This is a genomic window from Sphingobium mellinum, from assembly GCF_037860795.1.
Classification (GTDB): domain Bacteria; phylum Pseudomonadota; class Alphaproteobacteria; order Sphingomonadales; family Sphingomonadaceae; genus Sphingobium; species Sphingobium mellinum.
Genome location: NZ_JBANRK010000016.1, coordinates 1 through 53881 on the forward strand (window position 1 = coordinate 1; position 53881 = coordinate 53881).

Consider the following 53881-nt stretch of genomic DNA (forward strand, 5'->3'; position numbering starts at 1 on the left):
AAACCACGGTGCTTGCACTGCCGCTAACTCCCGCGAATACTCCCCTATCGCAAGGCGGCCGCTATCGGATGCGTACCCAACAACCACAATCAATCACTCAACACACACGCACGCACGCGCGGTCCATAAAAATGGGGGCGCTGATCATGCACCCTTATGCCGGCGCGATCATCGAGATCTGCCGACCATAATCGGGCTCGCCCAGATGGCAGGACCGGCGATAGCTGTAGAAGCGGTCCGGCTGCGAATAACTGTCCTCATCCAATATTTCGACCTGCCTCAACCCGGCAGCCGCCAAACGTGCGGCCACATAGGCTGCGATATCGAACTGCAGGTGGCCCGCGCGCCCGGCCGAAAAGAAGCGCATATTCTCTGCATCGTCGTCCTCGAAGCGACGGGCGAAGTCGGTCGTCACCTCATAGCTCGCCCTTGCAATACATGGTCCGATCGCCGCACCGATGCTCTCGCGCCGCGCGCCGAGTGACAGCATCGCCTCGACCGTACGGTCGGTAACGCCGCCCAAGGCCCCCTTCCAGCCCGCATGCGCCGCGCCTACGACGCCCGCAGAGCGGTCGGTCAGCAGCACCGGCACGCAATCTGCCGTCAGGATGCCGAGCACGATGCCGGGCCGGTCGGTCACCATCGCGTCCGCAGACGGCCTCGCATCCTCCGTGATGGGACTCGTGACCGTCACAACTTCCGCCGAATGGACCTGGTGCAGCGTTATCAATGCAGCGCCGGGCAGCAGCGCGTCGCGCGCCAAATCGCGGTTCCGTCGCACCGCATGTGGATCATCGGCCGACCCCAAACCCACATTAAGCCCGGCATATAGCCCTGTCGACACGCCGCCTTGGCGCCCGGCAAAACCATGCGGCACGTCGCCAAGGCTGGCCGCCCGCAGCAATTCGATCATAAAGGCTCCCTTGGACAACTGTGTCGGCGTGACGCAACATACTTGCGCGCGCCGCATTAGGCGATAGTCTCCCCCGACATATAGGCGGGCGGTCCACGGCCGCGCGAGCAAAAGACATAGCAGATAAAGGGGTCCATCCATGATTTTCGGGCGCATCAAGCCTCTGGACGCCATTTTGGCCACCGCAGAGAAGAAATCGCTCGTCCGGACGCTTGGGCCGATCCAGTTGACGCTTCTGGGCGTCGGCGCAATCATCGGCACCGGCATTTTCGTGCTGACCGCCGCTGCCGCGCAAAAGGCTGGTCCCGGCATGATGTGGAGCTTCGTCATTGCCGGCGCGGTCTGCGCCTTTGCCGCGCTCTGTTATTCGGAAATCGCGTCGATGGTGCCGGTATCCGGCTCCGCCTATACCTATACCTATGCCGTCGTTGGTGAACTGCTCGCCTGGATGGTCGGTTGGGCCCTGATCCTGGAATATGCCGTTGCCGCCAGTGCCGTGTCGGTCGGCTGGTCTGGCTATTTCATGGGACTGATGAAAAGCCTAACCGGGCTCGAATTGCCGCCTGCCCTGGCGGCGGGTCCCGTCTGGACCATGAATGGTGTGCTCCCGCACGCGGATTTTTCTCACGGCGTCATCAACATACCTGCCATAGTCGTCGCGCTTGCGGTAACCGCCCTGCTTGTGATCGGCACCACCGAAAGCGCGCGGGTCAATGCCGTGCTGGTGGCGATCAAGGTGACCGCCCTGACCGCGTTCATCGCGCTGACCCTGCCGGTTCTTGATACCGGCAACTTCTCGCCCTTCGCGCCCAACGGCTGGTTCGGTCCGGCTGGCACCAGCGGCATGGGTGTCGTTGGCGCCGCGGCTTCCATCTTCTTCGCATATGTCGGCTTCGACGCCGTTTCGACAGCGGCCGAGGAAACAAAGAATCCCCAACGCAACGTGCCGATCGGCCTGATCGGCAGCCTCGCGATATGCACGGTCTTCTATCTGCTTGTCGCGGCCGGAGCGGTGGGGGCAATCGGTGCGCAGCCCGTGCGGGGGCCTGACGGATCGGTCGTGGCGCCGGGATCGCAGGGCTTTGCCGTCACCTGCGCCATGGCCGCTCACGCGCGCGACCTGGTCTGTTCCAACGAGGCACTGGCCCATGTGCTGCGGTCGATCAACTGGACGGTGGTCGGCAATGCACTGGGTCTTGCGGCCAACCTGGCGCTGCCCTCGGTCATCCTGATGATGATGTTCGGCCAGACGCGCATCTTCTTCGTCATGGCACGCGACGGCCTGCTGCCGGAAAAGCTCGCCTCGATCCACCCGCGTTTCAAGACACCGCATGTTGTCACGATCGTCACCGGCGTCTTTGTCGCCATAGCCGCGGCGCTGCTTCCGGTGGGCCAGCTGGCCGACATCTCCAACTCCGGCACGCTCTTTGCCTTTTTCATGGTGTCGATCGCCATCATGGTTCTGCGCGTCAGGGATCCGCATCGGGTCCGCCCCTTCAGAACCCCGGCCGTCTGGGTCATAGCGCCGCTGGCGGCGATCGGCTGCATATTCCTGTTCTTCAACCTGCCGGTCGATGCGCAGCTGGTGCTGCCGATCTGGGGCGCGGTGGGTTTGCTGCTCTACTTCCTCTACGGCTATCGCATGAGCCATGTCGGGCGCGGTCTTGTCGAAGCGCATGAACTTGATGTCGGCATCCCCCCGCAGCCGGTCCCGCCGCTTCCAGGCGCGCATACGCCGGGCGGCCGGGACGCCTGAAGGCAAGACGCTGCGCGGGCTGTGCGGTTCAATGAACCACGTCGAGTTCAGGCTCGCGCAGCGCATCATGGCCGGGGCGGGTAAAGAGCTTGCCTCGCTCGGCCCACGCAACGATCAGCAACGCTATGCAGCCGAAGCTCAACATGCCCAGCGCCAGCGGCTGGGTCGTGCGGTCGAACGCTTGACCAACGATACTGCCCAGCACGCTCGACACCGCCGTCGTCAGGAACGTCTGGAAGGAGGACGCGACGCCGGCGCCTCGGGCGAAAGGTTCCATTGAGATCGAGCTGAAATTGGCGCCTGTAAAGGCAACGGCGAGCATCGTCAGTGCTTGGAACAGCACGAAGGTGCCGATGCTTTCATGACCCGTGCGGATCACGACGAGGTGCGTCGCACTGACCAGGATGAGGCCGAACAGAGCCCCCTGGCTCAGGCGCCGTGCGCCGAATCGCGACATCAGGCGGCTGTTGACCAGACTGCCGATCCCCATGCTGCCCGCCATGGCGGCGAAGGCGAAGGGAAAGAGCGCGCGCGCGTGAAAAACATCGAAGAAAATCTGCTGCACCGACAGGATGAATCCGATCAGTCCGCTCATGATGATGCCGCTGGCGAGCATGTAGCCAATCGAGCTCCGCGTCGTCAGGATCATCCCCACGGTCCGCAGGATGGTTCGCGGCGCGATCTTCAGCCGGTTCTGCGGCAACAGCGTCTCGGGCAGCCGGACTATCATCCACAGCAGGATGCCGGTCGCCAGGATAACAAGCACCCAAAAGATCCAGCGCCAGGGCGCGATCCACAGGATCATCTGGCCAAAACTGGGCGCGACCACCGGTATCAGCATGAACACCGCGAAAATCAGCGACATGACCCGGGCCATGGCGTCGCCCTTGAACCGGTCGCGAACGATGCTGACCGAAATCACACGGCTCGCGCCCGCGCAAAAACCCGCGCATGCCCGAGCGCCCAGCATTATGGCAAAGCTCTGCGCGGCGGCACAGGCTATGGTCGAAAGAACGAACAACGCCATCGCGATGCCCAGCACCTTCTTGCGGCCGAAGCGGTCGGACAGCACGCCGAACAGCAACGATCCGACGCCCAGGCCCATGAAATAGCTGCTGATGATCAATTGCCGGTCATTCGGATGGGGTATGGCGAGATCCCGGGCAATGTCGGGCAGCGCGGGCAGCATCGGATCGATCGACAGGGCGTTCATCGCAATCAGGCATGCGCACAGCATGACGAATTCGCGGAAGCCGATGTCCTTGGCCGCAAGAGCGGACCGGGCCGGAGCAGTGGGATAGGGCATGTGTGGGCTATGGCGCCGAAACCGCGCTTTTACTACCCCTTGGCGCGGCGCTTTCCTGCATTAACCCTGCCCATCCCCGTATCAGCTATATTTTGCGCGAGAGAGACCGACCTGCGTTAACCATTTTTTATCGCCTGGCGGTGCAGCGTGCGGCTTGTCGAAAACCAAGCTGTCGAAATCCAAAAGGGGATTGGGTCATGGCGAACAGTCTTAAGAGCGCACAGTTCCTGATGGAGAGCCGCCTTTCGGGCGCCGCATGCGGATCGGCTGAGGCCTGTTTCGAACTGGGCGTCGCCTATAGCTGCGGCACTGGCGGTCTGCCCGTCGATCTTGTCGAGGCGCATAAGTGGTTCAATCTGGCCGCCCTGCGCGGCAGCGGGGAAGGACAGGCAATGCGTGCGGAGATCGCCGAGGAAATGACCGCGCGTGAGATCGCCGAAGCGCAGCGTCAGGCCCGCTCCTGGATAGCCGCGACGCAATCCCGCGCCGCCTGATCCTTATTCCGTCTGCCGGAAAGGCGCGCGTTCGGCCAGCCAGGCGCGATCGCGTTGCACACCGGCCCGCTCGGCTCCCAGGAAATCCGCCACAGCCCGCCGGAAGCTGGCATCGGGGATGAAATGCGCTGAATAGGTCGGTTCGGGCGTATAGCCGCGCGCCAGCTTATGCCCACCTTGCGCGCCCGCCTCGACCCGGTGTAGGCCGCGCGCGATGGCGGCATCGATCGCCTGATAATAGCACAGCTCGAAATGAAGATGGGGCACGTCCTCGGTGCAGCCCCAATAACGCCCATACAGGGCGTCGGTCCCGATCAGGTTGAGGGCGCCGGCGATCGGCCGCCCCCGCCTTAGCGCCAGCACCAGCAGCACCCGGTCGGCCATGCTTTCGCCCAGCATCGAGAAGAAGGCCCGCGTGAGATAGGGGCGGCCCCATTTGCGGGAGCCTGTATCCTGATAGAAACGCCAGAACGCATCCCAATGCTCTTCCTTGAGCGCGCTACCGGTCAGATGGACAATCTCCAGCCCTTCGACCGCCCGTTCGCGTTCCTTGCGGATATTCTTGCGCTTGGCGCTGGAAAGGCTGCCGAGGAAGTCGGCAAAGTCGCGATAGCCGCGATTGGTCCAGTGGAACTGGCTGTCTTCGCGGATCAGCCAGCCGGCCGTCTCAAACAGCGACACCTGCGCGGGATCGATGAACGTTGCGTGGGCGGACGACAGGTCATTCTGCCGGACCAGCGTCTCGATCCCCGCGATCAGGGCCGGGGCAAGCGCTTCGTCGCGAAGCAGCAGCCTTGGACCCGGCACGGGGGAAAAGGGAGAGGCGAGCTGGATTTTGGGATAATAATGACCGCCTGCCCGTTCCCAGGCATCGGCCCAGCCATGGTCGAACACATATTCGCCCTGGCTGTGCGTCTTGCCATACAGCGGGGCCGCCGCAGCGATCCGGCCGTCGGCACCGTCGATCAGCAGCGGCAGGGGCTGCCACCCGGTGCCTTCGCCTACGCTTCCCGATCGTTCCAGCGCGCTCAGAAAGTCCCAGCTGACGAAAGGATTGGCGATACCCGCGCAGGCATCCCATTCCGCACGCGGCAAATCCGCCACGCCTTGGGCTATTCGGGCGATGCACTCAGCCATGTGGCCGCTCGAAGATGATCTGGTCGGCATGGGACGCCGCCCGAACATGATCGGCGTCGCTGCGCACGGTCCAGGTCAGCACCGGCAGCCCTCGACGCCGGGCGCCATTGGAGAGCGAGGATGGCAGGTCGCGAATATCACAGGCCACAAAATCGGGCCTCGCGATCCAAAGCGCAAGGGTCCGGCGGGCTGCGCCGCGCAAGCCTGACTCATCCTGTTCCGTCACCACTAGGCCGCGGACAGTCCTGGGCCGATGGCGCGCGAACCAGCGTATTGCGACGGGGTTGAACGACATGACGGCCGCCTTGGCGCCGGGATGCCGATCCAGATCACGCGCCACCGCCGCGCAGAGCGGGGCCACATGACGCCCGATGACCTTGAGTTCGATCAGCAGCGGAACGGCCGGTCCCACCAGGTCCAGCAAGGCATCCAGCCGGGGCAGTCTACCCCGGTCTGGCAGCGCCAGCTGCTCCAGCGCCTCCGCCGTGAAATCCGCCAGTCGGCCCTCGACCCCCGCCATGCGCGCCAGCGCGTCGTCGTGAAAGACCATCGCCACGCCATCCAGGCTCACGCGCACATCGCATTCGATGCCGAAGCCTTGCGCCACGGCAGCGCGAAACGCCGCCATGCCATTTTCGCTGACGCCGGCTCCATGCAGCCCGCGATGGGCGAAGGGCCGGTCGGTCAGGAAGGATGTTTGTTCAGGCCGCCGGGCGGACAAGGACGACCGCATCGATTTCGACCACAGCCCCCAGCGGCAGGACGGGCACGCCCACCGCGCTACGGGCATGTTTGCCCGCGTCGCCGAATACTTCGACCATCAATTCGGACGCGCCGTTGGCAACCTTGGGCTGGTCGGTGAAGCCGGGCGCGCTGCTGATGAAGGCGCCCAGCTTGACGATCCGTTGGACCCGATCGAGGTTACCGAGCGCCGCCTTCATCTGCGCGATGAGGTTGAGGCCGCAGGCCCGCGCCGCCTTGACGCCATAATCGAGGTCGCGGTCCTCGCCCAGCCGGCCCGTCATCAACTGCCCGTCGGATAGGGAAATCTGGCCGGAAATATGCAACAGGCCATTGGCCTCGACGGCGGCGACATAGGCGGCGACCGGCGCGGCCGCTTCGGGCAGGGTGATGCCGATTTCGGCAAGACGGGCTTCAACACTCATACAGGGACTCCATGGGGATCGGGAATCATGTGGGGTGCCGGACCATCGGCGATCCGCGCCGCGATCCAGCGTTCGGCCGTTGCCCAATCGTCGATCCGGGCATGGGCGAAGGGCGCGGCCGGAATGTCGGCGGCGATCTCCGGCTCGCCGACCATGTGCAGCCGCCAGACGCCGGGCGCGGCATCGGCGACCGATTGATGATGTTCGGCCAGATCGTCGATGAAGAGCGCGACGGAAGGCTGGTGTTCGGCCAGGATGTCCGCGAGCCGTGCCCCCTTGGGGCCCTGGTTCCAATGCACCGGATGATGCAGCCCATGGGTCGCCAGCTGCTCGACGCGCAGGGCATGATGCTGTTCCCCGATATTGGTCAGCACGACGACGTCGGCGATCGACGACAGCCGCCCCAACGTCTCGATCGCGCCGGTGATCGGCATCTGCCGATGCATTTCCGTGTCGAAAAACCCGATCAGCAATTTCCACACAAGTGCGCGTTCGACCGGGACGCCGCTGTCCTTGTGCCGCAGCGCCTCGGCAAATCCGCGCTCGCGCATGTCGAAATGGACGTCATGATGCTCGTCCAGCCATTCCCGAAAAGGCACGACCATGTGCAGCAGCACCTCATCGCAGTCGGTGACAATCAGGGGACGACTCATCGGCGAAGCAGGTCCTTTGCGGCCATCAGCTCGTCGGGCGCTGCCTCAATGGCCTGGGCGCAGGCGATGAGGTCGGGTTCATGGTCGGCCAGGAAATCCAGCACCGCGCCCAGCACAGCCGGATTGTCGACCCCTGACCGCAGCGCGTCGGCGTCGAGCCCGGTCAGCGCCAGCAGCCGGTCCGCCCGCCGTTCATCCTCCAACGTCCAGGCAAGCGCCAGCAGCGCGAGTGTGAAAGGCTCCGCCGTCACGCCTGGCCTATCCTGCTTGCTATCGGGGTGTTGCGAACGCATGATTGATTCTCGGGCGGTGGCGGGCTTAATGGCGCACTTGTGCGTATCTGGAACGCGGGTGATTGGTGGCAAAGCGCGTGCTCGTTGTCGAGGACAACGAACTCAATCTCAAACTTTTTTGCGATCTGCTGCGCGCACATGGCCATGAAGTGCTGCCTCTGCGTGACGGGCGGGACGTGGTTGCCCAGGCACTGGACTTTCGCCCTGACCTTGTAATCACGGACATTCACCTGCCGCATGTCAGCGGCCTTGATCTCATCATTTCGCTAAAGCGCGACCCGCGCCTGTTCAGCGTGCCCATCATGGCCGTGACCGCCTATGCCGGCAAGGGCGATGAGGAGCGCATCCGCGAAGCCGGCGCGCAGGCCTATGTTTCGAAGCCGATCTCAGTGCTCCGTTTCGTCGAGCAGGTGAACGCCTTGCTGTAAACATGCCGGTCTGGTTCCATTGGCGCCGGCCCAGGATCACTCGGTCTTCAGCGTTGCGGCTGGCGGCTGGCGGCCAGCAGTTGGCGGGATTGTTTCAGCCACAAACAAAGGCCCGCTCCCAAGGGGACGGGCCTCTTCGTTCAGCCAAAGGCAGCGGGCGGCAAACGCCGCCTGCCGCTTACTTGATCTTGGCTTCCTTGAACTCGACATGCTTGCGCACGACCGGATCATATTTGCGGAAGCTCAGCTTCTCGGTCTTGGTGCGCGGATTCTTCTTGGTGACATAGAAGAAGCCGGTGTCAGCCGAGCTGACGAGGCGAATCTTGACGGTTGCTGGCTTGGCCATGGCCCTGGTTCCTGGTCGTGAATTTCGTGAAAAAGAAAAGCGGCCCCCCAATTCTCGCGAAAAAGGGCCGCCCCGTTTCAGCCGTCGCCCATGAGGGAGATTCGGGATGATGTCAAGACGCGCGTGGCGGATCTTGCCGTCTCGTGCTAGAGTTTACGCGGCCTTAACCTGCCCCGGCCCATGCTGGGATCGGAGCGACAGGACGGGGGAGAATTCCCATGCGACATGATCCGATGCTGGCCATTCTTGCAGATTTGCTGGACCGTGTAGAGGGCCTGGCGGGCGAGCGAAGCCATTTGACCCTGGCCCGATTACGGGATGAGGTCGACCAGATCCGGCATGTCGCGCGCGCCTATCACATCGACAGCGTGGAAAGCCTCGCCGGAACCCTTCAGTCGGCACTGTCGCTGCAGGGAATGGGGCCAGTGATATTATCCTATCTCGACCTGATGCGCGATGCGATCGCGGCCGAACTCCCGGACGGGCAGATCATTCCCATGCCCATCGTGGTAAAGCCGGCGGCGATCGCCGGAACGCCGCTGGCCTTCTGACGCCTGACCGCTGCCCATGGACGCATTGCTGACGGCCCTGCTCGGCTGCTTCCTGGGCGAAATGGGGGACAAGGGCCAGTTGCTGCTGGCCGCGCTCGCCGCCCGATTCGGCCGACCCCGTGCTGTCATCGCCGGCGCTGCCGCAGCCGTGCTCGCCAACGCAACAATCGCTGCGGCGACGGCGGCCTTCATTATCCCCATGCTCGGGTCCGACGCCCGGCTGCTGTTCCTGGCGCTCGCCGTCCTGTTCCTGGGCGTCGCGATGCTCTGGCGGGTCAAGGCGCCCGATCCGCTGGCCGACTGGCCCACCGGCCCCTTCGTCACCGCGGCGCTCGGCCTTTTCATCCTCGGCTTCGGAGAGGGGTCGCAATTCCTGATCCTGGGAATCGCCACTCGCACTGCCGATCCGGTCATGGCGGCGGCGGGCGGCGCCATCGGCATGATGGCGGCGCTGGTCCCCGCCATTTTGCTGCGCGAGGCGCTGGTGCGCCACGCCGCCGTCCGCGCCGTGCGCCGCGTGGCTGGCGTGCTGATGCTGCTCATCGCGCTCAGGCTCGGCGTCACGGCGCTCGGCCTCGCCTGATCGACCGCCTTCATCAGACTTAACGAGGATTTCGGCGCGAAATTCCGCGTCATCCGTGGCACCTTATGGCCATCGGATCATTATATGTCCGAAACTATCCAGGCAGGAGCAAAGCATGACAGCCCCCGATCTCAAGACTCCGACCGACTTGCGCAGCAACGCGACCAAATCCGTCGCAGAGGCGCTGAACGGCGTGCTGGCCGACAGCTACGCGCTGTATTTCAAGACCAAGAATTTCCACTGGCACGTCTCTGGCCCGCATTTTCGCGACTATCATCTGATGTTCGACGAGCAGGCGGCGCAGATCCTGGCTGTCACCGACGCCATCGCCGAGCGGGTTCGCAAGACGGGAAATACTACGCTGCGGTCGATCGGCGACATCGCGCGGCGGCAGTCGCTAAAGGATAATGACGCCGATTATGTCGGGCCGGCGGACATGCTGAACGAACTGCGCGAAGACAATCTGAGGCTGGTCGAATCGCTGCGCGCCGCCAAGGCCGCTGCCACCGAGGCAGGCGACAACGCGACCGAGGGCATTGTCGACGACTGGACCGACCAGGCCGAGGAACGCGCCTGGTTCCTGTTCGAAGCCAGCCGCAACAGCTGATCCACTCACTCCGCGCGGAGTCGCTTGCCGCGTCTCCGCGCGGACGAAAAACCGGGGTCAGTCTTCGTCGATCACGCCGATCGTCATGATCTCGATCGCGTCGGCGCGTCCGTTGAAGTCGACATGATCGCCCTTCTCCGCATCCATCATGGCGCGGGCGAGTGGTGAGGAAAAGCTGACCCGGCCGGCATTGGGATCGGCCTCGTCATCGCCGACGATATCGACCTGCCGGGCCTTGCCGTTCAGCCTGTAGCCCACCCGTGTGCCAAAGCCGACGGCGCCGCCGTCCGGCCGCGGCCGCAGCTGCGCGGTCGCCAGCCGGGTGCGCCAGTAGCGCAGTTCGCGCTTGAGCTTCTTCGCCTCATCCTCGGTCATGGCGGCCGTATCGACCGCTTCCAGCGCGGCCACCCGTTCGCGCGTCAGCCGCAGGCCGCGCGCCGTCACCCAATTCGGGCCGGGGGGCAGCGGAAGCTCGAAGCTGGGCTCCAGATGTTCTTCATCGCTCTCGCGACGGAAGGCGACGCTCATTATCTTGTCTCCTGCGCCAAAGGCCACGTGCCCGGCTGCCGAGATCGAGAGGCGAGCCGCTCTTTTCAAGGGAAGGGGCGACGAACCGCGCTCGTCAGTCGTCGTCGAACAGGCCTGCCAGCTGCTCCACCATCGTACCGCCCAACTGTTCGGCATCCATGATCGTGACCGCGCGCCTGTAATAGCGGGTGACGTCATGACCGATGCCGATCGCTACCAGCTGCACTGGCGACCGACTTTCGATCCATTCGATGACCTGCCGTAGATGCCGCTCCAGATAGGTCCCGCTATTGACCGACAGGGTCGAATCATCGACCGGCGCGCCGTCGGAAATCACCATCAGGATGCGGCGTTCCTCGTTGCGTGCGATCAGGCGATTATGCGCCCACAGCAGCGCCTCGCCGTCGATATTTTCCTTCAGCAAGCCCTCGCGCATCATCAGGCCCAGGTTCCGCCGCGCCCGGCGCCAGGGCTCGTCCGCCTTCTTGTAGATGATGTGGCGCAGGTCATTGAGCCGCCCCGGCATCGGCGGCCGCCCGGCGGCCAGCCAGTCCTCGCGGCTCTGCCCGCCCTTCCACGCGCGGGTGGTAAAGCCCAATATCTCCGTCTTGACGCCGCAGCGCTCCAGCGTCCGCGCCAGGATGTCGGCGCTGATCGCGGCGATGCTGATCGGCCGCCCGCGCATCGACCCCGAATTGTCGATCAGCAGCGTGACCACCGTATCGCGGAACTCGGTATCGCGCTCGATCTTGTAGCTGAGCGACCGGGTCGGATCGATGACGATGCGCGCCAGCCGCGCCGCGTCCAGCAGCCCTTCTTCCTGGTCGAAGTCCCAGCTGCGCGACTGCTGCGCCATCAACCGCCGCTGCAGCCGGTTGGCGAGCTTGGTGACCGCGCCCTGCAGGCTGGTCAGCTGCTGGTCGAGGAAGCCGCGCAGCCGGTTCAGCTCATCCTCGTCGCACAGGTCCCCGGCGGTGACGACCTCGTCATGCAGCAGTGTATAGGGCTTGTAGTCGAAGCCGGGGGGCAGGTCCGACATCGGGCGATTGGGGCGGACTGGCATCATGCCTTCCTCGCCCATATCATCGGCGCCGCCTTCGCTGTCGGCGTCGAAATCGTCGCTATAGTCGGTCTCGCCTTCCTCGGTCTCGCCGCCCTTGTCCTCGGCCCGCGCCTCGGCGTTCATGTCGCTGTCGCCGGTCTCCTCCTCGCCGGAGTCGCCCTCTTCCTGCTGTTGCTCTTCGTCCTCGCCTTCGTCCTGCGCCTCGTCCTCGTCGGTTTCGGGCGGCGCTTCGCTGTCGACCAGCTGCAAATGCTCCAGCATCGACTGCGCCAGCTTCTGGAAAGCGCGCTGATCGTCGATGGCGAGGCCCAGCGCATCGAGATCGGCACCAGCCTTTTCCTCGATCCACGCGTCGATCATCGCCATGCCCGCCGCTGCGTCCTTGGGTACGGGCTGCCCGGTCAGCCGTTCGCGTACCTTGAGCGCCAGCGCCGTCGACAGCGGCACCTCATCGGCCGATCGGGCCCGGCGCAGTGGATCCGACTTCAGCCGAAGGTCGAGCGCATGGTTGAGGTTCGCGCGCACCCCCTCCATCGCCCGCGCGCCGATCGCCTCCACCCGCGCCTGCTCCACGGCGTCATAGACAGCGCGCGCAGTCGCGTCGGCCGGCGCGGCGGCATTGTGCAGCTTCGCACTATGATGGCGCAGTCTCAGCGCGTTGGCATCGGCAAAGCCCCGCGCCAGTCCCACCTGGTCCGGGGGCAGGTTGCGGCCCGGTGTCGGCACCTTGATCGCCTTGCCCGCCATGTGCGGCGCATCGGCGGTAAAACCCACCTCGACTTCCGCATCGCGCGCGATCGATCGGGCCGCGCCGGACAGCACGTCCTTGAAGGCGTCGAGGGCCGACCGCTCGGCCATCAGTCCACCAGCGTCCTGCGAAGCGTCTCGCGCACCGTCTCGTCCACGCCCAGCGCATCGCGCAGATAGCCCTCGATGCCGCCATGGCTTTCGTCCAGCGTGTGGAACATCGCGTCGAGATAATCGGTATCCACCCGCAACAGCGGCTCTATCGCCGCGCCCAGCGCAACCCGTGACCGCGCGACCAGCGTGTTTCGCTGCGCCAGCAACCAGTCCCAGTCCGCAAGGCTGTTGGTAAGCAGATAATCCTGTACGATCGTGTCGCGCGGCACGCCGAGCGCCGTCAGGATCAACGCCGCGCCCACGCCGGTACGGTCCTTGCCCGCCGAACAGTTGATGAGGATGGGGACCCGCCCGCTCGCGATCTGGCGGAACATGGCGCGATAGGATTCCGCATGGTCCACCGGGATGGCGCGGTAGGTCGAGATCATGGCATGGCGCATGTCCTCCGGCGCGACGTCGTCGCGCCTCATGAGCTCGCTCAATATCCCGCTTGATTCGCCATAATCCCGGCAGAAATAATCCACCTCCGCTCCATGCCAGGCGGTCGGTTCGGCCGCGCGTTCGTTGGCTCGCCGGAAATCGCAGATTGCGCGGATGCCAAGCGCGCGCAGATGGTCCGCATCCGCCTCAGTCAGCAGCGCCATGGTGCCGGATCGATAGAGCACGCCCCGGCGCACATGCCGCCCGTCGCTGGTCGCATAGCCACCGAAGTCGCGCAGGTTGAAGGCGCCTTCCAGCTGCGGGCGACCTTCCTCGGGGACGGGGCGCGCGGTCGCCGTCATGGTCGCTCGGCCTCGCCGACGCGCGGCACCCCGACTGTCTCGATCTGCGTCTCGACCTCGCTCATCAGCTTGTGGACGGGGCATTTGGCGGCGACGCTGATCAGCCTGTCATGCTGCTCGTCTGTCAACGGTCCTGTGAGCGCGATGCGCGTCGTCAGCCTGTAGACGCCCTGGCGTTCCTTGCTGTCGTCGCGGATGACACCAACATGGATGCCCTCGACCGGAATGTGGTTGCGCTGGGCATACCAGAGCATGGTCATCGCCTTGCACGCGCCCAGCGCCGAATCATACAGATCGTGCGGATCGGGACCCTCATCATGCCCATCCGGCGCGCTCATGTCCGCGATCAGCTCGTGTCCGCGAATGCTGATGCGATGGGCGGTGCCGCCCTGCGGGTCGATCCTCTCGACGACGATCATGGCGTTATGCCGCCCGGCTCGCGACGCTTTCGGGCAGATCCTTGCCGAACACGCGCTGATAATATTCGGCAACCAGCGGCCGTTCCGCCTCGTCGCACTTGTTGAGGAAGGACAGGCGGAAGGCGAAGCCCACATTCTTGAAGATCAGCGCATTCTGCGCCCAGCTGATCACGGTGCGAGGGCTCATGACGGTCGAAATATCGCCGTTGATGAATCCCTGCCGGGTCAGTTCCGCCACCTTGATCATGTTCTCCACTTCCTTGCGGCCGCCCTCATGATCATATTCGCCCGACTTGGCGAGGACGATCTGCGCCTCGGTCGCGGCGGGCAGATAGTTGAGCGTCACCACCAGGTTCCACCGGTCCATCTGGCCCTGGTTGATCTGCTGCGTGCCATGATAAAGGCCGGTCGTATCGCCCAGGCCGACAGTGTTGGCGGTGGCGAACAGGCGGAAATGCGGATTGGGGTGGATGACCCGGTTCTGGTCGAGCAGCGTCATCTTGCCCTCCGCTTCCAGCACGCGCTGGATCACGAACATGACGTCCGGCCGGCCCGCATCATATTCGTCGAAAACGAGCGCGACCGGATGCTGCATGGCCCAAGGCAGCAGCCCCTCGCGGAATTCCGTGACCTGCTGTCCTTCGCGCAACACGATGGCGTCGCGGCCGATCAGGTCGATACGGCTGATATGCGCGTCCAGGTTGATGCGGATGCATGGCCATTTCAGGCGGGCAGCGACCTGTTCGATATGGCTCGACTTGCCGGTCCCGTGATAGCCCTGCACCATGACGCGCCGGTTGAAGGCAAAGCCTGCCAGGATCGCCAGCGTCGTATCCGGATCGAACACATAGGCGGGATCCAGGTCCGGCACGCGTTCGTCGGCTTCGGAAAAGGCCGGGATCTTCATGTCGACGTCGATCCCGAACATGTCGCGCGCATCCGCCTCACGGTCGGGCGTGGCCAGCAGCGTTTCGGAACGGGTATCGGGCTGGACGTTGGGGATGTCGGTCATTTCGCGGTCTTTCTCGTCATGTCGTTCCAGCCCCTAATCATAGCCGAAGGGCGTGTCGATAGAGTGGGGCCTCCTGCGCTATCGATCAAGCCGCCCCATGGGTCGGATTGGCCTGCTTTTGCCCGGCGTCAGGCGAAGGCCGGGGCCTTGCGCAGCAGGCCATAGGCCTCGATCACGTCCTGCAATGCCTGTTCATGGCTGCGGTCGCCCCCATTATGGTCGGGATGATAGCGGCGCAGCAAGGCGGTATAACGCTGTCTGAGCGCCTTGCGATCCGCATCGATCGGCAGGCCCATGACCCCCAGCGCCTTGCGGTCCTCGCCGGACAGGAACTTGCCGTCCTGCCGTATCTGTGCATCGGCGCGCGCCTTGGCGACCCGTTCCTTGAACCTGGCGCCGATGGCGTCCAGCGGGTCCTGAAAATCCGACCAGCGCGGCGGCGGGCTCGCGGCATTGGCGGAAAAGGCGCGCGTCTCCCGTTCCCATCCGGCATAGGGCCTCTGTGCGGCGGCGATTTCCTCGGGGCTCATGCCGGTGAAAAAATTATAGCCCTGGTTGAACTCGCGCACATGGTCGAGGCACAGCCAGCGCCATTGCGGCCCTTCGTGGGTTGCCCGGCTGCCCTCCAGCGGCGGCGCGCGGAACTCTCCCGGCTCGGTGCAGCCGTCCACCGCGCAGGCGCGGTCGCTTGCCACGCGGCCGTGGAAACGGTTGAAACGTCGGGTCGAGAAGGAATCGCTGGCCAAGATTGTCCTGATGCAAGAAGGGGCAAAGCGCCTATATAGGGGCGATGACCATTCAACCGAAAGGCCCTGTGGCCACGGAAATCGAAGAGCGGCTGCGCGCCGCCTTGGCACCCGACCATCTCGCCGTCATCGACGACAGCGACAAGCATCGCGGCCATGCCGGCCATGACGGCGCCGGCGAAAGCCACTTCACGGTGGAGGTCGTGTCGGCGCAGTTTGCGGGCAGAAATCGCGTCGCCCGCCAGCGTCTTGTAAACGCGGCGCTGGCCGAACTGCTGCGCGAGAAGATCCATGCGCTCGCCATCAAGGCCCGCGCGCCGGGCGAAGCCTGACACAGAAGGGATAGCCATGACCCTCGACGAAATCATTGTCCAGACTGTCACGCCCACCACCCACGACCTCGGCGATTTCCGCGTCCGCCGCTCGTTGCCCGCGCCGGGACGGACGATGGTGGGGCCTTTCATCTTCTTCGATCAGGCTGGTCCCGCGAAGATCGCGCCGGGGCAGGGGATCGACGTGCGCCCCCATCCGCACATCAACCTGGCGACCGTCACTTATATGTTCGAAGGCGCCTTCCTCCACCGGGACTCGCTCGGCACCGAACAGCTGATCGAGCCGGGCGCGGTCAATCTCATGACAGCGGGCAGCGGCATCGTTCATTCGGAACGGTCACCGGCCAGCGACCGGGCGCGGGAGTCGAAGCTGTCCGCCATCCAGACCTGGCTCGCGCTGCCCGATGCGCGCGAGGAAATGGCACCCGCCTTCGAACATGTCGGTGAGGGCGGCCTGCCCGTCATCGATTGCGGCCGGGCGAGTGCGCGGGTCATCATGGGAAGCCTCTGGGGCGCGACCTCGCCGGTCACCACCTATGCCGACACCATCTATGCCGACATCCAGCTGTCCCCCGGCGGCAGTGTCCCGATCGATACCGACGCTGATGAACGCGCCCTCTATGTCGCGGGCGGCGATGCCGCGCTCGATGGCGTGGCCCTGTTGCCGCAGACGCTCTATGTCCTGCGCCCCGGCACCCGTGCCACATTGATGAGCGTCGATGGCGGCCGCGTCATGTATTGCGGCGGCGAAGCCTTCCGCTCGCCGCGCCATGTCTGGTGGAACTTCGTGTCTTCCAGCACCGACCGACTGATGCAGGCGCGCGAGGATTGGGAAGCCATGCGCTTTCCCCTGATCCCCGGCGACGACCAGGAGTTCATCCCGATCCCGCAGGGGCGGCCGAAGACGGTCAGCTATCCCTGACCCCGGCTTATTGCACGAAGGTCAGCGACAGATTTTCCGCATTTTTGGGGATGTCGATCCGGCTCTCGTTGATCGACGCTTCCTCGCCGGGCTTCAGGCTGGCGCGGTCCGCCTTCGTCGTCCAGCTGAACACCAGGCGGTTCTGCTGGTCACGTAGCTGGACCAGCACCGGCGGCACGGGCAGCGTCTGCTTGCCGCTGTTCACGATCCGCGCGCCGAACGCGAAATATTCCTCGCCGGTGGGCAGCTTGCGCCGCTCCGCGGGCTTGGAGAGATAGAAGAGCAGATCGGGATCGCCCTCTTCCGGCACCAGCCCCAGATTGACGGCCCAGCTTGGCGTGCCGAAATACCAGAAAGCGCCGCCGGCTGCACCGATGGCCAGGAAAAAGGCGACGGCGGCATAGGTCCAGAGCTTCAGCGTGTTGCGCCGGGGCCGGGCAGGCAGCTCATCGCTTTCCACCGGCTCCCGAGGGGCGCGTCCATAGACATCGTCGACCCAGTTGTCGGGCGCTGCTGCGGAAGCGACGACCGGCGCTGTGGCGCTTTGGCGAACAGGCTCCACCTCGGGCGCGGCAACGACCGGATCGGCAACCGGCGCGGGTTCGGCCGTGGGTGGCGGTGGAGCAGGAGGAGGAGGAGGAGCAGAGGCCGGTGGCGGAGCCGGCGCAACGGCCACATCGGCACCGGCCTGGCCCACGGCCGCCAGTTCTTCCCTGGGCGCGGGCACGGCGCCCTCCTGGAACCAGCTATGTTTGCAGGAGGCGCAGCGAACCTGGCGGCCATTGGGGCCGACGGCGCTGTCCGGCACAATATAGCGCGTGGCGCAATTGGGACACACCAGGATCATGACGCTTCATAGGCACGGCTTGGACTCAAGGGCAAGCGGCTTCATGCAGCGGCGGATGCTGCCGCGACTCGGCGGTTTCCGCCGGTTGGGCTTTACGGCTCCCTGCCCGCTGTGCCATGGCTGTGTCACAGGGGCAGAAGGGAGCGCGCGGGCGCAATCATTGAGGCATGTCGGCGATCGTCCAGTTCGAAAATGTCGGCCTGCGCTACGGTCTGGATAGCGAGACGCTGTCCGACGTCAGCTTCTCCCTGCATGGCGGCGGTTTCTATTTCCTGACCGGCGCGTCGGGCGCGGGCAAGACCTCGCTGCTGAAACTCATCTACCTGGCCCAGCGGCCCAGCCGGGGCGTCATCCGCCTGTTCGGCGAGGATGTCGTGACGCTGCCGCGCAAGCGCCTGCCGGGCTTTCGCCGCCGCATCGGCGTGGTCTTCCAGGATTTCCGGCTGGTGTCGCACCTGTCGGCCTATGACAATATCGCCCTGCCGCTTCGGGTCGCCGGCATGGCCGAAAGCGAGATCGACGCCTCGGTCAGCGAGATGCTGAACTGGGTGGGCCTCGGCGATCGCGGCGACGCGCGTCCCGCGACCCTCTCGGGCGGGGAGCAGCAGCGGGTCGCCATCGCCCGCGCCGTCATCGCCCGGCCTGAAATCCTGGTAGCCGACGAACCCACCGGCAACGTCGACGCTGACATGGCGCAACGCCTGCTCACCCTGTTCGAGGCGCTCAATCGCCTGGGCACCACCATCGTCGTCGCCACTCACGATCTGCCGCTGATCGGCCAGGTTGCCGGCGCGCAGATGATGCGCCTCGACAAGGGGCGCCTGTCCGATCCCACCGGCGCGCTGCGTTATCCGCCCCGGCCCCAGGTGGCGACCTCGTGAGCAGCGCGGTCGACCGCCGTGCCGCCGCCGCCGCGCGCCACCGGCTGCTGCCCGAAGGCCGGGTCGCGGGGCCCATGCCCTGGGTGATCGCGATCATGATGTTCCTGACGGTCCTGTCCGCGGCCGCGGGTCTTGGCCTGGGCGCGGCGGTCCGGGCGGTCGGCGCCGATCTCGCCGGTCGCGCCACCGTCCAGATCGTCGAGGCCAACGCCGATCTGCGCGAAGCGCTGAGCGGGCGGGCCGTCCGGATGCTGCGCGCTTCGTCCGACGTACGCGCGGTCCGTCCCGTTGATCCGGCTACGCTTGCGGACCAGATCCGGCCCTGGCTCGGCGATGCAGCGACCAGCGGCGACCTTCCCATTCCCGCCCTGATCGACGTCGATCTGGCGCCGGGTCCCGCCGATGTCCGGGTCGAACGCCTGCGCCGCCAGCTGGCCGCCCTTTCGCCCCGTATCCGGGTCGAACCCCATGCCGCCTTTCTCCAGCCGCTCGCTGCGTTGCTGGCTGCGCTGGGCGGGCTGGCGGCCGGCATCGTCCTGCTGATGGCGCTGGCGACCGCCGCGATCGTCGTGCTGGCGGCGCGCGCCGCGCATGACAGCCATCGCGGCACGATCGACGTGCTGCACCTGATGGGGGCGACCGATGTTCAGATCGCTCGCCTGTTCCAGCGTCGCATCGGCCTCGACGCGCTGTTCGGCGGCGCGCTCGGTTTCTCGGTCGCGCTGTTCGTGATCGTCCTGCTCGGCAGCCGGATGACCGCCACCGGGTCCGCCCTGCTTGCCGCGATCAGCCTGCCCTGGGCAAGCTGGATCATCCTTGCCCTGCTGCCTGTCGGCGGCGTGCTGCTGGCCACGCTCGCCGCGCGCTGGACGGTGCTGCGGTCGCTGGGGCGACTGCTATGATCGTGCGCCTCGCCGCCGTCACGCTGCTGGCGTGGATGCTGGGCTTTGCCTGGTTCGCGATCTTCCTGCCGCAACCCCAGGATGGCCGGCCGACCGACGCCATCGTCGTCCTGACCGGCGGCGCGGGACGGATCGACCGGGGCCTTGCGCTGTTGCAGGAAGGCGCGGCGAAGCGCATGCTGATTTCCGGCGTTGACCGATCCGTCCGCCCGGCTGAACTGGCGACGCAATATCATGCGCCCGAACGGCTGTTCGCCTGCTGCATCACGCTCGGTCGCGAAGCCATCGACACCAGGTCGAACGCGATCGAAACCGCCCGCTGGCTGGAACGGCGCCACTTCACCAGCGTGCGCCTTATCACCACCGACTGGCACATGCGCCGTGCCGGCCTGGAACTGCGTCAGGCCTTGCCGGGTCGCCCGACCATCGTCTACGACGCCGTTCCCAGCCGGCCCAGCCTCGCCATGCTGCTGCGGGAATATAACAAATATCTGCTGCGCCGGGCTGCGGCGCTGATCGGGATATGATCGCCGTCCCATGATCACTACGCTGCGCTCGCTTGCCTATATGCTGATCTTCTACGGCGGCTCGGTGCTCATGGTGCTGACGGCCCTGCTGGTCGCCTGGGTCCGACCCGCTGGCGTGGCCGCCGTGGCAACCGCCTGGGGGCGCTTCCACCGGCTCTGCGCGCGCTTTCTGCTGGGGCAGCGGGTGCGGATCGACGGCGATCTGCCGCACGGGTCCTATCTCTATATCCTGAAGCATGAATCGATGTTCGAGACCATCGACCTGCTGTGCCTGTTCGACCGGCCGGTGATCGCCGCCAAGCGCGAACTGCTCGACATCCCTCTTTGGGGCAATATCGCTCGCCGCTATGGCCTTGTCCCGGTCGAACGCGGTGCCGGGGCGAGCGCGATGCGGTCCCTGCTCGCCGCCGCCCGCCAGACTGTCGCGCAGGGCCGCCCGCTCTGCCTTTTTCCCGAAGGCACCCGCGTGCCCCATGGCGAAGCGCCGCCGCTACGCGCCGGCTTTGCGGGCCTCTACGCCATGCTCCGCCTGCCGGTCGTACCCATTGCCGTCGACAGCGGCAGGCTGGCACCGCGCGGCAGCTTCCACAAGCGAGCCGGCGTCATCACCTACAAGGTGGGGGAGATCGTCCCGCCCGGCCTCGACCGCCGGGAAGCGGAAGCGCGCGTCCATGCGGCCATCAATGCGCTCAATGGGCCTGTTGCTGGTAAGGACGATGAGCCGGAAAGTTAATGGCTGCGCCCGAAGTCGGGCTTTGGATCGTCCTGGCCCTGTTCGATGATCGACCGCCGGATCGCCCGGGTGCGGGTGAACAGGTTGAACAACGTGTCGCCATCATTCCAGCGGATCGCGCGCTGCAAGGTGGACAGATCCTCCGAAAAGCGCTGGAGCATCTCCAGCACCGCTTCCTTGTTGGCCAGGAACACGTCGCGCCACATCGTCGGGTCAGAAGCCGCGATGCGGGTGAAGTCGCGGAAGCCGCCTGCCGAATATTTGATGACTTCCGACTGGGTCACATCTTCCAGGTCGCTGGCCGTGCCGACGATGGTATAGGCGATCAGGTGGGGCAGGTGGCTGGTCACCGCCAGCACCAGGTCATGATGCTGCGGGTCCATGGTTTCAACGTCGGCACCGACACGATGCCAGAATTCGACGATGCGCGCGACCGCCGCCGGATCAGCACCGGCAGGCGGCGTCACGATGCACCAGCGGCCGCGGAACAGCGAGGCGAACCCCGCCTCCGGCCCGCTATTCTCGGTCCCCGCGACCGGATGCGCGGGGATGATCGTCCGGCCGGGCAGTGCGGCATTGAGCTGCGCCAGCACGTCCGCCTTGCAGGAACCAACGTCGCTGACGATGGCGTCGCCCGGCAGATCGTCGGCGATGTCCGCCGCCACCATGCCCATCGCGCGGACGGGCACGCACAATATCACCAGGTCCGCGTCAGTCACGGATGCGCCCGCCGTATCGGTCACATCGTCGCACAGGTCGATGGCGCGCGCGATCTCCCGCACGCGCGGATCGGCATCATGGCCTGTCACCCGGACCGTCGGCATATGGTCGCGGATCGCCCGCGCCAGGGATGAACCGATCAGGCCAAGGCCGATGATGGTGACGCGGGTGAAAGGCAGCATCGCTCAGGCCGCCTCCGCCATGGCGCGCAGCTTGGCCGCTATGCTGCGTACCTGCTGCTCGGTGCCGATCGTGATGCGAAGGCCATGGGGCAGGCCCTGTCCAGGCAGCCACCGGGTCGCATAGCCTTCGTCCCACAGCCCCTTCATCGCCGCCTCGGCGGTCAGCGCGCCCCCGAACAGGATCAGGATGAAGTTCGCCTTGCTCGGCACCGCGCGCAGGCCATGGTTGGACAGCGACGCGATTTCCCCCGCCAGCCATTCGCGCCACCGGCGATTATGCGCGCGGCTCGTCTCGACCCAGGCCTGGTCGTTGATCGCCGCGACCGCCGCCGCCTGTCCCGCGGCCGTCACGTTGAAGGGCGCGCGGATGCGGTGCAGCACGTCGATCACCTCCGCGCTGGCATAGCCCCAGCCGATGCGCTCCGCCGCAAGGCCGTAGATTTTGGAGAAGGTCCGGGTGACGAACACATTGGCGGCCGATTTCGCCAGTTCCAGCCCGCCATCATCCTCGTCCGCGTCCAGATATTCGGCATAGGCCTGGTCGAGCACGAACAATATGTCGGGCCGCAGCGCCGCGTGCAGCCGGGCAATATCCTCGCGCGGGGTCATCGTGCCGGTGGGGTTATTCGGGTTCGCCAGGAACAGGACCTTGGTCTTGTCGGTGACGCAGGCCAGCAGCGCGTCGATATCGGTCGCATAGTCCCTGTCGGGGGCGATCACCGGCGTGGCGCCCACCCGGCGCGCCGCGATGTCATAGACCGAAAAGCCGTAGCGCACATATAGCACTTCGTCCCCAGGCCCCGCATAGCCGCTCGCGGCGAGATGCAGCAACTCGTCGGACCCTGTGCCGTAGATCACCCGCGCGGGGTCCAGCCGATGCGCAGCCGCGATCGCCTCGCGCAGCTTCGCGGCACCCGGATCAGGGTATGTGGCCAGGTCCGCCGTCGCCGCCACCAGCGCCGCGCGCGCGGCCTCTCCGGTGCCCAGCGGGTTTTCGTTGGCCGACAGTTTGATCAGCGGCCGGCCATCGTCGGCCGCCGCCTTGCCCGGCACATAGGGGGAAATGCCGAGAATCCATTCCTTGGGCGCTGGTTTCGTCATGGCCGCGCTTTAGCGTCATCCGCGCCAAAGGCAAAGCGCGCTATGGGACCGGCGTCACCAGCGGCTTTCCGCCCGCCCAGGCGTCCAGATTGGCGAGTACCAGGTCAGCCATGGCACGGCGCGTGCCCTCGGTCGCGCTGCCCTGATGCGGCTGCAATACGACATGGTCCATCGCGAGGAGGGCGGGCGGCACGTGCGGTTCGTGGGCGAACACGTCCAGCCCCGCGCCGCCGATCCGCCCTTCCGCCAGCGCCGCCACCAGCGCATCCTCGTCAATCACGCTGCCCCGGCTGATATTGACGATCACCCCCTGGCTTCCCAGAGCGTCCAGCATCGCCCCGTCGACCAGCCCCTGCGTTTCCGGTCCGCCGGAGGTGGCGACGAGGATGGCATCGCTCTCCATCGCGAACTGGATCGGGTCGGCGACATAGCGATAGCGTACATCCTGGGCCGCGCGGCGGCTGTGATAGATGATCTCGCCGGCCACCGGCTCCAGCCGCCGGGCGATCGCGCGGCCGATCCGTCCCAGTCCCAATATGCCGATCCGCCGCCCCGTTACGCTGCCGCTAAGCTGTGGCTTCTCGCCCCGCGCCCATGCGCCGGACCGCACCATCCGGTCATTGGTCGCGATATTGCGTACCGCCGCATAGAGCAGCCCCACCGCAAGGTCGGCGACATCGTCGGTCAGCACGTCGGGCGTGTTGCTGACCATGATGCCTTTGGCGCGGGCATGATCGATGTCGACCTTGTCATAGCCTACCGAAAACAGCGCGATCATCTCCAGTTTCGGCAACGCGTCCATGATCGCGGCCTGCGCGCCGACCGACCCGAAGGACACCAGCGCCCGCGCCTGCCGCACCTCCGCGCCCAGTGTGGCCGGATCGGCATCGGCCGCTACGGCATGGACGATGAAGCGATGCCGCAGCGCCTCGTCCAGATAGGGGGACAGGGGGCCATAGGCGACGACCGGAACGGATGGGCTGGAAGTCATGGCCTTCCTCTAGTCGATCTTACCACGATTGACAGCCTCCGTCCGCAGTCCTAGCCCCACCGCCATGGCCAGCGCCCCGCTTTCCGATGACAGCCGTTTCGGCCTCCGCCGTCAGGTCCGCCTCGGCGGCCCCCTTCGGCTGGACAGCGGCGCCGCCCTCGCGCCGGTCGACATCGCCTATGAAACCTATGGGCGGATGAATGAGGACAGGTCCAACGTCATCCTCATCTGCCATGCGCTGACCGGCGACCAGTTCGTCGCCTCCGACCACCCCGTCACCGGCAAGCCCGGCTGGTGGTGGCGGATGGTGGGTGAAGGCAAGCCTGTGGACCCCGCGCGGCACTTCATCGTCTGCGCCAATGTCATCGGCAGCTGCATGGGGTCGAGCGGCCCGGCCAGCCTCGATCCCGGCACCAAGGCGCCCTACGCCATGCGCTTCCCGGTGCTGACCATCGCCGACATGGTACGGGCGCAGGCGCTGCTGCTCGATCATCTGGGGGTCCGCCGCCTGTCGGCCGTCATTGGCGGTTCGATGGGGGGTATGCAGGCGCTGACCTGGCCGACGCTTTACCCCGACCGCGTCGAAAGCTGCGTCGTCATCGCGTCGACCGCGCGCCACAGCGCCCAGAACATCGCTTTTCATGAAGTCGGACGGCAGGCGATCATGGCTGATCCGCACTGGCGCGGCGGCGACTATTATGCTGACGGCCAGGTGCCGAGCGCCGGCCTCGCCGTCGCCCGGATGGCCGCGCACATCACCTATCTCTCCGAAGCGGGCCTGACCGAGAAATTCGGCCGCCGCCTGCAGGGGCGCGACGCCAAGACCTTCGGCTTCGACGCCGACTTCCAGGTGGAATCCTATCTGCGTCATCAAGGGCTGAGCTTCGTCGAGCGGTTCGACGCCAACTCCTATCTCTACATCACCCGCGCCATGGACTATTATGACATTGCGGAGGATCATGGCGGCAGCCTCGCCACAGCCTTCACCGCCACCCGCGCGCGCTTCTGCCTCGTCAGCTTCGATACCGACTGGCTCTATCCCACCGCCGAATCCCGCGTCATCGTCCATGCCCTTAATGCCAGCGGCGCGCAGGCGAGCTTTGTCGAACTGTCCAGCCCCTTCGGCCATGACGCCTTCCTGCTCGAATGTCCCGAACTTAACCGCGTTGTCGACGGCTTCCTGAAGGGCGGTCGCGCGTGACCGAAGCGGGATTGCGGCCCGACCTTGCGCTTATCGCCCGCACCGTCACGCCGGGCGCCCGCGTGCTCGACGTCGGCTGCGGTGACGGCGCGCTGATGGCCGCGCTGCGCGACAGCAAGCAGGTCGACGCGCGCGGGCTGGAACTGGACGGCGGCAATGTCGCGGCGGCGGTGGGGCGCGGCCTCTCGGTCGTTCAGGGCGACGCCGACACCGACCTTACTTATTATCCCGACGCCAGCTTCGACTATGCGATCCTCAGCCAGACGCTGCAAACCACGCGGCGTCCCGACCGGGTAGTCGAGGAACTGCTGCGGATCGGCCGCCAGGCCTTCGTTTCCTTCCCCAATTTCGCCCATTGGCGCGGCCGGCTGTCGCTGATGTGGGGCGGGCGCATGCCGGTGACCCGCCTGTTGCCGGACACCTGGTATGATACGCTCAACATCCATCACGTCACCGTCGACGATTTCCGCGCGCTGGTGAAGGAGCGCGGCTGGGCGATCGATGGCCAATGGTTCCTGAAGGGCGACAAGGAAACCACCCACGCCAACGCCAATCTGTTCGCGGAACACGCGGTGTTCCTGCTGCGCAAATAGCTGCCTGGCGGCGGGAGCGCCCGTCGCCTTCCGAACGACCTAACGAAATGTCTTCACGATCGCGCCCAGGCGCTCCAGGTTTTCCCACTGGACCTCGGCGGGTTCGCGCTCCTGCGTGAAATAGAGCAGCATTCTCTTGAAGCCCATTGCATGCAGTTCCTCGACGCGCTTTTCCACGCTGTCTGTGGTCGAAAAGGCCGCCAGCGAATCGATGAGGACCGTGAGATCGAGATCGTCGAAGGAGCGGCCGGCGCGGTCGCATTCCTCGCGCAGGTCGTTTACAAAACCGGCCATTCTTTCGCCCTGGTCGACCGGCAGCCATCCGTCGCAATATTCCGCGGCGCGGGGCAGGGCCAGCCGGTTCCAGGCGCCCATCAGCACGCGTGGACCACCCGGCTGAACAGGCTTTGGACCGCACCACATCGGCTCGAAGTTGATCATTTCGCCAGAAAATTCGGCAATCTCGTTGTTCCAGATCTCGCGCATGGCCAGCACGCATTCCCGCGTATACTTCCAGCGATCCTTGAACTCGATGCCATAGTCCGCCATTTCCTCCGCGCTCCAGCCGGCGCCGACGCCCAATATCACGCGCCCGCCCGAAATCTGATCGAGCGTCGAAATCATTTTTGCCAGACGGATCGGATGATGTTCGGGAATGATCAGGATCGACGTGCCAAGCTTGAGCGTCGTCGTCGCGTCGGCGATGCTCATCAGGGTGAGGAGGGGATCGTACAGCTCGCGATAGGTCGCCGGCGTTTCCTTATATTCGGGACGCAGCGACTTCTGTCCGGTGGGCACGTGGGAATGTTCGCCAATCCAGATGGATTCGAAGCCGTTCGCCTCGGACCATTGGGCGACTTCCCTGGGCTGAAGCATGAAGTTCGTGAAAGCGGTCGTCAGACCAAATATGGGGCCGTCACCCATAGCATCTCTCCTATATTCACCGGGCGCTGGATCCGCCGCTTGTCGGCTTATCAAAGTCTGACCGCGTGTTGGCAACAGCCTACCGAAACAACCAGTTACTCCCTTTTCCTGCCTGTGAGCGGCCAGTCACCGTTCCCGCGTCGCGCTGAACCGGACCTTGGGGTGGCGTTCCTGCTGATAGCCGATATCCCACGCGCTTTTCGCCATGAAGACGAGATTGCCGTCGCGGTCCTTGGCCATGTTCGCGCCATTGAACGACACCAGGTCCTTGATCGCCGCGTCCTCGCCGGCAATCCACCGCGCAGTATCAAAGGGCGACGGCTCCAGCCCGGCCGCCACCTTATATTCCGCTTCCAGCCGCGAAATCAGCACGTCCAGCTGCAACTGCCCGACCACGCCGACGATCCAGTTGGACCCGATCTCGGGATAAAAGACCTGGATCACCCCCTCTTCGGACAAGTCGTCCAGCGCCTTCCTCAACTGCTTGGTCTTGGTCGGGTCCTTCAGCACCACGCGCCGCAATATTTCCGGCGCGAAATTGGGCAGCCCGGTAAAGCGCACGCCGGGCTTCTCGCTCAGCGTATCACCGACGCGCAGCGTGCCATGGTTGGGGATGCCGATGATATCGCCTGGAAACGCTTCGTCGGCAATCTCGCGGTCCTGCGCGAAAAAGAGGATCGGCGAATGGACCGCGATCGGCTTCCCGCTGCCCGACGGCGTCAGCTTCATGCCGCGCCGGAACTTGCCGGAACACAGTCGCATGAACGCGATGCGGTCGCGATGCTGCGGATCCATGTTCGCCTGCACCTTGAAGATGAAGCCGGTGACTTCGCTGTCTTCCGGCTCCACCGGCGCCGGTTCGGCCGGCTGCGCGCGCGGCGGCGGCGCATGGGCGGCGAGCGCGTCGATCAGCTCGGCAACGCCGAACAGCTTGAGCGCCGATCCGAAATAAACCGGCGTCAGGTCGCCGTGCCGATAGGCCGCCAGGTCGAAATCGGCATAGCCGCCGACCGCCAGCTCCGCCTCCTCGCGCAGCTTTTCCAGCCCCTGCGCCGAAATATGCTGCGCCAGCGCATCGTCCCTGATGCCCTCGACGAACACTTCCTTGCCTTCAAACTCTTTGCTCGGCCCGCTCGGCTGGCGCAGCCGGTTCTTCGCGAAGTCGTAAATCCCCTCGAACGTCCCGCCCATGCCAACGGGCCAGCTCATCGGACACACGTCCAGCGCGAGCGCATCCGCCACTTCGTCCAGCAGGGCAAAGGCGTCGCGGCCCTCCCGGTCGACCTTGTTGACGAAGGTGATGATCGGCACGTTGCGCAACCGGCAGACCTCGAACAGCTTGCGGGTCTGCGGCTCGATGCCCTTGGCCGCGTCGATCACCATCACCGCCGAATCCACCGCAGTCAGCGTCCGATAGGTATCTTCGGAAAAATCCTCGTGGCCCGGCGTGTCGAGCAGGTTGAAGGTCACCATCGACCCGTCCGCACTTGGCCGCTCGAACGTCATGACGGAACTGGTCACCGAAATGCCGCGCTGCTGCTCGATCTTCATCCAGTCCGACCGCGCCCGCCGGTTCGCCCCGCGCGCCTTGACCTCACCGGCGAGGTGAATGGCGCCGCCCTCCAGCAGCAGCTTCTCGGTCAGGGTGGTCTTGCCTGCGTCGGGGTGGGAAATGATCGCAAAGGTGCGGCGGGAAGGAATGGTCATGGCGCGCCATATAGCGATTCCCGCAGGATACGCCAGCCGGCCAGCCCGGCAGCGCCAGGGCACCAGCGTCAGGGCACCAGCGTCACGTCCATGCGGAACCGCCGTGCGTCGCCCGGCAACAGCCGCATGATGCCCTGCTTGTCCCAGACATCGCCGGTAAAGCCGGTCGCATCGGCCATCCCCGCCCAGGGTTCGACGCAGAGGTAGCGCGCGCCGGGCTTCTGCCACAGGCCGAGCCAGGGCGTGTCGGGAAAGTCGATTTTCAGTCGGGGCTGCCTCGGCACGCCCCAGAGCAGGCTATGGCTTTCCAGCTGGTCCCAGATCAGCGCGTCGCCTTCGAACATGGCATGGGTCGGGTGCAGCACGCGGCCCTTGACCGGAGAGGGCACGCTTTCCAGCGCGATCAGGCCCGGTTCCTCACCCACGCGGCGGATCGGTCCCGGCTCTGCTTTCTCGAACTCCACCCGATGCTCCGCCGCCGTGCCGCCGAAGGGCAGGGGCCAGGCAAAGGCCGGGTGAAAGCCGAAGGAAAAGGGCATGTCCGCCTCCCCCCGGTTCATCACCTCAGCCGTCATCATCAGCGTCGACCCGGTGATGGCGAAGTGCATCTCCAGCCGGAAATCGAACGGATAGACGGCGCGCGTGCTGGCGTCCGCTTCCAGCCGGAAGGTCACCGTGTCGCGATGATGTTCGACCTGCGCGAAGGCCATCCGCCGGGCAAAGCCATGTTGCGGCATGGCGAACGCGTGGCCTTCCAGTCGATACACGTCACCGCGCGACCGCCCGACGAAGGGAAAGAGCAGCGGCGCATGTCCGGTCCACCAGCGCGGATCGGCGTCGGTCATCAACTCCCGCCCATCGGCGTCCGTGAGCGACCATAGCTCGGCCCCCAGCGGATTGATCCTGGCGCTTAACCCGTCCGATGCGATCTCAATCAGTTCGTCCGACATCCCCACCTCCTTCGACCCAGCGCATTCGCGTCTGGACCGTGTGCGAACCGGGCGGACGAAGGGGGATCACCCCCGCAGCGTTCCGCCCAGCTTCTCCGCCGCCTTCACCACCGAGGCGCTGATTGCGTCCAGCTCTTCCTGGGAAAAGCTCTTCTCACCGGGTTGCAGCGTAACCTCGATCGCCAGGCTTTTGCGCCCCGCCTCCACGCCGGGACCGACGAAGACGTCGAACAGCCGCGCATCGACGATGCTCTTCTTGTCCGCGCCCCTGACTGCCCGGACCAGCGCATCGGCTTCGACGGCCTCGTCGATGACAAAGGCAAAGTCCCGCTTCACCGCCTGCAAGGCCGGCGGCGCGTAAGGCGGGCGCATGAAGCCGCTCTTCCGTTTGGCCGGAATCGCATCCAGGAAGATTTCGCCGGCGACGACGGTGCCCGCCAGGGAAAATTGCTTCGCTAACGAAGGATGAAGCACGCCAAATTCGGCCAGAACGGTCTTGGGGCCGAGCCGCAACGTGCCGGATTGGCCCGGATGATAGGCGCCGGATGCGTCGCCGAAACCTTGCAGATTGCCAACCGGCGCGCCGGCGGCGGCAAGCAGCGCCAACACTTCGCCCTTGGCGTCGAAAGCCGAAAACACCTGCGCCTTGCCCGTCTGCCATCCGCGCGGCAATTTCTCGCCCGCTAGCACAAAGCCGACCGTGGCTCGTTCCTTGTCGGCGAAATAGCGCCGACCCAGTTCGAACAGCCGTACCGATGTCGCGCCGCGATCCATGTTGCGCCGCGTGGCGGACAACAGGCCCGGCAGTAGCGACGGCCGCATGACCTTCAGATCCTCGGAGATCGGGTTGGCAAGCGTCCAGTCGCCGCCGCCGACCGATGCCGCTTCCTTCTCGGAAATGAAGGACCAGTTGATCGCTTCGGCCAGGCCCCGCGCGGCTGCCGTCCGGCGTACCCGCCGCTCGACATTCTGCTCAGGCGTCGCGGTCGGCCTGGCCACGCCGGGGGCACGGGGCAGGGGGGTGGACGGGACCTGGTCCAGCCCGACGATCCGCACCACTTCCTCGACAATGTCGGGCCAGCCGTCGATATCCCGCCGCCAGCTCGGCACTGTCACCGTCCAGTTGGCCGGCGTCGTCACTGGCATGTCGTCTTCATGATGGACGTCGGGATCATGGCTCGCAACGCCAAAGCCCAGGCTTTCCAGAATGCGCTTCTGCTCGTCTTCCGCCACGTCGACCCCGGCCAGCGTCCGGCATTGCGCCGGATCGTAGGCGACGATCCGGGCGGTGATCGGCGGTTCGCCCGCGCGCGTCGCCTGGCTCGCCGTGCCGCCGCACAGTTCCGTCACCAGATAGGTCGCGATCGACAGGCCGTCGTCCAGGAATGCCGGGTCGACGCCCCGCTCGAACCGGGCGCGCGCGTCGCTGCTCAGCGCCAGCTTCTGCCCCGTCACCGCGATCCGCTCCGGCGTGAAATAGGCGCATTCGATCAGCACGTCGCTCGTGGCATCGCTTGCGCCGGAATGTTCGCCGCCCATGATGCCGCCAATGTCATGCACGGCCTCATCGTCGGCGATGACGGTCATCATCTCGTCGACCGTATAGCTCTTGCCGTTGAGAGCCAGCACCTGCTCGCCGGGCTTGCCCCGACGCGCGACCAGCGGCCCTTTCAGCGTTGCCAGATCATAGACATGCAGCGGGCGGCCGAGGTCGATCATGATATAGTTGGTGATGTCGACCAGCGCGCTGATCGGCTTTTGCCCGATCGCCTTCAGCCGCTTCGCCATCCATGCGGGCGAAGCGCCGTTTCTGACGCCCTTCACCGTCCGCGCGAAAAAGGCCGGGCAGCCGTCGGCATCCTCGATCCGCACATCGGGGCCCGCGCCGATGCCCTCGATCATCGGCACGATGATGGGATTGAGCGTGCCCAGCCCCGCCGCCGCAAGGTCGCGCGCAATGCCGCGCACGCCCATGCAGTCCTGGCGATTGGGTGTTATACTCACATCGATCACCGGGTCGTCGAGGCCGGCCCATCGGGCATAGGCCTGCCCCACCGGCGCATCCGCGTCTAATTCGATAATTCCTTCATGATCTTCGCCCAGTTCCAGTTCCCGGAACGAACACATCATGCCGTTGGATTCGACCCCGCGAATGGCGGTCTTCTTCAGCACCATGCCGTTGACCGGCACCACCGCGCCCTCGGTCCCGAACACGCCGACCAACCCGGCGCGCGCATTGGGTGCGCCGCACACGACCTGCAACGGCCCGTCGCCCGCATCCACGGTCAGCACCCGCAACTTGTCGGCCTGCGGATGCGGGTCGGCGGTCAGCACCCTGGCGATGCGGAAGGGCGCGAGCTTTTCCGCCGGATTCTCGACGCCCTCCACCTCCAGGCCGATATTGGTCAGTCCCTTGAGGATCGCGCCCAGGTCGGCATCGGTGGCAAGATGAGTCTTGAGCCAGCTCAGCGTGAACTTCATGCGCCCACTCCTCCGCTCAGCGTCGGCACGTCCAGCGCCGAGAAGCCATAATGTTTCAGCCAGCGCAAATCGCCGTCGAAGAAAGCGCGCAAGTCGTTCATCCCGTATTTCAGCATGGCGAGCCGGTCGACGCCGGTGCCGAAGGCAAAGCCCTGCCATTCGTCGGGGTCGAGTCCGCACGCCTCGATCACCCGGCGATTGACCATGCCGCTGCCCAGCACTTCCAGCCAGCCACCGCCCGCGCTGTCGCCGTCGCCGCCGATGACCCGCTGCCCGCTCACCAGCGTGTAGCCGACATCGACCTCGACTGACGGTTCGGTGAAGGGGAAATAGCTCGGCCGCAGCCGCAGGACGATGTCATCCCGCTCGAAGAAAGCCTTGAGGAATGTCTCCAGCGTCCATTTCAGGTGCCCGAGGGTGATGCCCCTGTCGATCACCAGCCCCTCGATCTGGTGGAACATCGGCGTGTGCGTGGCGTCGCTGTCCGACCGATAGACCCTGCCCGGCGCGATGATGCGGATCGGCGGCTCGCCGTTCATCATCGTGCGGATCTGCACCGGCGAGGTGTGGGTGCGCAGCAGCATCTTCTGCCCGTCCTTGTCGTCGGGGAAATAGAAGGTGTCGTGCATCGCCCGCGCCGGATGCGTCTCGGGAATGTTGAGTGCGGTGAAATTATGCCAGTCGTCCTCGATCTCCGGCCCGGTCGCGACCGAAAAGCCCAGGTCCGCGAATATCTCCGCCAGTTCGTCCATCACCTGGGATACCGGATGGACCGATCCCTGCGCGCCGACATCGGCGGGCAGCGTCATGTCGATCTTCTCGGCCGCCAGCTTCGCGTCGAGCGCTGCCGCTTCCAGCGCCGCCTTCCGCTCGGCCAGCGCCGCCGCCACGCCTTCGCGCAGATCCTGGATCGGCGGGCCTTTTTCCAGCCGCTCTTGCGGACTCATCGCCCCGAGCGTCTTGAGCAGGCCCGTCACCACGCCGTTCTTGCCCATCGAACTCACCCGCAGCGCCTCCAGCGCTTCCAGCGTGTCGGCGGCCGCGATGTCGGCGATCAGGCCGGCTTTCAGTGCGCTAATCTCACTCATGATGCTCTGTCATTCCCGCGAAGGCGTAACTATGCGGGCGCCTTAGCCGGGAGCGCCGCGCAAGGGAAGGGTCAGGCCCGCGCGCCCAGCAGCGCGCCGCCAAAGCCGATGAACAGCGTGCCCGTCGCCCGGTTGAACAGCCGCTGCCGGCTGGCCGGCGCCAGCCAGCGCTTCAGCTTCATTCCGCCAAGCGCATAGACGCTGTACCAGAAGCTTTCGACGACGACGAAGCTCACCACCAATATCGCCAACTGTGGTGCGAAGGGCCGCGCGGTATCGATAAACTGCGGGAACAGCGCAGCCGCAAAGACGATCAGCTTGGGATTGGACAGCCCGGTGAGGAGCGCGGTGCCATAGAGCGCCCGGTTCCGCATGGGCCGGGTGGGCGATATGGCGTCCACCGGCCCCACCGGGGCGCGCCACGCCCTGATCCCCAGCCAGATCAGATAGGCCACACCGGCGTAGCGCAGCACGTCGAACAGGCGGGGCGACGCCTTCAGCAGCGCGCCCAACCCCAGCGCCGATGCCATCAGGCACAGCAGCACGGCGCTCATCAGGCCCGCCATCGTCATCATCGCGCGGCGCGGTCCATGCGTCATGCTCTGGGTCGCGACATGCAGCATGTTCGGTCCCGGCGTTCCCGAGATCAGGAACACAGCCGTGACATACAACCACCAGACATGCAGCGACATGGCATTGAGCCTCCCAAAGGGCGGAACGGAAAAAGGGCGCCGAAGGCATCTGCCCCGGCGCCCCTTGGACGATCTTGCGATCGTTCTGGCTCAGGCCGCCGGCAGCGCAGCCTTCGCTTGGGCGATGATGGCGCTGAACGCCTCGCCTTCGTGCATCGCGATGTCGGCCAGCACCTTGCGGTCCAAGTCGACGCCCGCCAGCTTCAGGCCGTGCATGAACTGCGAATAGGTCAGCCCTTCGGCCCGAACGCCGGCGTTGATGCGCTGGATCCACAGGCCACGGAAGGACCGCTTCTTGACCTTGCGGTCGCGATAGGCGTACTGGCCGGCCTTTTCGACGGCCTGGCGAGCGATACGGATCGTATTCTTGCGACGGCCATAATAGCCCTTCGCCTGATCCAAAATCCTCTTATGCTTCGCCTTGGTGGTCGTGCCACGTTTTACGCGTGCCATGTGCCTCTACTCCTTACTTCAGGCCGTAGGGCGCCCAGAGGCGCACGTGAGCCACGTCGGCATCGGACAAGACCGACGTGCCGCGGTTCTGGCGGATATATTTGGCGTTGTGGCTGATCAGGCGGTGACGCTTGCCAGCGACGCCATGCTTGACCTTGCCGGAAGCGGTGAACTTGAAGCGCTTCTTCACACCGCTCTTGGTCTTGAGCTTGGGCATTTTCGTCTCCTTCTTCAGCGCGACGATTACGGACAGCCACGGCAGCCCTAGTTGGCCGGGCGGTCCTTCCAAATATCGCGAAGGGGCGCCCATAGTCGGAAGTCTCCGCCAAGGCAAGGCGATTCGGACCCAAAACCCCCATTCGGCGTTGTTGCGCCATGGCCGACGCCGATCCCCTGCGGCCGGGCTCCCCGGCCAGCGTTGCTTCGCCGCCCCCAACGCCGGCGGCAGGGGCGAGGCATGTCTGGTCGCGCACGCGCGATCGATGGCGCCAGGTGCCCTGGCCGCTCCGGGTTCTCGCCTATGTCGTCAGCGCCATCTTTCTCGTCTGGCTGATCCTCTTCATCACCAAGGGACGTTTCCTCAAACATCCCTTCGAACGCTTCCTCGCCCACCGCCTCGAACGGCAGGTGAAAGTAGAGGGCGATTTCCAGCTCTATTTCGATCCCATCACGCTCAAATTCCGCGCCGAAAAGATGGTGATCGCCAATACGCCCTGGGCCAGCCGGCCGAACGTCTTCCAGGCCGATGTCATCGATACGCGCATCGCGCCGCTCAGCCTTGTCTTCGGCGACAAATATCGTGTCCGCTGGCTGGAACTGCGCAATGGCGCAACCGACCTCGAATGGTCGCGCGACGGCAAGAGCAACACATGGACCTTCGGCGACCCGAACAGGAAGGGTGAGGCGCTCAACCTGCCGCTGATCCGCCGGGCGCTGCTGGCGGGCACCACCCTGCGCTATCGTGATCCGCGCATGCAGCTTTCCACCGACATCCGCTTTGAGACGGTGAGGGCGCAGGACACCCGCTTCGCCAGCGACGTGCGCTTCAGGGGCGACGGCATGATGCGGCAGCGTCCCTTCACCCTGAGCGGCGGCCTGCTCTCACCCAACGAAACCGTCACCGGCGGCAGGAACAGCCTGGCCCTTCATGCCCAATCCGGTTCCACGATCCTGGAAGTCAGCGGCACGCTGCCAGGCGCGACGGAGATTGAGGGCGCCGACCTGCGCCTGATGACGCGCGGCCCGAATCTCGCGCTGCTGTTCGATTATCTGGGCGTCGCGATTCCCGAAACCCGCGCTTATCATTTTACGTCCGCGCTCACCAAGGAAGGCGGCGAGTGGCGATTCACCCATCTTAAGGGGCATTTCGGCGACAGCGATCTGGCTGGCCGCATGACCGTATCTCGGCCGGACAATCGCCTGCTGCTGAAGGCGAATCTCGCCACCCGGACGCTCGACATCCTCGATGTAGGGCCGTTCATCGGCTATGATCCCAAGCGGCTGGAGGCGCAGGGCGGCAGCGGCGCGATCCAGAGCGTGAACGGCACCCCGCGCATTCTCCCCGACGCGCCTCTGAGGGTCGAAGCCTTGCGCAATTTCGACGCGAATGTGCGCTACGACGTGCGTCAGGTTCGCGCGCCCCATGTGCCCATTTCCGATATCGGCCTGACGCTCGCGCTCAAGCACAGCGTGCTGACGCTCTCGCCGCTCACCTTCGATATGTCCGGCGGCCATGTCAGTTCGGACATAGAGATCGACGCCCGCGGCCATCCGGTCCGGACCCGCTATGACGTGCGCCTGTCGCCCACGCCCATGGGCAAGCTGCTCGGCAGTTGGGGCGTGGAGGAGGCAGGCACTACCGGCGTCGTCAAGGCGCGTGTGCAGATGACCGGGGTGGGCGATACGGTGCATGATTCGCTCGGCACGTCGAATGGGCGCATCGCCGTGATCCTGCCGGCCGGCACGATGTGGGCGCGCAACGTGCAACTGTCCGAACTCGACATCGGCACCTTCATCACCAAGATGTTTGAAAAGAAGCTGAAGCAGCCGGTGCAGATCAATTGCGGCCTCATCGCCTTCACCGTCCGCAACGGCATCGCTGCTGCCGATCCGATCATCATCGATACCAGCAAGAATGTGATGCTGGGGCGCGGGGGCTTTTCCTTCAAGAATGAGAGCCTCGACCTTGCCTTCCGCGCCGACGGCAAGAAATTCAGCCTCTTTTCCGGCCAGTCGCCGGTGGGCATCAACGGCTATTTCGCCCGTCCCGCTATCAATGTCATCAGCCCCGAACTGATCGCGCGCGGCGGCGCTGCCGCCGCGCTGGGCATCGTCGCCACGCCCTTGGCCTCGGTTCTTGCCTTCGTCGACATCGGCGACGCCAAGAGCGCCGCCTGCGGCCCCGTGCTTGCCGGCGCGACAGCAGCGGCACAGCGGACAAAGAGCGGCAAGCCGCGCGACGATGTCGGCCGCGGCACCACCGCCAAGGATGAATCGGGCAAGGGCAGCAGTGGGGAACAGAAAGCGCAGAGAAAGAAGTTCCTGGGCATATTCTGACCGCCATCGGCCATTGCCTTGTCCTATGAAAGGAAGTGTCTGACCATGACCGCGACGCGCTGGGAGGTCCTCACCACAGACATCACCCGTTGCGCGACCCAGGCCATCGTCAACGCCGCGAACAGCAGCCTGCTCGGCGGCGGCGGCGTCGATGGCGCCATCCATCGCGCCGCCGGCCCCGAACTGCTGGCCGAATGTCGCACGCTGGGAGGCTGCCCGACCGGCGAAGCCCGGATCACGGGCGCCTATCGTCTGCCCGCCGCCCATGTCATCCACACGGTCGGCCCCGTCTGGCGCGGCGGCGGCGCGGCCGAACACGCGCTGCTTGCCAGCTGCTATCGCAATTCGCTGGCCCTCGCCCGCGCGCACGGGCTTCGCAGCATTGCCTTTCCTGCGATCTCGACCGGCATCTACGGCTTTCCCAAGGATCAGGCCGCCACCGTCGCCGCCGGGGCGGTGAAGGCGGAACTCGCTGCTTTCCCGGCCGCCTTCGACCTGCTGCTCTTCATCTGCTTCGATGAGGACAGCCGCGCCATCTACGCCGACGCGGTTCGGCGTCAGGCGGATTGACCGTCAATGGTGGTGGTCGTGCCGCCCCTCGGCGAGTGCCTCGAGCACATCGTCCAGCCGGGCCGGATCGCCCAGCGCGATGACGCGCCCGTCGCTGTCCGCCGTGATCGGCTCGCCGGTCCAGTCGCACATTCGCCCGCCCGCGCCTTCGACGACCGGAACCAGAGCGGCGATATCATGCAGTTTCAATCCCGCCTCGATGACGATGTCGACATGTCCGGACGCCACCAGCGCATAATTATAGCAGTCTCCGCCCCAGACGGTGTCGCGGCACCGTGCGGCGAGGCGAGAGAAATGCTCGCCGGTGCAGCCGGGGAAATATTGCGGGCCGGTGCTGGCAAGGATCGCCTCCTCCAGTGAGCGGCAGGCGCGGGTCGTCACCGGCTTGCCGTTGAAGCTGGTAGGCTGGCCCATCATGCCCGCCCAGCGCTCGCCCGCGACCGGCTGGTCGATGATGCCGATGGTCGGCCAGCCCGCCTCGGTCAGGGCGACCAGCGTGCCGAAGATCGGCCGCCCGGCGATGAAGCTGCGCGTGCCGTCGATCGGGTCCAATATCCACACGCGCTCGGCGTCCTCGCGGGTCGCGCCATATTCCTCGCCGATGATACCGTCGCCCGGCCGTTCCTTTTCCAATATTGCCCGGATCGCCGCTTCCGCTGCCTTGTCGGCCTCGGTCACCGGCGATTTGTCAGACTTGAATTCCAGGTCGTAGCGCGCCCGGAAAAAGGGCAGGATCGCGGCAGCAGCGGCATCGGCAAGGCGGTGGGCAAGGGCCAGATCGTCGCGGGTGGTCATCGCACCCGCCTAGCGGCAAAGCGGCCATCGCGCTAGGCTGGCCCGTCGTGATTCCCAGTCCCTGGAGGAGGAAAAAGATGCCCGGCTCTCCCGTCATTCCCGGACTGCGTTACGCCGACGCGCCTGGCGCGATCCGCTTCCTGTGCGACGCCTTCGGCTTTGAACTGCGCGCAAGTTATGAGGACGATGCTGATCCCCGCATCATCCACCATGCCGAACTGGTGCTGGGGGACGGCATGGTGATGCTCGGCAGCGCGCGGGATGGCGAAGGTGAATCGCTCTACAGCTGGACCACGCCGCGCGACCTGGGCGGCGTGACCGCCTGCATCTATGTCGTGGTGCCGGATGCCGACGCCCACTGCCTCCACGCGCGCAACGAAGGCGCGGTCGTGGTCAGCGAGCCGCATGACAATCAGGGCTATCCCGGCCGCGGCTATGAGGCGCTGGACCCGGAAGGGAATGTCTGGAGCTTCGGCACCTATGACCCTTGGGCTGGGCAGGTTTAAGCCTTCCGCAACCGATCCGGCGCTAGACTGTTGCGCGGAAGGGAGCATGGCGTGGCGCTGGTCGGCTGGATTTTGAGTTTCTTGGCCCTGTTCGGCGCGCTGGCGCTGCGGCAGGACGTGCCGGTCGGCGGATCGATCATCCTGTCGAATCTGCTGTTTGCGCTGGCCCTGCTCGCCTGCCCGATAGTGTGGCAGGACAAGCCGCTTGGCATTTCGCGCAAGCAGCGCATCCTCACGGCCCTGATCGCGGTCTTCTGCCTCCCGCTGCTGTTGCTGCCGCCCGGCTGAAAGTCGCGCGGCGCAACTTTCACAGGCGATCAGTCGAACAGGCTGGACACCGAGCTTTCATCGGCGATGCGCTTGATCGCCTCGCCCAGCAACGGCGCGATCGGCAGGTGACGGATGTTCTTGGCACTGCACACCGCGTCGCTGCCCTGGATCGAATCGGTGATCACCAGTTCCTTGAGTTCCGACGCATCGACGCGCGCCACCGCGCCGCCCGACAGCACGCCGTGGCTCACATAGGCGACCACTTCCTCTGCGCCCTGGGCCTTGAGCGCCGCCGCCGCATTGCAGAGCGTCCCGGCCGAATCGACGATATCGTCGATCAGGACGCAGAAGCGGCCTTTCACGTCGCCGATGATGTTCATGACTTCCGATTCGCCTGCCCGCTCGCGTCGCTTGTCGACGATGGCGAGGGGCGCGTTGTCGAGCCGCTTGGCCAGCGCACGCGCGCGCACCACGCCGCCCACGTCGGGCGACACGACCATCAGGTTGCGACCACCAAAGCGCGCCTGGATGTCGGCGGACATGACCGGCGCGCCAAAAAGATTGTCAGTCGGAATGTCGAAAAAGCCCTGGATCTGTCCGGCATGCAGATCGACCGACAGCACCCGGTTGGCGCCGGCCGTGGTGATGAGGTTCGCCACCAGCTTGGCGCTGATCGGGGTACGGGGTCCCGGCTTCCGGTCCTGCCGGGCATAGCCGAAATAGGGGAGGACCGCCGTGATTCGCTTGGCCGACGCGCGCTTGAGCGCGTCGATCATGATCAGCAATTCCATCAGATTGTCGTTCGTCGGATAGCTGGTCGACTGCAGCACGAACACGTCCTCGCCCCGGACATTCTCATGGATTTCCACGAAAACTTCCTCGTCGGCGAAGCGGCGGACGCTGGCGTCCGTCAGGGGAATCTCGATATAGTCGGCAATGGCGGCCGCTAGCGGCTTGTTGGAATTGCCGGTCATGAGTTTCATGGCCTGGACCCCCGTGACGAATTGATGACGCTGGATGAAACGCGGCCCCTTTAGCGGGGGTTGCCGCCACTGGAAAGGCGCTTTTGCGCCCGCCGCCAAAATGCTCTAACGCGCCGGTCATGACCGACAAACTTGTGATCGCCCTGGCGCAGATGACCCAATCGGTGGGTGACCTTGCGGCCAATGCCGACGCCATGCTCGAATGGCGCGCGCGGGCGAAGGGCGCCGACCTCATCGTCTATCCCGAACTGCAACTGATCGGCTATCCGCCCGAGGATCTGGTGCTCAAGCCCGCGCTGGTGGATCGCGCCAATCACGAGCTGGACCGGCTGGCGCAGGCGACCGCCGACGGCGGCCCGGCCATGCTGGTCGGCACCGTAGTCGCGGCGCAGGGCGTGCTCTTCAATGTCGTCGCCCTGCTTGAAGATGGTGCCGTTACGGCCATCCGCCAGAAGCGCGAACTGCCCAATTACGGGACGTTCGATGAAAAGCGGCTGTTCGCTCCGGGACCGCTGCCCGCGCCGATCGACTTTCGCGGCGTGAAGATCGGCGTGCCGATCTGTGAGGATATCTGGTTCCCCTTCGTCACCGCGCATCTGCGGGCCGAAGGCGCGGAAATCCTCATCAGCCCCAATGGCAGCCCCTATGAAATCGACAAGGACGACCGCCGCATCAATGCCGTCGCCGGCACCCGCGTCCGGGAAACCGGCCTGCCGCTCATCTATCTCAACCGGGTTGGCGGCCAGGACGAGCTGGTGTTCGACGGCGCCTCTTTCGTCTTGAACGCGGACCTGAGTCTCGCGCAGCAGCTCCCCGACTGGGAGGAATCGCTCGTCCTCACCAGTTGGGAAAAATGGGACGGCCAGTGGCTCTGCCTGCCCGGCGATCGCCATCCACTCGATGAACGGCCGGCCGACATTTACAACGCGATGGTGCTGGGCCTGCGCGACTATGTGAACAGGAACCGCTTTCCCGGCGTCGTCCTTGGCCTGTCGGGTGGCATCGATTCCGCCCTGTCCGCTGCGGTCGCGGTCGATGCGCTGGGCGCCGAGCGGGTCTGGTGCGTGATGATGCCCTCGCGCTTCACCAGCCAGGAAAGCCTGGACGACGCGGTCGAATGTGCCCGCCTGCTCGGGGTCCGCTACGATACGATCCCGATCGAACCGGCCGTTGCAGCCTTCGACGCCATGCTCGCCCCCGTCTTCACCGGCCGCGACCGCGACCTCACCGAAGAGAATATCCAGTCGCGCATCCGCGGCCTCACGCTCATGGGCCTCTCCAACAAGTTCGGCCACATGCTGCTCACCACCGGCAACAAGAGCGAGATGTCGGTCGGCTACGCCACCATCTATGGCGACATGGCGGGCGGCTATTCCGTGCTGAAAGACGCCTACAAGACCACGGTCTTCGACCTCAGCCGCTGGCGGAACCACAATGTCCCGTCGCTGGGCGAAGCCTTCGGCCCCAGGGGACCCGTCATGCCCGAGCGCGTCATCACCAAGCCGCCCACGGCCGAACTGCGCGATAACCAGAAGGATGAGGACAGCCTGCCGCCCTATGAGGTGCTGGACCCGATCCTCTATGGCCTGGTCGAAGAGGAACTCTCGGTCGAGCAACTGGTCGCCCGAGGCTTCGACGAGGACATCGTCGCCCGCATCGAGCGGCTGCTCTATGTCGCCGAATATAAGCGCCGGCAGTCGCCGCCGGGCGTCAAACTCGGCTCCCGCAATTTCGGCCGCGACCGCCGCTATCCCATCACCAACGCGTTCCGCACGACATAATCGCCCCCATCCGTTCGGTTCGAGCAGCGTCGAGCCTGTCCAGGAGCGTCCGTCGAAAATCGTTCCCGACGCGCTCGAACCGAACGGCGGCAGGATTGGACCCATGACCGTCATCACCCGCTTCGCTCCATCGCCGACCGGCAATCTCCATGTCGGCAACATACGCGCCGCGCTCCACAACTGGCTGTGGGCGCGCAAGAGCGGGGGGCAATTCCTGCTGCGGCTTGACGATACCGACGTGGAACGCTCCCGCCCCGAATATGCCGACGCGATCAAGGCTGACCTCGCATGGCTCGGACTCCACTGGGACGGAGCGGAAAAACAGTCCGACCGCTTCGCCCTCTATGAGGAGAAGTTCGCGGCGCTCAAGGCCTCGGGCCATGTGTATCCCGCCTATGAAACGAGCCAGGAACTGGACCTGCGCCGCAAGGTCCTGCTCGGGCGCGGCCTGCCGCCGGTCTATGACCGCGCTGCTCTGGCGCTCACCGCTGACCAGATCGCCGCATATGAAGCCGAAGGCCGCCGGCCGCACTGGCGCTTCAGGCTGGACCATGACCAGCCGATCGCCTGGACCGACCTTATCCGGGGCGAACAGCGCTTTGACCCCAGGTTGCTCTCCGACCCGGTGATCCGGCGCGCAGACGGCAGCTGGCTCTACATGCTCCCATCGGTGATCGATGATGTCGCCATGGGCGTCACCCATGTGCTGCGCGGTGAGGACCATGTCTCCAACACCGCGACCCAGATCCAGATGTTCGCTGCGCTTGGCGCCTCGCTGCCGCGCTTCGCTCATGAAGCGCTGCTGACCGGCAGCGAAGGCAAGCTTTCCAAGCGCCTTGGCTCGCTCGGCGTCGCGCATTTCCGCGAGATCGGCCTTGAACCGATGGCCATCCTCTCGCTGCTCGCGCGCCTGGGCAGCGCAATGCCGATCGAACCCTTCGCTGATATCCAGCCTTTGATCGACAGCTTCGACTTCGCCCATTTCGGCCGCGCCCCCGCCCGCTTCGACGAGGCCGAACTGGCGGCGCTCAACCAGAAGATCGTCCATCTTCTTCCCTATGCCGCCGTCGCCGATCGCCTGCCCAAGGGCATGGATGAAGCCGCCTGGGACGCCATCCGCCCGAATCTGGAAACCGTCGCGCGTGCCGCCGATTGGTGGGGCATCGTCACCGGCCCGATCGACGCGCCCGCGCCTGCGGAGGAGGATCGCGAATTCCTGCGCAGCGCGCACCATATGCTGTCGGATGCAGCCTTTGACGCGGATATCTGGCGAACGCTCACCAACCGCCTCAAGGAAGCGACCGGCCGCAAGGGCAAGACCCTGTTCCTCCCGCTCCGGCGTGCGCTCACGGGCCTCGACCACGGCCCCGACATGGCCCAGATGCTGCCGCTTATCGGCCGGGACGAGGCGTTGAAGCGGCTCAGCGTCTGAAGCGCGTCAGCTCCGAATAGCCTCCAGAGCTTTCCCCACGGCCAATATTCCTTCGGGCGCGGCGGCAAAGCCCATATGGGTGCAATCCACCTCGATCGCGCGATCGCGTTCGCCCGCGCGGCCCTTGGCGCATTCGGGCAGGATCACGCCGTCGCGCCGCGACCATAGAGCGACCGTCGGCACCGGCGGCTTCACTTCGCGATGGCAGGTGAACGGCGGCTGGTCGACCGGAAAACCGGACACCAGTTGATACAGCCGCCAAGCGTGATTGGCGCGCGGATTGCCGGAAAAGGGCGTGCCCATCGTCACCACCCCATCCACCTTGTGCGTGGCGAATTTCGCATATTCCCGCGCGAACAGCCCGCCCAGGCTCCAGCCCACCAAGGTGACGCGCGCGCCGCTGCGCCGGCGGATCGCGTCGACGCGCCGGTCGATCTGATGCAGGCTGTCGGGCCGCGGTCCGACATTGCGCCCCATGCCCCAGCCATGCGCCTCATATCCTGCCGCTTCCAGTATCGCCCGCAACGGTTCCATCCGCTGTTCCGACGCGAGCAGCCCGGGGATCAACAGCAGGGGCCGCCCATCGCCCCGAATCGACTTTGCAAGTTCGGACGCCTGCGCCCGAGTCCGCGCCAGATCGAAAGGCATGCTCGCATTGCCCAGCAGATGCTGGATCGCAGGCCGCTGTGCCCCGGATTGCCCGCCGGCTAACCATCCCTTCCAGAAACTGACATTGGCATAAGGCGGCACGAAAACGGGTCCTCCGACGAAAAGCGAAAGATGACATTCTCATGACAAATACACCGTGCGTCCAATAGTTTCCCATCCGACGCCAACGGTTCGTCGATTGTGACAATGATCAGCGGTGTCGGGAGGGGCGGTTCAAGGCGCGAGCGGAGAGCCCTGCGCGACCGCACCGCCATCGGCCGCGCGCAGCTGGCGCGGCTCCAATATCGCGGCCGTCTCGATAAGGTCTAGCGCCCGGCGCGCCTCCAGATAGCGGCGGGCATATTGCATCCAGCGATCAGCCACCGTCCGGCCCGGCATTTGCTCGACCTCGGCCAGCGCGGCATTCACGCGCCCCCCGTCGATATAGCGCGCCGCCCGCTCCATCGCCGCCTGCGGGCGGGGTGAGGACGTGGACGCGTGACGGATGGTCATCAGCTCGCGCGCTTCATGCTCGATCGCATCCCACCAGCTGCTGTCGGGGCCCGGCGTCGTCAGTTCACCGGCGATGGCCATCAGACCGCCGCGCAGGTCCGCCAGAGTGACCGGCTCCCTCGCGGCATTGATGATGGTCGCGACCGCACGCGGCTGTGCCTGGCCGAAGCGCAGCCGCAGCTGCCCTTCCACATAGCCGAGCGGTTGCCCGCTATCGAGTGCGCGGCGCGCAGCGAAAGCGACCAGCAGCCCTTCGGCGCGCGCGGCATTGCCGGATGCCGCCTGCGCCTCCACGGTGATGCGATTGAGCCGCTCCTCCAACTGCACCACCCGTGCGTCCAGCATCTGGGCGGCGGCCGGGGTCAGCGGCCGAACGCCGGGCGTGGCGGCGGCCTGCAAATAGGGGTCGGCCGGGATGGCCCGCTGGCGCGCGCCGCTGCCCCAGCGCCCTTGCAGATAAGGCAACGTCCACATGGTGAGCGCGACGCCCACCGCAAAGGCCAGCAGCAGCAGGATCAGCATCAGCCATGGACCGCGCCTGCGGCTTGTCACTGCCGCCGCATCGCTGCTGACCTCGACTATCGGGGGTGTTTCTTCCATGACGAACGGATCATTCGCACAATCGCACGGCGAGGGCCAGCATCCTCTCGTCATCGGGCAGATCGGGCGCTTCGCCGCTCGCCCATCCGGTCCCGCAGGCCGCCAGCGTCGCCGCGCTGATCGCGATCAGGTGGAAACCGGCCCGCCGATCCGGGGCGATCAGCTCTGCCAGGCGCTGGCCCGCGCGCGGGGAATGAACTAGCAGCACCGCGCCCGGTTCCAGCGCCTCGTCCAGTCGCGGCTCCTTCGTCACCCCGATCGTGTAGATGGCGATCCTCTCGATCGTGAGCGGTCCCGGATCGATCCGCGCAACCGTCGTGCCGCCCAGATGCAGCACATGCCGGTGGCCGTCCCGCGCGATCCGCGCCGCAATGGCGCTGCCGCCCTGTTCGCCCGCGATGACGCCGGCAAAGCCGCGCTCCTCCAGGGCCCGCGCGGTGGCGCGTCCCACGGCATAGGCGGGCAGGCTGCGATAGCGTTCAAGTTTCGGGCCGGCCAGCCGCGCGGCCTGCGCGCTGGTCAGCAACAGCGCGTCGAAGCGGTCGGGCGCGGGTTCTTTCCAGATGACCGGCCGCGCTTCGAACAGGGGGCAGCGGCGGATGCGCAGCCCCAGCCGTTCGGCCCGCGCGGCGGTCTGGCTGGCGCCCGGCTCCGGCCGCAGGATGATGAGCGGCCTCACCGCTCGAACAGCGCGCGCAGCTCCGGGCTGGCGCGGTCCAGCAGCGAGTGGCCAAAACCTTCGGCGACGTGGGTGTCGCTCCGCGCCATGGTGATGGCGTCCTCCACCCATTCGCGCCCGTCGGCGCTCAATATCTCGGCGCGCAGCAGGATATGCCCATCCTCCAGCCGCCCCAACGCCGCGATCGGCGAATGGCAGGTGCCGCCAAGGCCCCTGAGCACCGCCCGTTCGGCGGCGACGCAGTCGAACGTGTCGGCATCGTTGATCGTCGCCAGCAGTTCCAGCATCGCTCCGTTGCCGCTCAGCGTTTCGATCCCCACCGCCCCCTGGGAAGGCGCCGGCAGCATGACGTCAAGCGGGATCGTGGTCCCGACGTCGCCCTGGCCCAGTCGGTCGAGGCCCGCCGCCGCCAGCAGGGTGGCCTGCGCGTCCCCCGCCGCCAGTTTGGCGATCCGCGTCGCGACATTGCCGCGAAACAGCACCACGTTCGCGTCCGGCCGCAGCCGCTTCACTTGCGCGGTGCGGCGCGGCGAGCTGGACCCGATCACCGGCGATGGCGGCAGAGCGTCGAAGCTTTCCGCGCCAATCAGCCGGTCGCGCACATCCGCGCGCGGCAGCATCGCCGCGATCCGGATCTCGGCGGGGCGCAGCGTCTCGACATCCTTCATCGAATGGACGGCGAAATCGATCTCGCCTGCCAGAAGCGCGCGGTCCAGTTCCTTCGTCCACAGCGCCTTGCCGCCGATCTCGGCCAACGCCCGGTCCTGGATGCGGTCGCCGCTGGTCTGCACCACGACGATCTCCACCGCATGGTCCGGCCAGCCATGCCGCGCCTTCAATGCGGCCATGGTCATGTGCGCCTGAGCCTGAGCCAGCGGCGACCCGCGCGTGCCCAGGCGGAGCGGGCGGCCGGGCGAGGGGAGGGGCTTAGTCATATGCCGCTTGCTCTAATGGCCGCGGACATTAGATGGAAGCAGCAATGACGATCATCCTTGGCCTGGAATCAAGCTGCGACGAAACGGCGGCGGCGCTGGTGACGGCCGAAGGCAGGATCCTGGCCCATCGCCTCGCCACGCAGGAGGACGCGCATCGTCCCTATGGCGGCGTCGTCCCTGAAATCGCCGCCCGCGCGCATGTCGAAGCGCTCGCTCCGCTGATCGAAGCCGCGCTTAAGGACGCCGATCTCACGCTGGACCAGGTCGACGTCATTGCCGCGACCGCCGGCCCCGGCCTTATCGGCGGCGTCATGGTGGGCCTCGTCACCGGCAAGGCGCTTGCCCATGCGGCGAACAAGCCGCTGATCGCGGTCAACCATCTCGAAGGCCATGCGCTTTCGCCGCGCCTGGCTGATCCAAGGCTGCAATTCCCCTATCTGCTGCTGCTGGTGTCGGGCGGCCATTGCCAGTTGCTGCTCGTGCGCGGCCCGGGCGATTATGCCAGGCTTGCCACCACCATAGACGATGCCAGCGGCGAAGCCTTTGACAAGACCGCCAAGCTGCTGGGCCTCGGCTATCCCGGCGGCCCGGCGGTGGAAAAGGCCGCCGCGCGGGGCAATCCCAAAGCTGTTCCCCTGCCGCGCCCGCTGGTCGGCACCGCAGAACCCCATTTTTCCTTCGCCGGCCTCAAGAGCGCAGTGATGCGCGCTGCTCAATCGGGCCAGTATTCGACCGAAGATATCGCCGCCAGCTTTCAGCAGGCGGTCATCGACTGCCTTATCGACCGCACGCAAAGGCAGCTGGCTCAGCTTCAGGGCATGACCGCGCTCGTGGTCGCGGGAGGGGTCGCCGCCAACCAGCCGATCCGGGCCGCGCTCCAGGCGCTGGCGGCAAGGCACGACCTGCCCTTCGTCGCGCCGCCGCTGTGGCTCTGCACCGACAACGCCGCCATGATCGCCTGGGCAGGTGCCGAACGCTACGCCGCCGGGCTGGTTGACGACCTGACCGTCCCCGCCCGGCCACGCTGGCCGCTGGATCCGGCGGCGGAAAAGGCGCGCGGCGCCGGAGTGAAGGCATGAGGGGCGTGACAGCATGAAGGCAGGTGTCATCGGAGCGGGCGCGTGGGGAACCGCGCTCGCGCAAAGCCTGGCGGCTGACGGCGATCATGTCCGGCTCTGGGCGCTGGAGCCCGACGTGGTCGACGCGGTCAACCGGGACCGGCGGAACCCGCTCTACCTCCCCGACATCCCGTTGAATTCCTCGATCGAGGCGACCGGCGACATCGCTGCGATGGCGGATCGGGAAATGCTGCTGATCGTCAGCCCGGCCCAGCATCTGCGCGGCGTCGTCGCGCAGGCGCCCGCCGGCATGCCGCTCATCCTCTGTTCCAAGGGGATAGAGGCGGGGACGGGCCTGCTCATGTCCGAAGTCGCCCAGGCGGCGCAGCCGGCCTCGCCCATCGCCGTCCTCTCCGGTCCGACCTTCGCCCATGAAGTGGCCCGCGGCCTGCCGACCGCCATTACGCTTGCCTGCGCCGATCCCGTCCTTGCCGCCCGAATCGCGTCGCGCATCGCCCGGCCGACCTTCCGTCCCTATCTGTCGGACGATGTCGTCGGCGCGGAGATTGGCGGCGCGGTCAAGAATGTCCTCGCCATCGCCTGCGGCGTCGCGGAAGGCGCGGGCCTTGGCCTTAACGCCCGCGCCTCGCTCATCAGCCGGGGCTTTGCCGAAATGACCCGCTTCGGGCTCGCCCGTGGCGCGCGGCCAGAGACGCTCGCCGGGCTTTCCGGCTTGGGCGATCTCGTCCTCACCTGCTCGTCTACCAACAGCCGCAACTTCTCGCTGGGCAAGGGGCTGGGGGAAGGGCAGGCCGCGGCCGACCTGCTCGCCAACCGCCGGACCGTGGCCGAAGGCGCCTTCACCGCCCCGGTGCTGCGCGCCGCCGCGCGCGCGGCGAAGGTCGAAATGCCGGTGGTCGAAGCGGTCTGCGCGCTGCTGGAGGAAGCAGTGCCGCTCGCGCAGGTCATCGACGCGCTGCTCGCCCGTCCGCTGCGTCCCGAATAATTCGTCGCGCTTCCTTTATTTCTTTTCTACTATCGGGCACCGCACCCACATGACGCGACGAGGGGACCCACAGTCTTTGCCGGCACAGGATGCCCCTTCACCGCCCCATGACGACATTGCGGCGCTCGCGAGGGGCGGGCGGACCAACATTTTCGGTTTCCTGCTGCGCCTGGCCGCACGGCTCCCCTTCCTGTTCATCGCCGGCCGCTGGTACGGGGCCGACACGCTCGGCCGCTTCGCCTACGCCGTGCTGGTGGTGGAATTTGCCGCCCAGCTCGCGACCTTGGGGCTGAAGCGCGGTCTTGCCGGCGCGCTCTCGCAGACGGAGCGTCCCCACAGTCATGTCGTCACCGATGCGATGCTCGTGACGCTGGCGGCCTCGCTGGTCGCGGTGGGCCTGCTCGTCGTCTTCCCCCAGGCCATGTTCCCCAACAGCGGCATCAATGGGCTTGATCGCCTGCTCGCGCTCATCGTCATCGCGGTGGCTGGTTCGGACGTTGCGCTCGCCGCCTGCGCCTATCGCTTCGACATCGGCGCGACCGTGCGGGCGCGGTCCATCATAGAGCCCTGGGCGATCAGCATCGGCGCCTTTGCCTTTGCCTTCTATTCGACCCGCGACGGTCTCATCCTCTCCTATGTCGTGTCGATGATCGCCGCGCTCGTCGCCTCGATCATCCCGATGACCCGCCATTATGGCATCCCTTATGGCTGGCGCCCCGACCCTGGCCGCCTTTGGCGCCTCGCCCGCCGAAACCTGCCGCTCGCGGCGGCGGACGGCGTCGAATGGGGGTCGCGCCGGCTGGATCTGGCGATCCTGGGCCTGTTCGTCAGCCCGGCGGTCGTCGGTGTCTATTATGTCGCACAGCAGGTCGCGTCGCTGCCGCAAAAGCTCAAGACCAGCTTCGACCCCATTCTCGGCCCCGTCATCACCCGCAACCTGGCGGAAGGCAACCTCGCCGCCATTGCCCGACAGGTCAGCCAGGTCGGCTTCTGGATCATCGCCGCGCAGGCGGGCATCGCGCTGGCGCTCGGCATTCCGGGGGAAGCCGTCATGGGCCTGGTCGGCCCGCATTTCGTCGGCGGCACCGGCGCGCTTGCCTTCCTGCTGCTGGCCGAAGTCGTCGCGGCGACGGCGGTCGTCAGCGAATCCGCGCTCGTCTATATCGCCCGGCACCGCAATCTCGTCGTGTCGCTGCTGATGATCGCCCTGCAGGCTGGGCTCAGTTTCGTGTTCATCATCGCCGCGCGCCATATGGGCCTTTCGCCGATGGAGATCGCCGCTGCCCCCGCACTGGCGCTTTGCATCGCTCTGGGCGTCTCGGCGTTGGTGAAGGCCCGGCTGCTGTCGCGCCTGCTCGGCGCCCGCATCAATGCGTGGCGCTGGCCGTTGCTGGTGGCGTCGGGCGTCGCCTGTATCGTGGGTGCCGGTTTCGTCGCGCTGCCCCGCGCCTATGAATGGGTGGAGCTGGTCTTCGGCGTCGCGACCATTCTTGGCGTTTATGGCTTCGTCATCTGGCGCTGGGGCTTCGGCCCAGATGATCGTGCGTTATTCCGGAAACAAAAGCCAATCTAGCGTCGCGGGTGGGTCCCATGGTCCTGCAAAGTCGGGAACCGCGAGGCCGTCAGCCCAGCAGCCTGGCCCGCCGCTCCCGCAAATCAGCCTCCGGTCGCGCGCCCCAATGGGAAATCACCTCGGCGGCAGCGACGGCGCCCAGTTCCAGGCATTGATGCGCGCCCAGCCCCTCAAGATGACCGGCGAGGAATCCCGCCGCGAACAGGTCGCCCGCGCCGGTTGTGTCGATAATCTGTTCCACCGGCGCCGCATGGGCTTCGTAGCGGACGCCGTCGACGACCGCGATCGCGCCCTTTTCGCTGCGCGTCGACACCAGCACCGGCACGCGCCCGGCAATCGCCTGCACTGCCCGGTCGAAATCGCCGACCTCGGCGAGCGCCTGGATTTCCGCTGCGTTGGAAAAGAGGATGTCGATCATCCCCTGGTCGATCAGCTCGATGAAGTCTGCCCGGTGCCGGTCTATGACGAACGTGTCCGACAGTGTGAAGGCGACCTTGCGCCCCGCGTTCCGCGCGGCATCGATCGCCGCCCGCATCGCCGCGCGCGGCTGTTCCGGGTCCCACAGATAGCCTTCAAGATAGAGGATCGAGGCCGATCGGATAAGGTCCAGGTCCAGCGCCGAGGCGGGCAGAAACTGCGACGCGCCCAGAAAGGTGTTCATCGTCCGCTGCGCGTCGGGAGTCACCAGGATCAGGCAGCGCGCCGTCGGCACGTCGCCCTTCACCGCCGGCGTGTCATAGCGGATGCCGAGCGCCTGCACGTCATGCGCGAACACTGCGCCCAGCTGGTCGTCGCATACCTGTCCGATGAAGCCGCAGCTTTTGCCCAGCGCGGCGAGGCCCGCCAGCGTATTGGCCGCCGATCCGCCGCTGATCTCCTTGCCCGGCCCCATATTGGCGTAGAGGCTTTCCGCCATCGCCGCGTCGATCAGCTGCATGCCGCCCTTGTTCAGCGCATGTTCGGCGAGGAAGGCGTCATCGCTCGGGGCGAGCACGTCGACAATGGCATTGCCGATGGCGACAACGTCCAGCGTGGGGGCAGCAGCAGTCACGCAATATCCTTTGATGGTCGCGAATTCGCGCTGTCTCTATCGGCCCGGAGGCGAGCGCGCAACGGCGCTTGTTGACGGGCGAGTGTCGGCGCGGGATAGCCGGTCCATGGTGATCCTCGCGGCGCTGCGCGCCTTGCCGGCAATCTTTCACCCCGCCGCGCTGCGCCTGCTTGCCAGGACGCTGGTGCTATCGCTGCTGGGTTTCGGGGCGCTGGGGCTGGGGTTGTGGGCGACTGTCCACGCCGTGCGCCTCCATTTCGGCTGGGGCGGGGGCGGCCTTGCGGAGGCTGCGGCCACGGCGCTGGCCGTGACGGCGGCGGCCTGGCTGCTCTTTCGCACCGTCGCCATCGCGGTCATGAGCCTTTTTGCCGACGACATCGTCGCGGCGGTGGAGCGCGAAAGCTATCCCGCCGCCGCTGCCCGCGCGCGTCCGGTGGGCGTCGCCGGCAGCCTTCGCCTCGCGCTAAGGTCGATCGTCCGCACACTCGGCTGGAACCTGGTCGCGCTGCCCGCCTATCTGGTCCTGCTGGCGACGGGCATCGGCACGCCCGGCCTGTTCCTCGCGCTCAACGCCTATCTGCTGGGACGCGATCTTGCCGACATGGTCGAGCCACGCCATCCCGACCTGCCGCCGATCCCGCGCCTCGGCCGGTGGCTGATGGGCCTCGTCTCGGCGCTTCTGTTCCTGCTGCCCTTCATCAACCTGCTTGCGCCGATCTGGAGTGCGGCTATGGCGGTCCATATGCTGCACGGACCTTCAGGCAGGAAAAGCCGATGAACTCCGCCCGACTGGCCTTCGCCGCGTTGCTGGCGCTGCCGCTGGCGGCGTGCGGCGACGGCATCGTACCCCCCGCGCCGGCCGCCCATGCCCCGCCCGCAGGCCCCCCGGCAAGCGCGTTCATGCGGCCCGGTCCGCTCATGGGCATGGATGCGAAACATCTGGTCCAGCAGTTCGGCACGCCTCGGCTGGACATCCGTGAAAGCACCATGCGCAAGCTGCAGTTCGCCAATGGCCGCTGCGTGCTTGACGCCTATCTCTATGTGCCGCCCCAGGGGCGGGAAGCGGTCGTCACCCATGTCGATGCACGCACCCCTGCCGGCGCCGACACTGACCCGGCCACCTGCGCGGCCGCGCTCCGTTCGAAATAGCGGCACGGGAAAGATGGCGGCGGAGCGCTTGCGCCGCGCTCCTTCACCCTGAAAGCCGCCCGATCGCCCAGCGCGCCGCTTCGGAAACCACCGCATCCTCATCCTCGGCCAGCGGCCGCAGCCGGTCGATCAGCCGCCGGTCGCCGCTGTTGCCCGCGGCAATGGCGGCATTGCGCACCATCCGGTTGCGCCCGATCCGCTTGATCGGCGATCCGGAAAACATCTCGCGAAACCCCGAATCGTCCAGCGTAAGCACATCGCCCAGTTCGGGCGCCGCCAGTTCCGCCCGGCCCACAAAGGCGCGGTTGGCCGCCGCCGCATCGGCGAACTTGTTCCACGGGCACACCGCCAGGCAATCGTCGCAGCCATAGATGCGGTTGCCGATCGCTTCGCGGAACTCCTCGGGTATCGGCCCCTTATGTTCGATCGTCAGGTAGGAAATGCACCGACGCGCGTCGACGATATAGGGCGATGGAAAGGCATCGGTCGGGCAGGCGGCCTGGCAGGCGGTGCAACTGCCGCAATGGTCTTCCTCAGGCTCGTCCGGCTCCAGCGCGATCTCGCTGTAGAGGGCGCCGAGGAACAGCCAGCTGCCATGTGCCCGGCTGACCAGATTGCTGTGCTTGCCCTGCCAGCCCAGCCCGGCAGCCTGCGCCAATGGCTTTTCCATCACGGGCGCCGTGTCGACGAAGACCTTGAGCGCGCCCTGCTGCTGGTCGACCAGCCAGCGGCCGAGGTTCTTCAGGCCCTTCTTCACCACGTCATGATAATCGCGGCCCTGGGCATAGACGGAAATGCGGCCCCGATCGCCGACCTCCGCCAGCGCCAGCGGGTCGCGCCCCGGCGCATAGCTCATCCCCAGCATGACGACGCTGCGCACCTGCGGCCACAGGCCCCGCGGCGATCCGCGCTGTTCTGCCCGCTCCTCCATCCACACCATGTCGCCATGATGGCCTGCCTCCAGCCATTGCCGCAATCGCCCGGCGGCCTCTGGCGCGGCATCGGCGCGCGCGATCGCGCAGGCGGCAAAGCCCAGCCGCTTCGCCTCCACTTTCAGGCGCTTTTCCAAGGTTTCCGTTTGCGTTGGCATGGTCTGGGACTATCAGGAACGGATGATCGGCGACATTCCGGCTTCCTCCCCGACCTATGCCGTCGAAGGCCATGGTCTTGTCAAGACATTCGGCGAATTCAGGGCGGTGGACGGCATCGACATCGCCGTTCCCGCCGGGTCGATCTATGGCGTCCTTGGCCCCAATGGCGCGGGCAAGACGACCTTGCTGCGCACCCTGCTTGGCATCATCGACCCCGATTCCGGCCGCCGCGCCCTGCTGGGCGATGACGTGCCCCTGCGTCAGGCGCGCCTCATCGGCTACCTCCCGGAAGAACGGGGCCTCTATCCATCCATGAAGGCGGCCGAAGCGATCGCCTTCATGGGCGCGCTGCGCGGCCTGCCGCTGAAGGTCGGCCGCGAACGGGCGCGCGCCATGATGATCGACCATGGCATCGGTGCGTCCGTGGACAAGCCGATCCGTCAGCTGTCCAAGGGCATGGCGCAGACCGTGCAGCTGTTCGGCACGATCATTCACGAGCCGCGGCTGATCGTCCTTGACGAACCTTTTTCCGGTCTCGACGCCATCAATCAGGGAAAGCTTGAAACGCTGATCCAGGACCAGGCGCGGCGCGGCGTCACCGTGCTGTTTTCGACCCATGTCATCGCCCATGCCGAACGGCTCTGCGAACGCATCGCGATCGTTGCGGGCGGGCGCATCCGCTTTGAAGGGTCGGTGGCCGAGGCGCGGGACCAGTTGCGCCCCAAGGTCCGCCTGCGAACGCGGGTCAGCGACGGCAGCTGGCGCCGCGCCCTGCCGGCCGAAACGCTGGCGGAAGACGGCGCATGGCATTTCG

60 protein-coding genes (1 of these 60 cut by a window edge) are annotated in these 53881 nt (G+C 66.1%); 26 read left to right on the top strand and 34 right to left on the bottom strand.

All coding sequences use genetic code 11. The features are described 5' to 3' along the window. Positions 1-154: 154 nt before the first annotated feature. On the bottom strand, positions 155-913 hold the full coding sequence (pgeF, locus tag AAC640_RS14445) for a peptidoglycan editing factor PgeF (protein WP_340267462.1): 759 nt from the start codon (positions 911-913) through the stop codon (positions 155-157). A 139-nt stretch (positions 914-1052) separates the two neighbouring features. On the opposite strand from pgeF, the gene AAC640_RS14450 reads away from it, so the two are divergent. Then, positions 1053-2669, top strand: a complete 1617-nt coding sequence (locus tag AAC640_RS14450; RefSeq protein ID WP_340267464.1) for an amino acid permease — start codon at positions 1053-1055, stop codon at positions 2667-2669. Between the two features lie 28 nt (positions 2670-2697). On the opposite strand, the gene AAC640_RS14455 is transcribed toward AAC640_RS14450, so the two are convergent. Then, the gene (locus tag AAC640_RS14455; protein WP_340267466.1) at positions 2698-3975 is read right to left on the bottom strand and encodes a multidrug effflux MFS transporter; all 1278 of its coding nucleotides are present in this window, start codon (positions 3973-3975) and stop codon (positions 2698-2700) included. Between the two features lie 197 nt (positions 3976-4172). Here AAC640_RS14455 and AAC640_RS14460 point away from each other — a divergent pair, with 197 nt between their 5' ends. After that, a complete protein-coding gene (locus AAC640_RS14460) occupies positions 4173-4469 on the top strand; it encodes an SEL1-like repeat protein (RefSeq protein WP_340267468.1) in 297 nt (98 codons plus the stop codon). A gap of 3 nt (positions 4470-4472) precedes the next feature. Here AAC640_RS14460 and AAC640_RS14465 read toward each other — a convergent pair whose 3' ends face one another. From AAC640_RS14465 to AAC640_RS14485, 5 genes are read right to left on the bottom strand one after another with little or no spacing between them, the layout of a single operon-like run. Continuing rightward, positions 4473-5606 (bottom strand): GNAT family N-acetyltransferase, encoded by a 1134-nt coding sequence (locus tag AAC640_RS14465; RefSeq protein WP_340267470.1) that lies wholly within the window; start codon positions 5604-5606, stop codon positions 4473-4475. Next, positions 5599-6327 (bottom strand): glycerophosphodiester phosphodiesterase family protein, encoded by a 729-nt coding sequence (locus tag AAC640_RS14470; RefSeq protein ID WP_340267472.1) that lies wholly within the window; start codon positions 6325-6327, stop codon positions 5599-5601. The genes AAC640_RS14465 and AAC640_RS14470 overlap by 8 nt, the downstream gene beginning before the upstream one ends. Further along, positions 6308-6772 carry a RidA family protein gene (locus tag AAC640_RS14475; RefSeq protein ID WP_340267474.1) on the bottom strand — a complete coding sequence of 155 codons (465 nt, stop codon included), beginning with the start codon at positions 6770-6772 and terminating at the stop codon, positions 6308-6310. Before AAC640_RS14475 ends, AAC640_RS14470 begins: the two co-directional genes overlap by 20 nt. After that, the gene (locus tag AAC640_RS14480; RefSeq protein ID WP_340267476.1) at positions 6769-7425 is read right to left on the bottom strand and encodes an HAD family hydrolase; all 657 of its coding nucleotides are present in this window, start codon (positions 7423-7425) and stop codon (positions 6769-6771) included. Before AAC640_RS14480 ends, AAC640_RS14475 begins: the two co-directional genes overlap by 4 nt. Then, positions 7422-7718 carry a DUF3572 family protein gene (locus tag AAC640_RS14485; RefSeq protein WP_340267478.1) on the bottom strand — a complete coding sequence of 99 codons (297 nt, stop codon included), beginning with the start codon at positions 7716-7718 and terminating at the stop codon, positions 7422-7424. The genes AAC640_RS14480 and AAC640_RS14485 overlap by 4 nt, the downstream gene beginning before the upstream one ends. Before the next feature lie 65 nt (positions 7719-7783). On the opposite strand from AAC640_RS14485, the gene AAC640_RS14490 reads away from it, so the two are divergent. Further along, a complete protein-coding gene (locus AAC640_RS14490) occupies positions 7784-8146 on the top strand; it encodes a response regulator (RefSeq protein WP_340267480.1) in 363 nt (120 codons plus the stop codon). Positions 8147-8324: 178 nt separating this feature from the next. On the opposite strand, the gene rpmG is transcribed toward AAC640_RS14490, so the two are convergent. Beyond that, positions 8325-8492, bottom strand: coding sequence for a 50S ribosomal protein L33 (rpmG, locus tag AAC640_RS14495; RefSeq protein WP_007687342.1), 168 nt, complete (start codon positions 8490-8492; stop codon positions 8325-8327). A 218-nt stretch (positions 8493-8710) separates the two neighbouring features. On the opposite strand from rpmG, the gene AAC640_RS14500 reads away from it, so the two are divergent. The 3 genes from AAC640_RS14500 to AAC640_RS14510 all read left to right on the top strand — a co-directional run bounded on the left by AAC640_RS14500 (position 8711) and on the right by AAC640_RS14510 (position 10233). Continuing rightward, positions 8711-9043: a hypothetical protein gene (locus tag AAC640_RS14500; RefSeq protein ID WP_340267482.1), complete on the top strand. Its 333-nt coding sequence runs from the start codon at positions 8711-8713 to the stop codon at positions 9041-9043. A 16-nt stretch (positions 9044-9059) separates the two neighbouring features. Beyond that, a complete protein-coding gene (locus tag AAC640_RS14505; protein ID WP_340267484.1) occupies positions 9060-9626 on the top strand; it encodes a TMEM165/GDT1 family protein in 567 nt (188 codons plus the stop codon). 115 nt (positions 9627-9741) lie between these two features. Beyond that, a complete protein-coding gene (locus AAC640_RS14510; protein WP_340267486.1) occupies positions 9742-10233 on the top strand; it encodes a Dps family protein in 492 nt (163 codons plus the stop codon). Between the two features lie 57 nt (positions 10234-10290). On the opposite strand, the gene AAC640_RS14515 is transcribed toward AAC640_RS14510, so the two are convergent. The 6 genes from AAC640_RS14515 to AAC640_RS14540 all read right to left on the bottom strand — a co-directional run bounded on the left by AAC640_RS14515 (position 10291) and on the right by AAC640_RS14540 (position 15644). Beyond that, the gene (locus AAC640_RS14515) at positions 10291-10761 is read right to left on the bottom strand and encodes a GreA/GreB family elongation factor (protein WP_340267488.1); all 471 of its coding nucleotides are present in this window, start codon (positions 10759-10761) and stop codon (positions 10291-10293) included. Positions 10762-10855: 94 nt separating this feature from the next. After that, positions 10856-12682, bottom strand: a complete 1827-nt coding sequence (cobT, locus tag AAC640_RS14520; RefSeq protein ID WP_340267490.1) for a cobaltochelatase subunit CobT — start codon at positions 12680-12682, stop codon at positions 10856-10858. Then, positions 12682-13467 carry a tyrosine-protein phosphatase gene (locus tag AAC640_RS14525; protein ID WP_340267492.1) on the bottom strand — a complete coding sequence of 262 codons (786 nt, stop codon included), beginning with the start codon at positions 13465-13467 and terminating at the stop codon, positions 12682-12684. The genes cobT and AAC640_RS14525 overlap by 1 nt, the downstream gene beginning before the upstream one ends. Further along, positions 13464-13886 carry an OsmC family protein gene (locus AAC640_RS14530; RefSeq protein WP_340267494.1) on the bottom strand — a complete coding sequence of 141 codons (423 nt, stop codon included), beginning with the start codon at positions 13884-13886 and terminating at the stop codon, positions 13464-13466. Before AAC640_RS14530 ends, AAC640_RS14525 begins: the two co-directional genes overlap by 4 nt. 4 nt (positions 13887-13890) lie before the next feature. Further along, positions 13891-14898, bottom strand: a complete 1008-nt coding sequence (gene cobS / locus AAC640_RS14535) for a cobaltochelatase subunit CobS (RefSeq protein ID WP_340267496.1) — start codon at positions 14896-14898, stop codon at positions 13891-13893. Between the two features lie 128 nt (positions 14899-15026). Continuing rightward, on the bottom strand, positions 15027-15644 hold the full coding sequence (locus AAC640_RS14540) for a J domain-containing protein (RefSeq protein WP_340267498.1): 618 nt from the start codon (positions 15642-15644) through the stop codon (positions 15027-15029). A gap of 44 nt (positions 15645-15688) precedes the next feature. On the opposite strand from AAC640_RS14540, the gene AAC640_RS14545 reads away from it, so the two are divergent. Together AAC640_RS14545 and AAC640_RS14550 are read left to right on the top strand one after the other, a co-directional pair. Continuing rightward, positions 15689-15976: a BolA family protein gene (locus tag AAC640_RS14545; protein ID WP_340267500.1), complete on the top strand. Its 288-nt coding sequence runs from the start codon at positions 15689-15691 to the stop codon at positions 15974-15976. Positions 15977-15992: 16 nt separating this feature from the next. Beyond that, the gene (locus AAC640_RS14550; RefSeq protein ID WP_340267502.1) at positions 15993-16898 is read left to right on the top strand and encodes a pirin family protein; all 906 of its coding nucleotides are present in this window, start codon (positions 15993-15995) and stop codon (positions 16896-16898) included. Between the two features lie 7 nt (positions 16899-16905). On the opposite strand, the gene AAC640_RS14555 is transcribed toward AAC640_RS14550, so the two are convergent. Beyond that, the gene (locus tag AAC640_RS14555; protein ID WP_340267504.1) at positions 16906-17745 is read right to left on the bottom strand and encodes an MJ0042-type zinc finger domain-containing protein; all 840 of its coding nucleotides are present in this window, start codon (positions 17743-17745) and stop codon (positions 16906-16908) included. A gap of 167 nt (positions 17746-17912) precedes the next feature. Here AAC640_RS14555 and ftsE point away from each other — a divergent pair, with 167 nt between their 5' ends. Genes ftsE through AAC640_RS14575 form a run of 4 tightly spaced genes read left to right on the top strand, consistent with a single transcriptional unit; the run spans position 17913 to position 20788 of the window. Next, the gene (gene ftsE, locus AAC640_RS14560) at positions 17913-18626 is read left to right on the top strand and encodes a cell division ATP-binding protein FtsE (protein ID WP_340267506.1); all 714 of its coding nucleotides are present in this window, start codon (positions 17913-17915) and stop codon (positions 18624-18626) included. Beyond that, positions 18623-19528, top strand: coding sequence for a cell division protein FtsX (locus AAC640_RS14565; protein ID WP_340267508.1), 906 nt, complete (start codon positions 18623-18625; stop codon positions 19526-19528). The genes ftsE and AAC640_RS14565 overlap by 4 nt, the downstream gene beginning before the upstream one ends. Continuing rightward, entirely contained in the window at positions 19525-20055 is a 531-nt protein-coding gene (locus AAC640_RS14570) for a YdcF family protein (RefSeq protein ID WP_340267510.1), read from the top strand. The genes AAC640_RS14565 and AAC640_RS14570 overlap by 4 nt, the downstream gene beginning before the upstream one ends. A 10-nt stretch (positions 20056-20065) precedes the next feature. Further along, a complete protein-coding gene (locus AAC640_RS14575) occupies positions 20066-20788 on the top strand; it encodes a lysophospholipid acyltransferase family protein (protein WP_340267512.1) in 723 nt (240 codons plus the stop codon). Here the strand turns inward: AAC640_RS14575 and AAC640_RS14580 are convergent. From AAC640_RS14580 to AAC640_RS14590, 3 genes are read right to left on the bottom strand one after another with little or no spacing between them, the layout of a single operon-like run. Further along, positions 20785-21690 carry a prephenate/arogenate dehydrogenase family protein gene (locus AAC640_RS14580; protein ID WP_340267514.1) on the bottom strand — a complete coding sequence of 302 codons (906 nt, stop codon included), beginning with the start codon at positions 21688-21690 and terminating at the stop codon, positions 20785-20787. The two genes, AAC640_RS14575 and AAC640_RS14580, sit on opposite strands and share 4 nt — an antisense overlap. Positions 21691-21693: 3 nt before the next feature. After that, positions 21694-22791: a pyridoxal phosphate-dependent aminotransferase gene (locus AAC640_RS14585; RefSeq protein ID WP_340267516.1), complete on the bottom strand. Its 1098-nt coding sequence runs from the start codon at positions 22789-22791 to the stop codon at positions 21694-21696. A 40-nt stretch (positions 22792-22831) separates the two neighbouring features. Next, positions 22832-23782: a 2-hydroxyacid dehydrogenase gene (locus AAC640_RS14590; RefSeq protein ID WP_340267518.1), complete on the bottom strand. Its 951-nt coding sequence runs from the start codon at positions 23780-23782 to the stop codon at positions 22832-22834. A 64-nt stretch (positions 23783-23846) separates the two neighbouring features. Between AAC640_RS14590 and metX the strand changes: the two genes are divergently transcribed. Next, the gene (metX, locus tag AAC640_RS14595) at positions 23847-24983 is read left to right on the top strand and encodes a homoserine O-acetyltransferase MetX (protein ID WP_340267520.1); all 1137 of its coding nucleotides are present in this window, start codon (positions 23847-23849) and stop codon (positions 24981-24983) included. Further along, positions 24980-25576 (top strand): methionine biosynthesis protein MetW, encoded by a 597-nt coding sequence (gene metW / locus AAC640_RS14600; protein ID WP_340267522.1) that lies wholly within the window; start codon positions 24980-24982, stop codon positions 25574-25576. The genes metX and metW overlap by 4 nt, the downstream gene beginning before the upstream one ends. 39 nt (positions 25577-25615) lie before the next feature. Here metW and AAC640_RS14605 read toward each other — a convergent pair whose 3' ends face one another. From AAC640_RS14605 to rpmI, 8 genes are all read right to left on the bottom strand, one after another. Next, positions 25616-26500, bottom strand: a complete 885-nt coding sequence (locus tag AAC640_RS14605) for a TIGR03619 family F420-dependent LLM class oxidoreductase (protein ID WP_340267524.1) — start codon at positions 26498-26500, stop codon at positions 25616-25618. A 126-nt stretch (positions 26501-26626) separates the two neighbouring features. After that, positions 26627-28207: a peptide chain release factor 3 gene (locus AAC640_RS14610; RefSeq protein ID WP_340267526.1), complete on the bottom strand. Its 1581-nt coding sequence runs from the start codon at positions 28205-28207 to the stop codon at positions 26627-26629. A gap of 68 nt (positions 28208-28275) precedes the next feature. Continuing rightward, on the bottom strand, positions 28276-29157 hold the full coding sequence (locus AAC640_RS14615) for an aldose 1-epimerase family protein (RefSeq protein WP_340267528.1): 882 nt from the start codon (positions 29155-29157) through the stop codon (positions 28276-28278). A 66-nt stretch (positions 29158-29223) separates the two neighbouring features. Beyond that, positions 29224-31638: a phenylalanine--tRNA ligase subunit beta gene (gene pheT, locus AAC640_RS14620; protein WP_340267530.1), complete on the bottom strand. Its 2415-nt coding sequence runs from the start codon at positions 31636-31638 to the stop codon at positions 29224-29226. After that, the gene (pheS, locus tag AAC640_RS14625) at positions 31635-32726 is read right to left on the bottom strand and encodes a phenylalanine--tRNA ligase subunit alpha (RefSeq protein WP_340267532.1); all 1092 of its coding nucleotides are present in this window, start codon (positions 32724-32726) and stop codon (positions 31635-31637) included. The genes pheT and pheS overlap by 4 nt, the downstream gene beginning before the upstream one ends. Positions 32727-32797: 71 nt before the next feature. Next, the gene (locus tag AAC640_RS14630) at positions 32798-33418 is read right to left on the bottom strand and encodes a LysE family translocator (RefSeq protein ID WP_340267534.1); all 621 of its coding nucleotides are present in this window, start codon (positions 33416-33418) and stop codon (positions 32798-32800) included. 90 nt (positions 33419-33508) lie between these two features. Further along, the gene (rplT, locus tag AAC640_RS14635; RefSeq protein WP_021316641.1) at positions 33509-33871 is read right to left on the bottom strand and encodes a 50S ribosomal protein L20; all 363 of its coding nucleotides are present in this window, start codon (positions 33869-33871) and stop codon (positions 33509-33511) included. 13 nt (positions 33872-33884) lie between these two features. Beyond that, complete coding sequence (rpmI, locus tag AAC640_RS14640; protein ID WP_004208916.1) at positions 33885-34088, bottom strand: 50S ribosomal protein L35; 204 nt, start codon at positions 34086-34088, stop codon at positions 33885-33887. Between the two features lie 158 nt (positions 34089-34246). Here rpmI and AAC640_RS14645 point away from each other — a divergent pair, with 158 nt between their 5' ends. Next, positions 34247-36427, top strand: a complete 2181-nt coding sequence (locus tag AAC640_RS14645) for an AsmA family protein (protein ID WP_340267537.1) — start codon at positions 34247-34249, stop codon at positions 36425-36427. Between the two features lie 45 nt (positions 36428-36472). After that, positions 36473-36997 (top strand): O-acetyl-ADP-ribose deacetylase, encoded by a 525-nt coding sequence (locus AAC640_RS14650; protein ID WP_422795002.1) that lies wholly within the window; start codon positions 36473-36475, stop codon positions 36995-36997. A gap of 3 nt (positions 36998-37000) precedes the next feature. On the opposite strand, the gene hisN is transcribed toward AAC640_RS14650, so the two are convergent. Then, on the bottom strand, positions 37001-37792 hold the full coding sequence (hisN, locus tag AAC640_RS14655; RefSeq protein WP_340267539.1) for a histidinol-phosphatase: 792 nt from the start codon (positions 37790-37792) through the stop codon (positions 37001-37003). A gap of 77 nt (positions 37793-37869) precedes the next feature. On the opposite strand from hisN, the gene AAC640_RS14660 reads away from it, so the two are divergent. Then, on the top strand, positions 37870-38298 hold the full coding sequence (locus AAC640_RS14660) for a VOC family protein (protein ID WP_340267541.1): 429 nt from the start codon (positions 37870-37872) through the stop codon (positions 38296-38298). A 51-nt stretch (positions 38299-38349) separates the two neighbouring features. Then, a complete protein-coding gene (locus tag AAC640_RS14665) occupies positions 38350-38586 on the top strand; it encodes a hypothetical protein (RefSeq protein WP_340267543.1) in 237 nt (78 codons plus the stop codon). A 29-nt stretch (positions 38587-38615) separates the two neighbouring features. Here AAC640_RS14665 and AAC640_RS14670 read toward each other — a convergent pair whose 3' ends face one another. After that, positions 38616-39551 carry a ribose-phosphate pyrophosphokinase gene (locus tag AAC640_RS14670; RefSeq protein ID WP_340267545.1) on the bottom strand — a complete coding sequence of 312 codons (936 nt, stop codon included), beginning with the start codon at positions 39549-39551 and terminating at the stop codon, positions 38616-38618. A gap of 119 nt (positions 39552-39670) precedes the next feature. On the opposite strand from AAC640_RS14670, the gene AAC640_RS14675 reads away from it, so the two are divergent. Both AAC640_RS14675 and gltX read left to right on the top strand, forming a co-directional pair. Then, a complete protein-coding gene (locus AAC640_RS14675; protein ID WP_340267547.1) occupies positions 39671-41332 on the top strand; it encodes an NAD+ synthase in 1662 nt (553 codons plus the stop codon). Positions 41333-41435: 103 nt separating this feature from the next. Beyond that, complete coding sequence (gene gltX / locus AAC640_RS14680; protein ID WP_340267549.1) at positions 41436-42764, top strand: glutamate--tRNA ligase; 1329 nt, start codon at positions 41436-41438, stop codon at positions 42762-42764. Between the two features lie 6 nt (positions 42765-42770). On the opposite strand, the gene AAC640_RS14685 is transcribed toward gltX, so the two are convergent. The 4 genes from AAC640_RS14685 to hemC all read right to left on the bottom strand — a co-directional run bounded on the left by AAC640_RS14685 (position 42771) and on the right by hemC (position 46139). Beyond that, a complete protein-coding gene (locus tag AAC640_RS14685) occupies positions 42771-43514 on the bottom strand; it encodes an esterase/lipase family protein (protein ID WP_340267551.1) in 744 nt (247 codons plus the stop codon). A gap of 132 nt (positions 43515-43646) precedes the next feature. Beyond that, on the bottom strand, positions 43647-44525 hold the full coding sequence (locus AAC640_RS14690; protein WP_340267553.1) for a hypothetical protein: 879 nt from the start codon (positions 44523-44525) through the stop codon (positions 43647-43649). Positions 44526-44535: 10 nt separating this feature from the next. Next, positions 44536-45204, bottom strand: a complete 669-nt coding sequence (locus AAC640_RS14695) for a uroporphyrinogen-III synthase (protein ID WP_340267555.1) — start codon at positions 45202-45204, stop codon at positions 44536-44538. Beyond that, positions 45201-46139, bottom strand: a complete 939-nt coding sequence (gene hemC / locus AAC640_RS14700; RefSeq protein WP_340267557.1) for a hydroxymethylbilane synthase — start codon at positions 46137-46139, stop codon at positions 45201-45203. Before hemC ends, AAC640_RS14695 begins: the two co-directional genes overlap by 4 nt. A gap of 44 nt (positions 46140-46183) precedes the next feature. Between hemC and tsaD the strand changes: the two genes are divergently transcribed. Genes tsaD through AAC640_RS14715 form a run of 3 tightly spaced genes read left to right on the top strand, consistent with a single transcriptional unit; the run spans position 46184 to position 49776 of the window. Beyond that, a complete protein-coding gene (gene tsaD, locus AAC640_RS14705; RefSeq protein WP_340267559.1) occupies positions 46184-47218 on the top strand; it encodes a tRNA (adenosine(37)-N6)-threonylcarbamoyltransferase complex transferase subunit TsaD in 1035 nt (344 codons plus the stop codon). Positions 47219-47231: 13 nt separating this feature from the next. Next, a complete protein-coding gene (locus AAC640_RS14710) occupies positions 47232-48203 on the top strand; it encodes an NAD(P)H-dependent glycerol-3-phosphate dehydrogenase (RefSeq protein WP_340267561.1) in 972 nt (323 codons plus the stop codon). A 49-nt stretch (positions 48204-48252) separates the two neighbouring features. Next, on the top strand, positions 48253-49776 hold the full coding sequence (locus AAC640_RS14715) for a lipopolysaccharide biosynthesis protein (protein WP_422795003.1): 1524 nt from the start codon (positions 48253-48255) through the stop codon (positions 49774-49776). 49 nt (positions 49777-49825) lie between these two features. Here the strand turns inward: AAC640_RS14715 and AAC640_RS14720 are convergent, their stop codons facing one another. Beyond that, positions 49826-50827 (bottom strand): adenosine kinase, encoded by a 1002-nt coding sequence (locus AAC640_RS14720; RefSeq protein WP_340267565.1) that lies wholly within the window; start codon positions 50825-50827, stop codon positions 49826-49828. A 106-nt stretch (positions 50828-50933) separates the two neighbouring features. On the opposite strand from AAC640_RS14720, the gene AAC640_RS14725 reads away from it, so the two are divergent. Next, positions 50934-51605, top strand: coding sequence for an EI24 domain-containing protein (locus AAC640_RS14725; RefSeq protein WP_340267567.1), 672 nt, complete (start codon positions 50934-50936; stop codon positions 51603-51605). Beyond that, entirely contained in the window at positions 51602-51976 is a 375-nt protein-coding gene (locus AAC640_RS14730; protein WP_340267569.1) for a hypothetical protein, read from the top strand. Before AAC640_RS14725 ends, AAC640_RS14730 begins: the two co-directional genes overlap by 4 nt. Before the next feature lie 43 nt (positions 51977-52019). Here AAC640_RS14730 and queG read toward each other — a convergent pair whose 3' ends face one another. Continuing rightward, on the bottom strand, positions 52020-53045 hold the full coding sequence (gene queG, locus AAC640_RS14735) for a tRNA epoxyqueuosine(34) reductase QueG (RefSeq protein ID WP_340267571.1): 1026 nt from the start codon (positions 53043-53045) through the stop codon (positions 52020-52022). Between the two features lie 43 nt (positions 53046-53088). Between queG and AAC640_RS14740 the strand changes: the two genes are divergently transcribed. Beyond that, positions 53089-53881: the 5' portion of an ABC transporter ATP-binding protein gene (locus tag AAC640_RS14740; protein ID WP_340267601.1), read on the top strand. It continues 173 nt past the right edge of the window; the window shows 793 of its 966 coding nt (coding positions 1-793); it begins with the start codon at positions 53089-53091; its stop codon lies off the right edge, out of view.

Excerpts from the sequence above, each read along its gene's own strand:
- pheS (WP_340267532.1), bottom strand. The coding sequence starts at position 32,726 with ATGAGTGAGATTAGCGCACTGAAAGCCGGCCTGATCGCCGACATCGCG.
- AAC640_RS14605 (WP_340267524.1), bottom strand. The coding sequence starts at position 26,500 with ATGGGTGACGGCCCCATATTTGGTCTGACGACCGCTTTCACGAACTTC.
- AAC640_RS14670 (WP_340267545.1), bottom strand. The coding sequence starts at position 39,551 with ATGAAACTCATGACCGGCAATTCCAACAAGCCGCTAGCGGCCGCCATT.
- AAC640_RS14525 (WP_340267492.1), bottom strand. The coding sequence starts at position 13,467 with ATGACGGCGACCGCGCGCCCCGTCCCCGAGGAAGGTCGCCCGCAGCTG.
- AAC640_RS14730 (WP_340267569.1), top strand. The coding sequence starts at position 51,602 with ATGAACTCCGCCCGACTGGCCTTCGCCGCGTTGCTGGCGCTGCCGCTG.
- hemC (WP_340267557.1), bottom strand. The coding sequence starts at position 46,139 with ATGACTAAGCCCCTCCCCTCGCCCGGCCGCCCGCTCCGCCTGGGCACG.
- pheT (WP_340267530.1), bottom strand. The coding sequence starts at position 31,638 with ATGAAGTTCACGCTGAGCTGGCTCAAGACTCATCTTGCCACCGATGCC.
- AAC640_RS14515 (WP_340267488.1), bottom strand. The coding sequence starts at position 10,761 with ATGAGCGTCGCCTTCCGTCGCGAGAGCGATGAAGAACATCTGGAGCCC.
- AAC640_RS14630 (WP_340267534.1), bottom strand. The coding sequence starts at position 33,418 with ATGTCGCTGCATGTCTGGTGGTTGTATGTCACGGCTGTGTTCCTGATC.
- AAC640_RS14475 (WP_340267474.1), bottom strand. The coding sequence starts at position 6,772 with ATGAGTGTTGAAGCCCGTCTTGCCGAAATCGGCATCACCCTGCCCGAA.
- AAC640_RS14455 (WP_340267466.1), bottom strand. The coding sequence starts at position 3,975 with ATGCCCTATCCCACTGCTCCGGCCCGGTCCGCTCTTGCGGCCAAGGAC.
- AAC640_RS14530 (WP_340267494.1), bottom strand. The coding sequence starts at position 13,886 with ATGATCGTCGTCGAGAGGATCGACCCGCAGGGCGGCACCGCCCATCGC.
- hisN (WP_340267539.1), bottom strand. The coding sequence starts at position 37,792 with ATGACCACCCGCGACGATCTGGCCCTTGCCCACCGCCTTGCCGATGCC.
- rpmG (WP_007687342.1), bottom strand. The coding sequence starts at position 8,492 with ATGGCCAAGCCAGCAACCGTCAAGATTCGCCTCGTCAGCTCGGCTGAC.
- AAC640_RS14615 (WP_340267528.1), bottom strand. The coding sequence starts at position 29,157 with ATGTCGGACGAACTGATTGAGATCGCATCGGACGGGTTAAGCGCCAGG.
- AAC640_RS14645 (WP_340267537.1), top strand. The coding sequence starts at position 34,247 with ATGGCCGACGCCGATCCCCTGCGGCCGGGCTCCCCGGCCAGCGTTGCT.
- AAC640_RS14510 (WP_340267486.1), top strand. The coding sequence starts at position 9,742 with ATGACAGCCCCCGATCTCAAGACTCCGACCGACTTGCGCAGCAACGCG.
- AAC640_RS14500 (WP_340267482.1), top strand. The coding sequence starts at position 8,711 with ATGCGACATGATCCGATGCTGGCCATTCTTGCAGATTTGCTGGACCGT.
- AAC640_RS14590 (WP_340267518.1), bottom strand. The coding sequence starts at position 23,782 with ATGACTTCCAGCCCATCCGTTCCGGTCGTCGCCTATGGCCCCCTGTCC.
- cobT (WP_340267490.1), bottom strand. The coding sequence starts at position 12,682 with ATGGCCGAGCGGTCGGCCCTCGACGCCTTCAAGGACGTGCTGTCCGGC.
- metX (WP_340267520.1), top strand. The coding sequence starts at position 23,847 with ATGGCCAGCGCCCCGCTTTCCGATGACAGCCGTTTCGGCCTCCGCCGT.
- rpmI (WP_004208916.1), bottom strand. The coding sequence starts at position 34,088 with ATGCCCAAGCTCAAGACCAAGAGCGGTGTGAAGAAGCGCTTCAAGTTC.
- AAC640_RS14550 (WP_340267502.1), top strand. The coding sequence starts at position 15,993 with ATGACCCTCGACGAAATCATTGTCCAGACTGTCACGCCCACCACCCAC.
- AAC640_RS14710 (WP_340267561.1), top strand. The coding sequence starts at position 47,232 with ATGAAGGCAGGTGTCATCGGAGCGGGCGCGTGGGGAACCGCGCTCGCG.
- AAC640_RS14610 (WP_340267526.1), bottom strand. The coding sequence starts at position 28,207 with ATGACCATTCCTTCCCGCCGCACCTTTGCGATCATTTCCCACCCCGAC.
- AAC640_RS14660 (WP_340267541.1), top strand. The coding sequence starts at position 37,870 with ATGCCCGGCTCTCCCGTCATTCCCGGACTGCGTTACGCCGACGCGCCT.
- AAC640_RS14505 (WP_340267484.1), top strand. The coding sequence starts at position 9,060 with ATGGACGCATTGCTGACGGCCCTGCTCGGCTGCTTCCTGGGCGAAATG.
- AAC640_RS14715 (WP_422795003.1), top strand. The coding sequence starts at position 48,253 with ATGACGCGACGAGGGGACCCACAGTCTTTGCCGGCACAGGATGCCCCT.
- AAC640_RS14555 (WP_340267504.1), bottom strand. The coding sequence starts at position 17,745 with ATGATCCTGGTGTGTCCCAATTGCGCCACGCGCTATATTGTGCCGGAC.
- rplT (WP_021316641.1), bottom strand. The coding sequence starts at position 33,871 with ATGGCACGCGTAAAACGTGGCACGACCACCAAGGCGAAGCATAAGAGG.
- AAC640_RS14675 (WP_340267547.1), top strand. The coding sequence starts at position 39,671 with ATGACCGACAAACTTGTGATCGCCCTGGCGCAGATGACCCAATCGGTG.
- AAC640_RS14690 (WP_340267553.1), bottom strand. The coding sequence starts at position 44,525 with ATGGAAGAAACACCCCCGATAGTCGAGGTCAGCAGCGATGCGGCGGCA.
- AAC640_RS14570 (WP_340267510.1), top strand. The coding sequence starts at position 19,525 with ATGATCGTGCGCCTCGCCGCCGTCACGCTGCTGGCGTGGATGCTGGGC.
- AAC640_RS14545 (WP_340267500.1), top strand. The coding sequence starts at position 15,689 with ATGACCATTCAACCGAAAGGCCCTGTGGCCACGGAAATCGAAGAGCGG.
- AAC640_RS14575 (WP_340267512.1), top strand. The coding sequence starts at position 20,066 with ATGATCACTACGCTGCGCTCGCTTGCCTATATGCTGATCTTCTACGGC.
- AAC640_RS14485 (WP_340267478.1), bottom strand. The coding sequence starts at position 7,718 with ATGCGTTCGCAACACCCCGATAGCAAGCAGGATAGGCCAGGCGTGACG.
- cobS (WP_340267496.1), bottom strand. The coding sequence starts at position 14,898 with ATGACCGACATCCCCAACGTCCAGCCCGATACCCGTTCCGAAACGCTG.
- AAC640_RS14580 (WP_340267514.1), bottom strand. The coding sequence starts at position 21,690 with ATGCTGCCTTTCACCCGCGTCACCATCATCGGCCTTGGCCTGATCGGT.
- AAC640_RS14460 (WP_340267468.1), top strand. The coding sequence starts at position 4,173 with ATGGCGAACAGTCTTAAGAGCGCACAGTTCCTGATGGAGAGCCGCCTT.
- tsaD (WP_340267559.1), top strand. The coding sequence starts at position 46,184 with ATGACGATCATCCTTGGCCTGGAATCAAGCTGCGACGAAACGGCGGCG.
- AAC640_RS14585 (WP_340267516.1), bottom strand. The coding sequence starts at position 22,791 with ATGACGAAACCAGCGCCCAAGGAATGGATTCTCGGCATTTCCCCCTAT.
- pgeF (WP_340267462.1), bottom strand. The coding sequence starts at position 913 with ATGATCGAATTGCTGCGGGCGGCCAGCCTTGGCGACGTGCCGCATGGT.
- AAC640_RS14450 (WP_340267464.1), top strand. The coding sequence starts at position 1,053 with ATGATTTTCGGGCGCATCAAGCCTCTGGACGCCATTTTGGCCACCGCA.
- AAC640_RS14465 (WP_340267470.1), bottom strand. The coding sequence starts at position 5,606 with ATGGCTGAGTGCATCGCCCGAATAGCCCAAGGCGTGGCGGATTTGCCG.
- AAC640_RS14480 (WP_340267476.1), bottom strand. The coding sequence starts at position 7,425 with ATGAGTCGTCCCCTGATTGTCACCGACTGCGATGAGGTGCTGCTGCAC.
- gltX (WP_340267549.1), top strand. The coding sequence starts at position 41,436 with ATGACCGTCATCACCCGCTTCGCTCCATCGCCGACCGGCAATCTCCAT.
- AAC640_RS14650 (WP_422795002.1), top strand. The coding sequence starts at position 36,473 with ATGACCGCGACGCGCTGGGAGGTCCTCACCACAGACATCACCCGTTGC.
- AAC640_RS14725 (WP_340267567.1), top strand. The coding sequence starts at position 50,934 with ATGGTGATCCTCGCGGCGCTGCGCGCCTTGCCGGCAATCTTTCACCCC.
- ftsE (WP_340267506.1), top strand. The coding sequence starts at position 17,913 with ATGTCGGCGATCGTCCAGTTCGAAAATGTCGGCCTGCGCTACGGTCTG.